A 57,671-nucleotide genomic window follows, 5' to 3' on the forward strand; every position below is an offset into this window, starting at 1 on the left:
GCTCGAGCCGGTCGGTGGCGGCGCCCCCCGCACGCTGGCGGTCTGGTACGATCTGAAGAAGCGCGGCAACGATCCCGGTACCAAATGGCTCGCAGACCTGCGCGCATGGTGGCGCAAGGGCGGCCGCAGCCTGACGATGCCCGCCGACGGCATCAGCGGCGCGACGCGGGCGCCGGGCCAGTACACCATCCCCCTGCCCGCCGATCTCAAGCCCGGCAACTATATCCTCACCGTCGAAGCGGCCCGCGAGACCGGTGGCCGCGAACTCGTCTCCGTACCGCTGACCGCCGGTGCCCGTACCTCGGGCAGGACCGAACTTGGCGCCATCGCCGTCTCCGCCCGCTGAGATGGGCTTGCTGAAGGATCCCATCATGAAGCCTATCGTTTTACGGTTGATGGCCGCCGCCGCTCTGTTGTCGGTCCCCGCCGCCCTCTCCGCGCACCGCATGTGGCTGCTGCCATCCGCCACCGTGTTTTCAGGCACCGACGGCTGGGTGACGGTCGACGCCGCCGTATCGAACGACCTCTTCTTCTTCGACCATCAGCCGCTCCGGCTCGACGGCATGAAGGTATGGCAGCCCGACGGCAGCGAAGGCGTGCTGCAGAACGGGTCGACCGGCCGCTATCGCTCGGTCTTCGACGTGAAGCTCGACAAGCCGGGGACCTGGAAGATCGGGACGCAGATGTCCGCCGTCATGGGCAGCTTCAAGGTCGACGGCGTCGAAAAGCGCCTCGGTCGTCGCGGACCGCCACAACCGAACGCACCCGCTCCGCTGACGGTCGCCGACATTCCCGCCAACGCGACCGACGTGAAGGTCACCGAGGTTACCGGCCGCAACGAGATTTTCGTGACCGCCGGTGCGCCGACCACCACCGTTTTCAAGACCACCGGCAAGGGCCTGGAGTTCGCACCGGTAACCCATCCCGACGAACTGGTCGCGGGCGAGACGGCGAGGTTTCGTTTCCTGGTCGACGGCAAGCCCGCCGCCGGGATCAAGGTCACCGTGATCCCCGGCGGCAAGCGCTATCGCAACGACGAGGGTGCACGCGAACTGACCACCGGTGCCGACGGCGTGCTCAGCGTCGATTGGCCGACCGCAGGCATGTATTGGCTCAGCGCGACGCTGACCGATGCCAAGGCGACGAGCCCGCGGGCGACCGAACGGCGGATGAGCTACGTCACGACGCTCGAAGTGCTGACGCCGTAAACGATCTCGGGTGAGCACGTCCCTCCCCGTCATGCGGATCGCGGTGCCGGCGACGATCGCGCCGGCCATGCCCGATCCGGCCGATGGCGTGATCGCCCTGCGCGGCGAGACGATGGGCACGAGCTGGCACGTGAAGTTCGCCGCCCCGCGAGGCTATGATCCGGCCGCAACCCACCGAGCGATCGTCTCGCGGCTGGCCGGGATCGTCGCGGAGATGAGCCACTGGGCGCCGACGTCGCTGCTGTCCCGCTTCAATCGTGCGGCGGCGGGCACATGGACGACGCTCCCGGCCGACTTCGCGCAGGTCATGGCGCACGCGCTGGCGATCGCCGAGACGACCGGCGGCGCGTTCGATCCGGCGATCGGCCGGCTCGTCGATGCCTGGGGCTTCGGTCCGATCCCGATCGCGGGCTTGCCGGGCGAGCCGCAGATCGCGGCGGCAAGGGCGCGGTCGGGCTGGCGCCACCTCGCCTTGTCCACGTCCGCGACGGGCGCGCACCTCCACCAGCCCGGTGCCATCGCGCTCGACCTCTCGGGCATCGCCAAGGGACATGCCGTCGATGCCGTCGCCGCGCTGTTGGGGGCTGCGGGGTTCGTCCATCACCTCGTCGAGATCGGCGGCGAACTCGTCGGCGCGGGAATGCGACCCGACGGCGATCCCTGGTGGGTCGATCTCGAAACCCCGACCGGTACGATTCTGCCCCCGTTACGCCTTGCGCTGCACGGCATGGCGGTCGCGACCTCGGGTGATTATCGGCGCGGCGCGCATACGCTCGATCCCCGCACGGGTCGCCCGATCCAGACCGGAATCGTGTCGGCCAGCGTGATCCACCGAACCGCGATGGAGGCGGACGCGTGGGCCACGGGGCTCACCGTGCTCGGTCCGGTGGCCGGTCTCGAACTGGCCCGCGACCACGGCCTCGCGGCGCGACTGGTCACGTTCGTCGAGGGCAGGACGCGGGAGTATCTGAGCCCCGCCCTCGCCGCGATGCTCTCCGACTGACCAGAGCCCAGGCCGTCGCCGCCGCCCAGGGTCGAGGAGCCGCTACCCGATCCGACTTTCGCGCGTTATCGCTTGGCCATGACTGCAACGCCTCCTCCCGTCTTGTCCCCGACCGCCCTCTCCGCCAGCGCCTTGCCCGCCGCCACGCTCGTGGTGTTTCGCGACTCCGCCGGCGGACCGCCGGAGCTGCTGATGGTCGAGCGGGCGAAGGCGATGGTGTTTGCCGGCGGCGCACTGGTGTTTCCAGGCGGGCGGGTCGATCCCGGCGACCATGCGCTTGCTGCGGTTACAGGTCGAGCCGATGACGATACCGCCGCCCGCATTGCCGCGATCCGCGAGACGATCGAGGAGGCGGGGCTGCCCATCGGGTTGTCGCCTATGCCGTCCCCGACCATGTTTGAGCGATTGCGTGCCTCGCTCCACGCCGGCACTGCGTTCGGTGCGGCATTGGCGGAAGCCGGCACCAGCCTAGACCTCGACGCGCTGGAATATTTCGCCCGCTGGCTGCCCGCGCACGCGCATGCCCGGATATTCGATACGCGCTTCTATCTTGCACGGTTGCCCGCAGGTGCGCCCGAGGCCCGGGTCGATGCGACGGAGAATGTGCGACTGTGCTGGGCGACCGCGGCCGACATACTCGCGGAGGCGGATGCGGGACGGGCGACGATCATCTTTCCGACCCGGCGCAACCTCGAACGGCTGGCCCGGTTCGCCGACTTCGACGCGGCCGTCGCGGACGCGCGTGCGCATCCCGTGCGGACCGTGACGCCGTGGACCGAGACACGCGACGGCGTCGAGCATCTCTGCATCCCCGACGATCTCGGCTATCCGGTGACGTCGGAGCCGATGTCCGACGCGGTGCGCGGCTGACATGCGGGCGGTGCGGCTGACCCTCGGCTGGCTGGTAGGGCTGGCGATCGTCGCGACGATCGCGCTGATGCTGTGGTCGATGGCGCGCGGACGCCCGCAGGACCTGCCCTGGGCACCGCTCGATCTGGGCCAGCCGGTCGGGATGTTCACCGGGCGCAAGCTGACCGCGCTTACCGCGGATTTCCCGCAGTGCCGCGCGCTGCTCGATCGTGCGGGGGTGCGCTACACGGTCCTGCCGCCGCGCAAGGGCGAGGGCCAGTGCGGCTATTCCGACGGCATCCGGATGACCGACGGCGCGCGTAAGATCGCCTTCGTGCCTGCGGGGCTCGGCATTGCCTGCCCGGTCGCCGCGGCGCTGTCGATGTGGGAATGGGACGTGGTCCAGCCCGCAGCCGAACGCCATTTCGGCGCGCGGGTGGCAAGCATCGATCATTTCGGCAGCTATAGTTGCCGGCGGATCTACGGACGCGATGCTGGCAACTGGAGCGAGCATTCCACCGCCGATGCGGTCGACATCGCCGGCTTCCGCCTGACCGACGGCACCCGCATTACCGTCGCGCGCGATTGGAAGGGCGACGATGCGAAGTCGGCCTTCCTGCGCGAGGTGCGCGACGGTGCCTGCACGGTTTTCGCAACGACGCTGTCCCCCGACTACAACGCCGCGCATGCCGATCACCTGCATCTGGATCAGGCCGATCGCGGCTCGATGGGCTGGCGAGCCTGCCGATGAGCTATTGGATCCTCCCCCGCCAGGGGAGGATCGTTGTTTATCCCAACCTCAACTCGCCAGCGTCGTCCCCGAATCCACTTTCTCCACCCAATACGGGAAGAATGCCGGCTGTCGGTTCGACCAGCCCGACGCGGTCGCCGCCGCCTCGCTGATCGACTGGAGCAATTTCCGCCGCAGTTCCGGATGCAGGTGCGGCAGCGCCGCCGCCGCGCAGAACGCCGCCGGCAACCACGGCCGAACCTCCGCCCCGATCAACCGCTCGTACAGAAACCGCAGCGCCGAGAAACTCGTCAGTCGCCCCTGCCCCAGATCGAACGCGACCAGCGTCATCAACGGCGCCAGGAACGGCTCGATCGCATCGAGGCCGCTATCGTCGGGTACCATCACGCGCAGATCGGGAAGCGAATTGTACAGCCGCGCCTGCGCCCGGATGCTGGCCGCCTCGACCACGTCGCGCGACCAGCGCAGCATCGCATCCTCGCGGTCGAGCCCCACGTCGAGCGAGCGGCGGATGTAGCGCTGCGTCGAACTCGGGAAGCTCGCAAATTCCTTCATCTCGGCCAGCGTCATCGAGCCCTGTGCCGGTTTCATTCTGGAAGCCATGTCGTCACCCCGCTCTCGTCAAGGAACCGGCGGACTATGCACCCGGATGGTTAACAACGACCCTATCGCGCGTCATCTTTCGGTAACACCAAGCGACCATGAAAGCTGTTGCGCTGCAACAAGGCTGCGACGAACCGAACGAAACTAAGCGATTTGATCGTCTTGCGAGGCGTTTGGGCAACAAAAAAGCGCCGGTCGTTGCCGACCGGCGCCCGTTCGCTAAGCAGGAAGGCGTGTTAAGCCTGCTTTTCGCGCAGCGCCCGCTCGGCATCCTCGTCATAGCCCGACGACTTGGCCGGTTCACGATTGGAGCCTGGCTGCGTGGCGGAAAGCGGATCGCTGCCGTCCATCGACTCGTCGAGCCCGTTGTCGAGACGTGCGTCCACGCTGTCCGGATTCTTCTGCAGACGCTTGCCGATCGACTTGTCCTGCCCGGCCTCCTGGCGCGGATCGCGACCTGAGCTCTTTTCCTCGGCATCCGTGTCGTCGGGCGCTACCGAAAGGCTGTCCAGCGCGCTTTTGTCTATGTCGGTCATTACGACGTCCCTCTTTAATCTTGGCGATGACCAACGGTCCAAGCGAGCTTTGTTTCCCCGCGAAAGCGGGGACCCGGACTGGGCTCCCGCCTTCGCGGGAGAACAAGGGTGCGGCCAAAGGCCTCAATCGATCGGCGTGACCTTCACCGTCTGCTCCCACAGATGCGCCTGCCCAAACACCGTCATGAACGCGATGTCCGTCGCGTCGCGCCCGACACACACCCGCGCTATGTCGCTGCACGTCGCCATCTTCGTCGCGTCGATCAGCCGCCAGTCGCCTGCCAGCCAGAGTTCGGCGACCGCATGGAAGTCGGGCGGATCGACGCCGGGCGCATAGGCCGACACGCACCGCGCCGGGATCCCGCCCGCGCGCGCCAGCGACACCAGCAGATGCGAATAGTCGCGGCATACCCCCGACCTGGAAGCAAACGTATCGAGCGCGGTCGTCTCGCCGCTGCTCGACCCACAGCGATAATCGAGCGACTGGTATACCCATTCGGTGAGCGCCGCCGCGAGCGGGCCACCTTCCAGTCCGTCGAATTCGCGCGCGACAAAGCCTTCGAAACGGTCGGAGGGGCAATAGCGGCTCGGCATCAGATAGGGCGTCAGCTCGCCGTCGAGCATCCGCGGCGGTGTCGCTGGGTACAGCTCGAGCTGGACGCGCTCGCGCGATACCGCGACGATCGTCTTATACTCGGCGGTGAAGCGGCCGTGACCGCGCGACCAGCAGCGCTGGCCGATCCCGTCCTCGCCGCGAACAGCCCGGATCGGGCTGTCGGACCAGATCGTCAGCGATTCGGACTCGATCGTCTGGTCGGCCATCGCCGCCGCCTCGATCTGGAGGAGCACATCGGCGTCCCCCGTGATCCCGTAATCCAGACGCACGTCTATCGAGAGCCGCATCGCGCGTCCCATTCCTGTCCTGAAACCAAAAGAAAAGGGCCCGGCGGTGTCCCGCCGAGCCCTGCGTTCGTCACACCCTTAGCGGGAGTTAGTTACGGCTGCTACCAAACAGACGCAGCACGAACATGAACATGTTGATAAAGTCGAGATACAGGCTGAGCGCCGACATGATCACGACCTTGCCGACCATGTCGGTGCCGGCAACCTGCGCGTACAGGCTCTTGGTACGCTGCGTGTCGTAGGCGGTGAGGCCCGCGAACAGCAGCACGCCGACGCCGCTGATGACCAGCTGCATCACGCCCGACTGCAGGAACATGTTGATCAGGCTCGCGACCAGCAGGCCGACGACACCGATGATCAGGAACGTCCCGAACGCCGAGAGGTCACGCTTGGTGGTGTAGCCATACAGGCTCAGCCCTGCGAAGCCGGCGGCGGTGGCGAAGAACGCACCCGCGATCGACGTGCCGCTATAGACCAGGAAGATGGTCGACATCGACAGGCCCATCAGGACCGCGAAGCCCCAGAAAAGCATCTGCATCGTGCCGGTCGACATCTTGTTCTGGCCGAAGCTCATGCCGAACACGATCGCGAGTGGCGAGAACATGATGACATACTTCAGAATGCCACCGCTCATGAACACCTGTGCGGCGGGCGAGGATGCGCCACCCCATGCGAACAGCATCGCGACGATGCCGGTCAGCAGGACTGCCGAACCCATGTAATTATAGACGGACAGCATGTACGACCGGAGACCAGCGTCATAGGCCTCGGTACGCTGGCCCGTGGCCGTCGTTCCGAACGACGCGGCGCGGGGCCGGGGGTCAGACCAATTAGCCATTGTGAAATCAGCTCCTTTGTCCGGCATAATGCCGGTTACGGTGAATATCGTCTTTTATAGGACGCTTTTCAAGCAGAGTGGTTGCATCGGCGCCTGCGTTCGCGGTTAACCTGCTACCATCCATGATCCGCCTTTTCGTCGCCCTTCGCCCACCGCCGGCTATCCGGCAGAGCTTGCGCGATATAATGGAGGGCGTCCCCGCCGCTCGCTGGCAGGACGACGAGCAGTTGCATATCACGCTGCGCTTCATCGGCGCCGTCGAGCGACCGGTCGCCGAGGATGTCGCGATCGCGCTGAGCCAGATCGTCGCACCGGCGCCAAGCGTATCGCTGTCGGGCGCAGGCAGGTTCGAGAAGCGCGGACGAACCGACACGCTCTGGGTCGGCGTGACTCCGCACGACGCACTCGCCGCGCTCCACCGCAAGGTCGACCAGGCGTGCGTCCGGGCTGGACTCGATCCCGAACGCCGCGCGTATCTGCCGCACATAACGGTCGCACGACTGGCGCGATCGGCCGGCGTCGGCTTTGCGGTCGACGAATGGCTGGCGACGCACGCGGGTCTCGCCAGCGCGTCCTTCCCGCTACCCCATCTCGTGCTGTACGAAAGCCATCTCGGGCGCGACGGCGCGACGTACGAACCGGTCGCACGCTGGGCGCTCGATATGCCGGGCGACCTACCGGGCGATATGCTGGGCGACCTAACGGACGGAACCTGAGCGGCGGCGGAGGGTTCGCAGAGAGATCAACAGGGAGAGACGACATGCGGATTGTGACACTGGCACTGCTCGGCGCGGCGACGATGGGCCTCAGCGCCTGCGACAAGACCGGGATGGACACGGGCACGCCGATGGCGGGCGGCCAGCGCGCCACCGCGATGCTCCAGACCGCGACCGGCACCGACGTCGGCCGCGCGACCGCCACCGAAGTCGCGGGCGGTATCCGCTTCACGCTCGACGCCAAGGCGATGCCCCCCGGCACGCACGGCGCGCACATCCACATGGTCGGCCGCTGCGACGCGCCGGACTTCACGACGGCGGGCGGTCACTGGAACCCGACCGGCATGAAGCACGGCACCATGAACCCACAGGGCCCGCATGAAGGCGACCTGCCGAACCTGATCATCGGCACCGATGGTCGTGGCACGGTCGGGATCACCATCCCCGGCGCGACGATGGCGGGCTTGATGGACGCGGACGGCTCTGCGTTCGTGGTGCACGCGGGTCCGGACGACATGATGACCGATCCGTCCGGCAACAGCGGCGGACGGATCGCCTGCGGCGTGTTCCAGGCGGGGTAAAGGCGCGGCCCCTCCCGCGTTGCGGGAGGGGCATCTTTTCGTCGCTTGATCGCGACATCGCTACACACCGTCCCCCACCCCCGTTCGTGCTGAGTAGAGACCGAGTAGCTTCGCAGAAGCGTAACGAGGGCTCGTATCGAAGCACAGGTTCCGAGCGCCAGCCCCACCCCCCTTTGCCGTGAGCGAAGTCGAAGGGTACGCCCCGCACACCGATGCTTCGACTTCGCTCGGCACGAACGGGGAGCGGGGAGTAACGCCACCCTTCGAGCTAAACCGCCTCCCCCGCCGCCCTTGCCCTGGCCTCCCGCGTAGCCTCGGCGCGCGGCGCCAGCCGGTACGCGGCGACCGCACACGCCAGCGTGATCGGCGTCACCACCAGCAGCGACAGCATGCCCGTCGACAGGCTCCCGGTCAGCGTCGACACCCGCCCGGCCATATAGGGCCCAAGCGCCAGTCCGATTAGGGTCGTCCCGATGAAGAACGTGGCGGTCGCGGTGCCTCGCATCCGCGGCAACACCATGTCCTGCGTCGTCGCCGCAGCCGCGCCCAGCGCGCAGGATGCGGTCAATTGCGCGAGGAAGATCCCCGTATAGAACGCGGTCGATGACGACGCGGTGAAGGCGAGGATCAGGAACGGCACCGGCACCACCGCGCCGAAGATCACCACCCACAGCCGCCCCGCCGGATTACCCCGCCGCAACCGATCCGACACCACCCCGCCGATCGTCAGCCCCAGGAATCCCGCGGTCGCGCCGAGGCTGCCGATCATGAACCCCGCCGACGCCGGCGTCGCGCCCAGTTCGCGCAACGCATAGGGCGCCGCCCAGAAACTCGCCGCATAGCTCAGGAACGCGTTCAGCCCATACGCCACCACCGTGCACAGGAACGCCGGCGTCCCGACGATCAGCGCAAAGGTCGGTGGATCGCGCCGCTTCAGCGCGGACGCCCACGAGAACACCGCATACACCCCGATCCCGATCGCGACCCATTGCGGCCAGGGCTCGCCGATCGCGATCAGCCCCGACACCGCCGCAACCACGACCGCCAACGCGAGGAGGTTATACGTCAGCGCCTTCGCGCCGCCCATCGCCGCGCCGATCAGCGTGAGCGGCGGCACGATCGTCACCAGTTCGGCACCGAATGCACGGAACGGTGCGGGATGCTTCTCGGGCTCCGGAAAGCCCTCGACCAGCCCGCGGATCGGCTCCTTCAGCGTCGCGATCCACAGCGCGAGCAGCAGCCCCGGCAGGCCGACCGCCATGAACGCCGCCTGCCAACCGACCAGCCCGAGCGGACCGCCGCCGGGATAGGCACGGTTCCAGCCCTGCACGATCAGCCCGCCGATGAACAACGAACAGCCGCCGCCGACATATAATCCGGCGGAATAGATCGACAACGCGGTCGCGCGCAGCCGCTTGGGGAAATAGTCGGAGATGATCGAATAAGCGGATGGGCTGGCGGTCGCCTCGCCGATGCCGACGCCGATCCGCGCCGCGGCAAGATGCCCGCCGGTCCGCGAGAAGCCAGAAAGCGCGGTCATCACCGACCACAAGGACAAGCCGATCGTCATCAACCGGACCCGGTGCCAATTGTCCGCCAGCCGCCCGAGCGGGATCCCGAACAACGAATAGAACACGCCGAACGCGGTGCCGTACAGGAAGCCGAGATCCTGGTCCTTCAGCCCCAGGTCGCGCTTGATGTCCTCCGCCAGGATCGAGATGATCTGCCGGTCGACGAAGTTCAGGACGTAGACGAGAAACAGGACCGACAGCACGTACCAGGCATAGCGCGACGCGCCCCGCTCCGGCTCGCCGACGATGGTTTGCGCACTCGCCATGATCCCTCCTCGATTTTTTCGAGCTATGGGTATCAGAGGGAAGAAGAGAGAAACAGCGCTTTCGGCAGTGTCGGGTACGCCAGCCCATGCTGCGATCCTCCCCCGCCAGGGGGAGGATCGGACCGTCACCTCTTAATGCGTACCGATGCGCCCCCGGCGCAGCGCGCCCTGTTCGAGCCGCCGCAACAGCGCCTCGATCGTCGGCGGCGTGCTCGGCTCGGTCGCTGCCAGTGCGGAGCGGGCGATCGGCGTCGGCGCGTTGATCTCGGGCGCCCCATCCTCCGCCACCCCGTCGTCCGCCACCTCAACCGGGCGCGCGACCGGTTCCACCAGCGGGGCCGTCACGAACGTGTCGGGCTCCGCCGTCGACGAGGCCTCGACCACCGGCGCCACCATCGCCTGCGTAACCATCGCCTGCACCAGGGGAGCAACCGGGCGCACCGGCTCCATCGGCACCGGCAGGATCGCGTTCGGATCGAACGAGGCCAGCGGCTGGTCGAGATCGGACGGGATCGTCCGCTCGTCGCGCCCGAGACCGATACCCGCCCCGACACCCACTTCCATCATCGGCGTACCCAGATCCGCGGCCGACATCGGCTTGCGCGGCGGTGCGTCGGGGTGCGCGTCGGCGCGGCGGATCACCGGCACGCCGTCCTCGCGCGGGATCGTCTTGGCAAACACCCCGCCCGGCCCGAACAGCAGGAACAGCGACGACCACAGCAATGCCGCGACCAGCGCGCCACTCCCCAGCGCCAACAGCGCGCGCGCGGTCGTCCCGAGCGGCGGGGCGGCGGCCGGCACCAGTGCCGCCACGCCGGTCGTCCACACCGCGGACTCCAGCGTATCGGTCGACATCACGAGGACGCCGATCGCCGCGATCAGGCCGCCGACCGCCGCGCCGTAAACCGGCAGCGCGCGGATCAAGTTGTGGCGGGTCAGCGCAATCATCGAGTTTCCCGTGCAGCAGCCGTGATCAGCCGCCGATACAGAGGATCGTAGCGGCGAATGTTTGACGACCAGTTACGCTCTTCGCGGACAAATGCACGCCCCCGCGCACGGCGTTCGTCCCAGCCCGAGCGATCCGCGAACATCGCCGCCAGCGCCGTCGCGATCGCCGGCGGATCGTCCGGCGGAAACAGCGTGCCCGTCTCGCCGTCGCGGATCAGTTCGCGGTGCCCGCCGACATCCGACGCCGCGACCAGCCGACCCTGCGCCATCGCCTCGAGCGGCTTCAGCGGCGTGACGAGATCGGTCAGCCGCATCCGCTTGCGCGGATAGGCGAGGATATCGACCAGCCCGTAATAGCGCTCGACCTCCTGGTGCGGCACGCGTCCGACGAAGCGGATCGCGTCCGCCACCGGCGACGCCTCCGCCTGCGCGCGCAACGCCGCCTCCCTCGGTCCGCCGCCGACCATCAACAGCCGTGCCTTCGGCCTGAGCGCCACCAGCGCCGGCATCGCCGCGATCAGGTCGTCGAGCCCTTCGTAATCGTAGAAGCTGCCGATGAACCCGACGACATCCGCGCCATCGAGCCCCAGTTCCGCCCCCAGTGCATCGTCGCGCGGCGGCGCCGTGCCGAACAGGTCGAGGTCCACGCCATTGGGCGACACCGTGATCTTGTCCGCCGCGATTCCCCGCGCGATCAGGTCGCCGCGCAAGCCTTCGCAGATCACCGCCACCCCGCCTGCCCGTCGCACCGCCCAGGTCTCCAGCGCCCGCGTCGCCCGATAACGCAGCGACGTCGCCGTCCCCGTCCCGTTGCCGACGGCCGCATCCTCCCAGAATGCGCGAATCTCGTACACCAGCGGCAGCTTGCGCTTGCGCGCGACGATCAGCGCGGCGAGCGCGTCGATCACCGGCGAATGCGCGTGGAGGATATCGGGCTTGAAGGCATCGACCGCCGCCTCGATCCGCTTGGCGAACGCGGAGATTCCCACGACCTCACCAACCGGACCGGACGTCACCCCCGCCGCGGTACGATGAAAGGTCAGCCCGTCGACCGACTCCACCGAAGCAGGCGCGACGCCATGACGCGGGCCGGTGACCGCGGCGACGGTCCAGCCCAGCCCCTCCTGCGCCTTGAGGATCGCACGGGTGCGGAACGTGTAGCCGCTTTGCAGTGGCAGGCCGTGATCGAGGATATGAAGAATACGCATCGTGGACGCGGTCTGCCACAGATCGCTTAACGGCGCGTCAACCGACTATGGCTACGCACGACACTCGCAAGCCCTCGGGGGAAGGAGGCCGGACCATGATCGACAATCTCGCGCTCGGCCTCAGCCACGGGCTGATGATGCTCGCCGCGTTCCTGCTGCTCAAGCGACCGGACCTCGACCGCGAGCCGAGCCCGCACGACGTAGCCGACAAGACGCCCGGCACGACTAGTGCCTTCACCGAGAAACCCCGCCGCGATGCGTGATCTCGCGTTCATCGCCTTCCTGCTCGCGTTCTTCGCGATGGGCTTCAAGCGGCCGTTCCTGCTGGTGCTCGTCTACGTGTACATCGACATCGTCTCGCCGCAGCGGCTGACCTACCTCCTGCTCAACAGCGTGCCGATCTCGCTGATCGCGGTCGCGCTGGCGGTCGGCGGGTGGATCCTCGCCGACGACAAGCGCGACACCCGCGTCGGCGGGCGACAGGTGCTGATCGTGGTGCTCATGCTCTATTGCTGGGTGACGACGATCGGCGCGGATTTCCCGGTCGAGGCCAAGGAGAAATGGGACTGGGTCTGGAAGACGCTGATCTTTGCCGCCTTCCTGCCGCTGACCCTGCGCACGCGGTTGCGGATCGAATCGCTGCTGCTGTTCATGATCCTCTCCGCCTCGTCGATCATCATCGTCGGCGGGATCAAGACGATCGCCAGCGGCGGAGGCGGCTACGGCCAGCTGAACCTGATGGTCGACAATAATTCGGGCCTTTACGAGGGCAGCACGATCAGCGCCGTCGCGATCGCGATCATCCCGCTGATCTTCTGGTTCATGTCCCATGGCACGATCTTCAAGCCCGACTGGCGCGTGAAGGGCTTCTGTCTTGCGCTCGTGTTCGCATGCCTGCTGATCCCGGTCGGCACGTCGACGCGCACCGGGCTCGTGTGCATCGGCCTGCTGGCGGTGCTGTCGGTGCGCGCGGTGAAGCGCAAGGCGCTGTACCTCGCGGCGGTGGCGGCGCTCGGGTTGGCGGCGATCCCGTTCCTGCCCTCGGCCTTCACCGACCGGATGAACACGATCAAGACCTATGACGCGGACGAATCCGCCTCGACGCGGCTGGCGGTGTGGAAATGGACCATCGAATACGCAAAGTCCCACCCGTTCGGCGGCGGCTTCGAGGCGTATCGCGGCAACCGCATCCGCTACGACCTGAAGAGCACCGGCGGCGCGTCGGCCCCCGGCCCGCGGGTCGAGACCGACAAGGCGCGGGCCTTCCACAGCGCCTATTTCGAGATGCTGGGCGAACAGGGCTATCTCGGGCTGGCGCTATGGCTGGCGATCAATTTCATCGGCGTGTTCAGGATGGAGATCCTGCGCCGCCGGTACGCAGACCCGGCCAGCGAGTTCGCCTGGGCGGGGCCACTCGCGGCCGCGCTGCAGAGCGGGCAGATCATCTACCTGTTCGGCGCGGCGTTCGTCGGCATCGCCTTCCAGCCGTTCGTCTACATGCTCATCGGCGCGCAGATCGGCCTGGACACCTATCTCACGCGCAAGCGCAGCGAACAGACGTTCCGCCCGATGCGCCGGGCACCCCCCTCCCGCTAGCGAGAGGGGAGCAGGACATCAGTCGACCGGTTCGTCGGCCAGTTCTTCTTCGAGCGCCGCGATGATCGCCTTGTTGAACGCGGGGATGTCGTCCGGCTTGCGGCTGGTGATCAGGTTGCCATCGACCACGACCTCCTCGTCCACCACGTCCGCCCCGGCATTCTCCAGGTCCGTCCGGATCGACGGGAAGCTCGTCAGACGACGCCCGTCGATCACGTCTGCCTCGGCGAGCAGCCACGGTGCATGGCAGATCGCGGCGACGATCTTGCCGTCCTCCATGAACTCGGTGATGATCTCGATCGCGCGTTCCTGGACGCGCATCGTATCCGGGTTGGCGACCCCGCCCGGCAGCACCAGCGCGTCGTAATCGTCGGTATCGACCTCGTCGAGCGTCAGGTCGGGCGTCGCGGTCTCGGCCTTGTTGATATCGCCTTTCATGCCCTGGATCGGGTCCATCTTGATCGAGGCGAGCTGCACTTTCGCGCCCGCCGCCTCCAGCGCCTTCCTCGGTTCGAACAGCTCGACGGTCTCGAAACCATCGGCGGCGAGGATCAATACGCGTGCCTGTGAAAGGTCGGCCATGTCGTGTCTCCAATGAAATCCCGTGCCTCCTCAACACCGCCGTCCGAAGGTCGTTCCGGAACGATGCGCCTTGCCGAACATTTCCAAGGACAGTTCGCAGGACGCCCCGAGGGACCACCGCATTGCCCATCAAGATCGTGTATTCCGATGATTCCAAGCCCGGCATCACCCGCAAGAAGATGCGGAACGGCTGGGGCTATTGGGACGCCAAGGGCGAACGCATCACCGACCGCGACGAGATCGACCGGCTGAACGCGATCGGCCTGCCGCCCGCATACGGCGACGCGTGGTTCTGTCCCAAGCCGAACGGCCATATCCAGGCGGTCGGCTGGGACGACAAGGGTCGTAAGCAATATCGCTATCACGTCGGTTTCCGCGAGGCTCAGGACGCCGCGAAATACGAGCGCTGCGCCGATTTCGGCCACGCCCTCCCCAAGATCCGCAAGGCGGTCGAAGCCGATCTCCGCAAACGCTCGCTCTCCCGCGAACGCGCGGTCGCCGCCGTCATCCGCCTGCTCGACGGCGGCCATATCCGCATCGGCAACGAAGCCTATGCCGAGGCGAACGAGAGCTTCGGTGCGACCACGCTGCGCAAGCGCCACGGCGAGGTGAAGGGCGCGACGCTGAAGCTCCAGTACAAGGGCAAGTCCGGCAAGATGCGGACGCTCAAGATCACCGATCGCTCGCTCAGCAGCTTCGTCAAGAAATGCCAGGATCTCGACGAACAGCATCTGTTCGCGTGGGTCGACGATGCGGGCGTCGCGCATCCGGTCACCTCGACCGACGTGAACTGCTACATCCGCGACGTTACCGGCACCGATTTCACCGCCAAGAACTTCCGCACCTGGGCGGCCAGCGTCGCCGCGTTCGAGGCGCTCGCCTCGGCCGAACGCGACCTCAGCCTGAAGGCGATGCTCGAGCCCGTCGTCCTGCGGCTCGGCAACACGCACGCGATCGCGCGGAAGAGCTATGTTCACCCCTCGCTCATCGCGCTTGTGAAACAGGGGCAGTCGACCTTCCGCAAGGCGCTCCGCCTTCCGCGCGCCAAGCGCTTTCTCAGCCGGGAGGAATGCGGCCTGATCGCGTTCCTCGAAGCCGGCACGCCCGCGACAGCAACCCTGGCAAAAGCGGCCTGACGAGTATTTCCATGTCCAATTCCACTGCCGCAAAACAACCGATCTTCGACGCCGGCGATGTCGGCGCGCAGGCGCAAGGCTTCGTCAACGCCAGCGTCGTCTGGGTCCAGGCCTATTGGCTCCAGATCCTGATCGCGGCCGCAGCCGGCGCGGCGATCGTCGTCGTACTGCACACCGCACGCCGGTTCGGTCGCAAACTGTGCAACCGGCCTCAGGCGCTCGGCGGCTGGGGGATCGTCGTCGGCAAGGCGATCGGGCGGACTAGCAATTTCTTCATCGTCATGCTCGCCGCCAAGCTGGTCGCGGGCTATGCGGCGACGCCGGGCGAGGTCGCGACCACGATCAGCTTCCTGTTCACGGTCGCCGCTGTGTTCCAGGCGGCGGTGTGGGTGCGCGAGATCATCCTCGGCGCCATCGAGCACCGCACCCAGTCCGAGCATTACTCGGGCGAGGCCCTGCTCTCCGCAATGGGCCTGATCCGCCTGCTCGTCACGTTCCTGGTCTTCGCGGTCGCGCTGGTCGTCGTGCTCGACAATCTCGGGGTGAACGTCACCGGCCTCGTCGCGGGCCTCGGCGTCGGCGGCATCGCGATCGGCCTCGCCGCACAAGGCATCTTCGCCGACCTGTTCGCGGCGCTCGCGATCATCTTCGACCGCCCGTTCCGGCGCGGGGACTCGATCAGTTACGATACCGCCTCGGGCAGCGTCGAGGCGATCGGGCTGAAATCGACGCGCATCCGCGGCATCGACGGCGAAGAGCGCGTGATCTCGAACAAGAACCTGCTCGACAAGGAAATCCTCAACAACACGCAGCGCAACCACCGCCGCGCGAAGTTCGTCATCGGCGTGACCTATTTCACCCCGGCGGACGTCTGCGCGCGGCTCCCGGCGCTGCTGAAGGAGGTGGTCGAGGCGAACGACAAGATCTTCATCCGCGCGGGGTTCACGGGGTTCGGCGCGTCGAGCCTCGATTTCGAGGTGCAGTTCGACAGCGATGGCCCCGATTACGCCAGCTTCTACAATGGCCGCTCCGCGGTCGGCATCGCCATCCTGAAGCGCCTGAACGACGAGAAGATCGAGATCGCCTTCCCGACCCAGGTCAACATGATGGCAGCGCCCGATGGGTCGGTTGTAATGCCGTATCCCGACATCAAGGCGTCTTCCGATCCAGCAGCGACACCCGCCTGACCGTTCCCCTGCGAAAGCAGGGGCTCAGGATCAGAAACACGGTCCCTTGGAACCCTGTTCTCCCGCTTGTGCGGGGGAACAGCGCGTGATCCTCTCGTCCCCCTACCCCCGACCACCCCGGCGAAGGCCGGGGACCAATTGGCATGGTCGCAGTAACGAAGCGCAACGGTCGTCAGCACCGTTTCCCAATTGGACCCCGGCCTCCGCCGGGGTGGTGCTCTATGATGCCGGGGATGTGCATTATGAAACGAACGGAGACCGAGTTCGGTTGAGCGGCAACTAAATCCCGCCCTCGTCCAACGACAGCAACGTCGCATTCCCCCCGGCGCTCGTCGTATCCACCGACACCGCCCGCTCGGCGCAGAACCGGTACAGATAGCGCGGACCACCGGCCTTTGGTCCGGTCCCCGACAGCCCCTCGCCCCCGAATGGCTGCGATCCCACGACCGCACCGATCATCGACCGGTTGATGTACAGGTTGCCCACCGCAGCCTCGGCTTCCATCACCTCGGCCGCCCGCGCGATACGGCTGTGCAACCCCATCGTCAGGCCATAGCCCTTGGCGTTGACCCGAGCGATCGTCTCGCTCAGCTTGCCCGCCTCCCACGTCGCGACATGCAGGATCGGCCCGAACCATTCCTGGTTCAGGTCCTCGATCGCCCCGATCCGCACCAGCGTCGGCGGCACGAACAGCCCGTCCTCCGGCACGTCGAGCGCCTTCACCCACTGCCCGCGCACGCTCTCGCGGTACGCCATCAGCTTGTCGTATGCGGCCTGGTCGATCACCGGCCCCACGTCGGTCGCGGGATCCCCCGACCGCCCGATCCGCAACGTGTCCATCGCACCCGACAGCATCTCGATCACGCCGTCGGCGATGTCGTCCTGCACCAGCAGCAGCCGGAGCGCCGAACAGCGTTGCCCCGCCGAGCGGAACGACGAGGCGATCACATCCGCCACCACCTGCTCGGGCAAGGCGGTGGAATCGACGATCATCGCGTTGATCCCTCCGGTCTCCGCGATCAGCGGCACGATCGGGCGGCTGTCGTCGTCGAGCAGCGCCCGCGCGATCTTGCGCGCGGTCGCGGTCGACCCGGTGAACGCGACCCCCTGGATCCGCACGTCCGCGGTCAGCGCGGCGCCGACTTCGGTCCCGCCCGTGACGAGGATCAGCACGTCGGCCGGCACGCCCGCCTCATGCGCCAAAGCGACCGCCAGCGCGGCGATCCGCGGCGTCTGGGGCGCGGGCTTGGCGACCACGCTGTTGCCCGTCACGAGCGCCGCCACCGTCTGCCCAAGGAAGATCGCCAGCGGGAAGTTCCACGGCGCGATCGTCGCCCAGACACCGCGACCCTCGATGTGCAGCATGTTGCGCTCGCCGGTCGGCCCCGGCAGCTCGATCGCCTGGAGGTTCGTCCGGGCCTGCTGCGCGTAATAGCGACAGAAATCAGCCGCCTCGCGCACTTCGCCGATCGCGTCCGCAATCGTCTTGAACGCCTCCTGCACGCAGATCGCCATCAATTCGTCGCGGTGCTTCTCGAGCAGGTCGGCAAGCCGTTCGAGACACGCGGCCCGATCGTCGACCGGCGTCCGCGACCATGCCGGAAACGCCGCATGCGCGCGCGTGATGGCAGCCGTAACGTGATCCCCGCCCGAGCTCTCTACCCCCCCCCGGCGAAGGCCGGGGTCCAATTGGGAAGGCTGTTGTGACGACGCGCCGTCCTCCGCCAATCCACCGCCCCCAATTGGGCCCCGGCCTTCGCCGGGGTGGAGGTCGGGCGACAACGGCGCATTCACTGCCGCAACCGTCGCCTCCAACGTCCCCACATCGCTCAAATCCAACCCGGCAGAATTCCGGTGCCCCCCAGCCCCGAACAGATCCACCGGCAACGGGATGCTCGGATGCCGCTTGCCCCCGACGGCGGCGATCTTCGCGACCGGGTCGGCCAAAATCTCCGCCTCGGTCAGCCGCTCGTCGGCCAACTGGTGCACGAAGCTCGAATTCGCCCCGTTCTCCAACAGCCGTCGCACCAGATATGCGAGCAGGTCGCGGTGCCCGCCAACCGGCGCGTACACGCGGCAATGATAGCCATTCTCCTGCACCAGCCGTTCGTACAGCCCGTCGCCCATGCCGTATAGCCGCTGGAACTCGAAGTCGCGGCTGTTGCCGGCCCATTCCATGATCGTCGCGACCGTCAGCGCGTTGTGGCTGGCAAACGCCGGCCGGATATTCTCCGCCGCCAGCATGTCCTTCGCCACCGCCAGATACGACACATCGGTCGCCGCCTTGCGCGTGAACAGCGGATAGTCCGCCAGGCCCTCGACCTGGGTCCGCTTGATCTCGCTATCCCAATACGCGCCCTTCACCAGCCGGACGTTCATGACCCGGTCCAGCCCGTTCGCCCATGCGATCACCGGCCGCGCGCGCTTGCCATAGGCCTGCACCGCCATGCCGAACCCGTCCCAGCCCTTCAGCGACGGCAGCGCGGCGACGGTGCCGATGATGTCCAGGCTCATTTCCAGCCGCTCGGATTCCTCCGCATCGACGGTCAGCGCGATCCCCTTCGACGCCGCCTGCACCGCCAGCGCCTCCAGCATCTCGGTCAGCGCCGGCACGCACTCGCTCCACCGCGCCACTTCATAGCGCGGGTGGAGCGCCGACAGCTTGACCGAGATCGAATGCCCCGCCGCCGGATCGCGCCCGACCGCATCGACCGCACCGACATAGGACTGGAAATAGCGCTGCGCGTCGGCATGCGTCCGCGCCGCTTCGCCGAGCATGTCGAAGCTCGCGGTGAAGCCCTTGTTCTCGGGCCGGCGCATCCGCTTCATCGCCTCGTCGATGGTCCGACCCATCACGAAGATCTCGCCCATCATCTTCATCGCCGCGCCGACCGCCTGTCGCACGAACGGCTCGCCCGCGCGGCTGATCAGGCGGCGCAGCGGTCCGGTCGATCCCTCGCCGACCAGCACGCGGCCGACCACCAGCCCCCAGGTCGCCGAGTTCACCAGCTTCGAGTTCGACTTGCCCGCATGCGCGCGCCAGTTCGCATCGCCGAGCTTGTCTGCGATCAGCAGATCCGCCGTCTCGGGATCGGGCACGCGCAGGAACGCCTCGGCCAACGACAGCAGCGCGATGCCTTCCGAGGAATTCAGTCGATATTCCTGGAGGAACTGGTTCACCCACCCCTTGCTCTGTGCCGCACGGAGGTCCGCCAGCAGACCCAGCGCATGCCCCATCACCCGCTCGCGCGAATCCGAATCGAGCGCGGCGCGGTCCAGCAACGGTTTTAGAACATCGGGTTCGCTCGCGCGGTACAGCTTGGCCATGATATCACGGGCATTGGACGTTACGGCAGTCGACATTTTCCAGCTTCCGGTTGGGTGAGGCTTGCGATCTGCTCGCCTGTACGCCTAGAGACATCCGAGCGCTTAGCGCCAAACAGGCTTTGAGGGGAATGCCGTGGCGACGATCACCACCGCCGAGATGCAAAAGCGGGTCGGCATCGAGACGGTGTCGGACTGGGTCGAGGTCACGCAAGCCATGATCGACACGTTCGCCGACGCGACCGGCGATCACCAGTTCATTCACATCGATCCGGTCCGCGCGGCACAGACCCCGTTCGGCGGCACGATCGCGCACGGCTTCCTGACCCTGTCGCTGATGCCGCTGCTGTCGTCGAAAATTCCCGACGCGCCGACGATCGAGGGCGCCAAGATGGGCGTCAATTATGGCGGCAACTCGGTGCGGTTCCTGACCCCCGTCCGCTCCGGTTCGAAGGTACGCGGGCGGTTCAAGCTGCTCTCGTTCGACGAAAAACGCCCGGGCCAGTGGCAGCAGACCAACGCCTTCTCGGTCGAGATCGAAGGCCAGGAAAAGCCCGCCCTGATCGCCGAATGGATCAGCCAGGTCTTCGTTTGAAACCGCAACCCTAACCCCGCAACCATGATCGTCATGCCAGCGAACGCTGGTATCTCCCGGTTCGGGCCACGACGCCCGCCAATCGAAAGACCCCAGCTTTCGCTGGGGTGACGGCTCAACACTTCAGAAGGACCCCATCATGCGTTCAGCCGTCATCGTCTCCACCGCCCGCACCCCGATCGGCCGCGCCTATCGCGGCGGCTTCAACAACACCCCCGCCCCCACGCTCGCGTCGCACTCGATCAAGGCCGCGGTCGAGCGCGCCGGGATCGACGGGGCGGAAGTCGACGACGTCGTCTTCGGCTGTGCGCTTCAGCAGGGCCATCAGGCCGGCAACATCGCCCGCACCTCGTTGCTGCGCGCCGGTCTTCCGGTCACGGTTTCGGGCATGTCGGTCGACCGCCAGTGCGCGTCCGGCCTGATGGCGATCGCCACCGCCGCCAAGCAGATCATCACCGACAACATGGACATCACGATCGGCGGCGGCGTCGAGAGCATCAGTCTCGTCCAGACCCCGCAGATGCGCGTCGCGCCCGATCCCCAGCTGATCGCGATGCACAAGGACGTCTACATGCCGATGCTGCAGACGGCCGAGGTCGTCGCCAAGCGCTACGGCATCAGCCGCGACGCGATGGACGCCTACGCGCTCCAGTCGCAGCAGCGCACCGCCGCCGCGCAGGCTGCGGGCTATTTCGACAAGGAAATCATTTCCGTCGATGCGAACATGGCGATCGTCGACAAGGCGACCAAGGAGGTCACCTACAAGGACGTGACGGTCACCAAGGACGAGGGCAACCGCGCCGACACCACGCTGGAAGGGTTGCAGTCGCTGAAGCCGGTGATGGGCCCCGACTTCACGATCACCGCGGGCAACGCGTCGCAGTTGTCGGACGGATCGTCGTCGTCGGTCCTGATGGAAGAGAAGATCGCCTCGCAGCGCGGTCTCCAGCCGCTCGGTCGCTATGTCGGCATCGCGGTCGGCGGCACCGAGCCCGACGAGATGGGCATCGGCCCGGTCGTGGCGATCCCCAAGCTGCTAAAGCGCTTCGGCCTCAAGATGGACGATATCGGCCTGTGGGAGCTGAACGAGGCGTTTGCGGTGCAGGTGCTCTATTGCCGAGACACGCTCGGCATCCCCGACGAGCGGCTCAACGTCAGCGGCGGCGCGATCTCGATCGGCCACCCCTACGGCATGACCGGCGCCCGCGCGACCGGCCACGCGCTGATCGAAGGCAAGCGTCGCGGGGCGAAGTATGTCGTGGTCACGATGTGCGTCGGCGGCGGCATGGGCGCGGCGGGGTTGTTCGAAGTGCTGTGAACTTGAAAGATATCCGACAACGGGATATCTAATCTTTCGGCGAAGGACATTCTCGCCTTTCTGGGAGCCCCGGCTGTGTCAGCAACCGGGGCTCTAATATGTTTGGGGCTCGAATGTCAGCCCGAACCCTGCCTGTGTGCTTATCCTCGACGTGCAACTTCGATGATCTTCACGACCAAGGTCGCGAAGGCAAAGAGTACGCCTAGTATCAGACACAGATCGGTGAGAGAAATTCTCGATGCTTTCTGGCTGGCCGCAGAGTTGCGGCCGCCGTCATCATGACGCGTCGAATGGTGTTTCACCAAGCGGCATCGCTTCTGACGGAATGCACGAGCGCCGCAACCAACCTCCGCCCCACCCGTTCTCACAGGCAATCCAAGCCCATAGGAGAATGATGATGGCCGACAAGGATACCCCGCAGGAAGTCGCAGCGAAGTTCATCGACAAGCTGAAGGCGAGCCCGTTCGTGATGATCGGCCTCAATGACGGCCAGCATTCCGAGCCGATGACCGCGCAGCTCGACGACGATCAGCCCAACACGCTGTTCTTCTTCGCCGGCCGCGACAATCGCATTGCCAAGGGCGGCGCGGCGATGGCGCAGTTCGTCGGCAAGGGCCATGATTTCTTCGCGTGCATGGCCGGCGACGTCTCGACGTCGAACGATCGCACGCAGATCGACAAGCTCTGGAACAACCAGGTCGAAGCATGGTTTCCCGGCGGCAAGGAAGACCCCAACCTCACGCTGCTCCGCTTCGACATCGACAGCGCCGAGCTCTGGGAAACCGATATCTCGGTCGGCGGTCGCCTGAAGATGCTGTTCGGCGGCACGATCCGCCCGGACGAGTCGAGCAGCCACGCCGTGGTCGGCTCGATCGCGTAACGCGGCTCGCTCGCATAATAGCGTAAGTGGGTGAGTAGTTCCGGCTCCGCCTACCACCCTACTCCGTCATACCAGCGAAAGCTGGTATCTCCCGGTTCAGGCCTCGACGCCAATCAACGGGGAGACCCCAGCTTGCGCTGGGGTGACGTATGGGGGGAGGTAGTGGCGCGCTAAGCGAGAGTTTCCACCCTCACCCGTTCGCGGTGATGAACTCTTCCACCACCGGTGCGATCTTGTCCCGCCAGCGCGAGCCGTTGAAGATCCCGTAATGGCCGGCACCCTCGGCCATGAAATACCGCTTCTTGTCTTCCGGCAACGCCGTCGCCAGAGTCAGCGCGGCCTTGGTCTGCCCCAACCCCGAGATATCGTCGCGCTCGCCCTCGATCGCCAGCAGGCCGATATCGGTGATCGCCGCCGGGTCCACCAGCCGCCCGCGGTGCGTCATGATCCCTCGTGGCAGCGCATGGCTCTGGAAAACCACGTCGATCGTCTGGAGGTAGAACTCCGCGGTCATGTCGCAGACCGAGCGGTATTCCTCGTAGAAATCCTGGCTCTGCGACGCGCTCTCGCCGTCGCCCTGGACGAGATGCTTATACATCTCCCAGTGCGAGACCATGTGGTTGCCCAGATTCATCGACATGAACCCGGCAAGTTGCAGGAACCCGGGATACACTTTCCGCCCGGCCCCCGGATAATTGCCGGGCACCGTCGCGATCACGTTCTGCTCGAACCACGCATGCGGCCGCTCGGTCGCCAGCGTGTTGACCGCGGTCGGCGCCTCACGCGTATCGACCGGCCCGCCCATCAACGTCAACGTCTTGGGCCGGCACGGATTCTTGTCCGCGCTCATCAAGGCAGCGGCGGCATAGCACGGCACCGAAGGCTGGCAGACGGCGAGCATGTGCGTACCCCCCTGCCCCTCGTTCGCGCCGATCGTCTCGAGGAATTCGATCAGGTAATCGACATAATCGTCGAGATCGAACTGCCCGGCCGACAGCGGCACGCTGCGCGCGTCGCGCCAGTCGGTGATGTAGACGTCGGCGAACGGCAGCATCCGCTCGACCGTTCCGCGCAGCAACGTCGCGTAATGCCCCGACATCGGTGCGACGATCAGCAGCTTGGGGCCGCCCGCGACGCCGTCACGGACGAAACGCTTGAGCTGTCCGAAATCCTTGCGCAGCACGATCTCCTCGCGGACCGCGACCTCGCGCCCGTCGATCATCGTCTGGTCTAGCCCGAAGGCCGGCTTCCCTCGCGTCGCGTGTGCGTGTGCGAACACCTCGAGCGCCGATCCGATCACCGCGCCACCGCCCAAATAGGAGAACGGGTTTGCCGGGTTGTTCAGCATATCGGCGCCGAAACTGGCCATCTGGCTCGCCCCGGCCATCATGGAGCGTTGGAATTCATAAGCGTCGTAGAGCATGCGGTATCCTCTCGCCTCATCGGGCTTTCTCATAACCTAGTGTAATTTCGTTGCAGTGCAACGCGCGATCGTTGGATCATCGACGTGCGGCCCGATCCGGGACGGCCGGGATGAAGCGCAGCGTCACGCGGTTCCCGTTGAGCGCCACCCCTGCCACTGCTAGGTCCCGCGCATGGCCAAGCCGATACCCGAAGAAAAGACGTCCCGCCGGATCGGCGATCTCGCGATGGTGTGGCGCCACGCCGCCAACTATCCCCGCCAGATCGCCTTCGCTGGCCTCGCGCTGCTGATGACGTCGGCGGCGACGATCGGCATCCCGTACGGTTTCAAGCGCGTGATCGATCGCGGCTTCGGCCCCGGCGAGAGCGGATCGGTCGCAGCGTCGTTCCACTATCTGCTGATGATCGTCGTCGTCCTCGCACTCGCGACCGCGGTCCGATTCTATTACGTCTCGTGGCTCGGCGAGCGCGTCGTCGCGGACATCCGCACCAACGTGCAACGCCACCTGCTCCGCCTGACCCCGCGCTTCTTCGAGGAGAACCGCCCGTCCGAGATCGCCTCGCGCCTCACCTCGGACACCGCGCTGATCGAACAGGTCGTCGGCAGCACGGTGTCGATCGCGCTGCGCAACACCTTCACCGGGATCGGCGGGCTGATCTACCTCTTCGCGATCTCGCCGAAGCTTGCCGGCATGCTGATGATCGGCATCCCCCTCATCATCCTGCCGATCGCGCTGCTCGGCAAACGCGTCCGCAACTACTCGCGCACCTCGCAGGACCGCGTCGCCGACGTCGGCTCGATCGCCACCGAGACACTTGGCGCAATGAAGGTCGTGCAGGCGTTCGGCCAGGAAGACCGCGAGGCCGCGCGCTTCGCGGACGCGGTCGGCGCGACCTTTGCCGCGGCCCGCGCACGGATCATGTTGCGTGCAGTGATGACCGCGATCGTCATCGGCCTCGTGTTCGGCTCGATCACGCTGGTCCTGTGGGAAGGCGCGATCGACGTCGCCGCCGGGCGGATCAGCGGCGGCGCGATCGCCGCCTTCGTGCTGACCGGCGGCATCGTCGCAGGCGCGTTCGGCGCGCTGACCGAAGTGTATGGCGACCTGTTGCGCGGGGCCGGCGCGGCTGGACGCCTGTCCGAACTGCTCCGTGAGAAGCCCGAGATCGCTCCGCCCGCCAACCCGGTCGCATTGCCGCAACCGCCGCGTGGCGCGCTCGCCTTCGAGGGCGTGCAGTTCCATTACCCGACGCGCCGCGATGTCGCCGCGCTCAACGACTTCTCGCTCGACGTGAAGCCGGGCGAGACGGTCGCCGTCGTCGGCCCCTCGGGCGCAGGCAAGACCACGTTGTTCCAACTGGTCCAGCGTTTCTACGATCCCGATGCGGGCCGCGTGACGCTCGACGGCATCGACCTGCGCGACGCCGATCCGGCGGAAGTCCGCGCCCGCATCGCGATGGTCCCGCAGGAGACGATCATCTTCGGCGCCTCGGCCCGCGACAACCTCCGCTACGGCGACTGGTCCGCGACCGACGACCAGCTCTGGGCCGCCGCCGAAGCCGCCAACGCCGCCGAGTTCCTGCGCAAGCTGCCCGAGGGCCTGGACACGTTCCTCGGCGAAGGCGGCGCGCGGCTGTCGGGCGGCCAGCGCCAGCGCGTGACGATCGCCCGCGCGTTGCTCCGCGACGCACCGATCCTGCTGCTCGACGAGGCCACCAGTGCGCTCGATGCCGAGAGCGAGCGCCTCGTCCAGGAAGCGCTCGAGCGGCTGATGGCGAACCGCACCACGCTGGTCATCGCGCACCGCCTCGCCACCGTGCGCGCAGCAGAGCGGATCATCGTGATGAGCGACGGACAGATCGTCGAGGAGGGCTCGCACGGCTCGTTGATGACCAACAGCGGCCTCTACGCGCGGCTGGCGAGCCTCCAGTTCAACGAGGCGGCGTAATCTAGAGCGGATCGACGATTGGGACTTTCGAAGGGGGTAAGGCCAAAACCGTTCGTCACCCCGGACATGTTCCGGGGTCCACCGGTCCGCAAACCAAAATCTCTCGATTCTGCGGTACCGTGGATGCCGGAACGAGCCCGGCATGACGGCGAAGGTAGCATTGCTGGCTTAGACTAAACGGCAATGCGCCCTAAACCCGGGCCTTGGCCTTTTTAGGCTTCGGCAGCGGCAGTTCCGCGGCCGAGATGCGGACGAGTTCGACCAGCCAGTCGGAATCGTCCCAACGATCGGCGTCGACCAGCAGGCAGGGTTTTGCCCCCGGATACGGTGAGCCTTCCTCGATCGTGCCGGCAAACGCCCGCCCGCCCGGAGTCGGTTTGACGAACAACTGGTCGTCGCAGACCATCGCGACCATCCTGCCGTCGCAATAGACGCCGTATTCGCCGAACATCGGCTTGGCGGACACGTCGCCCGCGGCGGCGAGCTGGTCGACGATGAACGCGACGGTTTTCGGATCGGATGCCATGTGCCGACAGTCGCAGATCGACGCCTGCTTGGCGAGGCACAGATCCGCGCGGGCGTTTCGCTTGCGATAGCGCGGCGCCGCGCGCAAACTCGGCGGCAAAACAGGAGACGGACATGCGCGACTTCGACATCGTCATCTACGGCGCAACCGGGTTCACCGGCCGGCTGGTCGCCGAATACCTCGCCCAGACCTATCCGACCGGCGTTCGCTGGGCGATGGCCGGGCGCTCGCTGGCGAAGTTGCAGGAGGTCCGCGACCTGATCGGTGCGCCCGCCGACACGCCGCTGATCACCGCCGACTCCGACGCCCCCGCCAGCCTGCGCGCGATGGCAGAGCGCGCCACCGTCGTCATTTCCACGGTCGGGCCGTATCAGCTTTACGGCTCCGATCTCGTCGCTGCCTGCGCCGCCACCGGGACCGGCTATGTCGATCTGTGCGGCGAGCCCGCCTGGATGCGCCACATGATCGACGCGCATGAGGGCGAAGCGACACGCACCGGCGCGCGGATCGTGTTCTCGTGCGGGTTCGACTCGATCCCGTTCGATCTCGGCGTGCTCACCTTGCAGGACGCGGCGCGCGCGAAATACGGCGCCCCCGCCCCCCGCGTGAAAGGCCGCGTGCGGAAAATGCAGGGGACGTTCTCGGGCGGCACCGCGGCCAGCCTCAAGGCGACGCTCGCCGCCGCCGCGCGCGATCCCGGTATCGTCAAGCTGCTGACCAGCCCGTTCGCGCTGACCCCCGGCTTCAGCGGCCCGCACCAGCCGACCGGGCTGATCCCCGAATACGACACGACGATCTCCGCCTGGGTCGCGCCGTTCGTGATGGCGCCGATCAACACCAAGAACGTCCACCGCACCAACTTCCTGCTCGGCGAGGCGTATGGCGCAGACTTCGTCTATGACGAGATGATGGTCGCCGGATTGGGCGATCTCGGCAAGGTGGCGGCAGAGGCGATCGCGAAGTTCAACCCGTTCTCGGGCGACAAGGGACCGAAGCCCGGCGAGGGACCCTCGAAGGAGGAACGCGATGCCGGACATTACGACCTGCTGTTCGTCGGCCTGATGCCTGACGGCGAACGGATCGATGCGGTCGTCACGGGCGATCGCGATCCCGGCTATGGCTCGACCAGCAAGATGATCGCCGAGGCCGCGATGTGTCTCGTCCAGGACGTCGCGGGCGATGGCGGGATCTGGACGCCCGGTGCGCTGATGGGCACGAAACTGCGCGATCGGCTGGTGGCGAAGGCGGGGCTGAGCTTCACGGTCGGGTGAGGTGCAGCGTGTTGCGTCTATCGCTCACCGGCATCGGCCAACACGCCGTCACCCCGGACCTGTTCCGGGGTCCATCGGCCCGCAAGCTCGCCGGCCCTGGCGTATGCGGAACGGTCGATGCCGGAGGAGTCCGGCATGACGGATACCGGCCAATTCTCGTCCCCGGCCCCGCGTCACTCCGCCAGCGCGAACACCGTCGCCGCGGCGGCTGCACTGGCGACCACTCCCGACGTCGCTGCGATCGCTGCGGCCCGCCTGCGCACCGCACCGCGAAACGCGCCGAGCCTGCCTGCGTCGAGATGATAGCGCCCCGCGCCGTCGTCGACGATCGCGCCATAGCCGCAAAGGCGTCGAAACGTGCGGGGGTCGGCCGCCTCATAGCGAATCGCGCGCGCTGCCGTCGTCGCCTTCGCCGCGACGAAATCATTGACGATACGCCGCCGCGACCGGCCTAACCTAAGTCCCCACATACCTGTCTCCCCCCGGGCCAAGACGTCGCATACCGCGGGGGGATTGCGCAAATCCTAACGCCGTTTGCCCTGATGACGGATGTTCGCCGGACGCCCGCGCCGCTTGATCTCACGCACCGGCTTGCGCCCGCCGCGCATGGGCGGCGCCGCGCCCTTGCCCTCGGGCATCTCGAACCGCAGCGCCCCCGATACCGGGTTCGCCTCCGCCAGCCGCAGCTCCAGCGTCTGGCCTTGCGCGAAGACGTCCCCGCTATGCTCGCCGGTCAGCGTCCGCGCGCCCTCGTCAAACCGGAAATACTCGCCGCCCAGGTCGCGCACCGGCATCAGGCCATCGCCGCCGATCCCTTCGACCGTCGCGAAGAACCCGAAATTGGTGACGCCCGTGATGCGCACGTCCATGACTTGCCCGACCCGCTCCGACAGGAACGCTGCGACATAGCGATCGGTGGTGTCGCGCTCGGCCTCCATCGCGCGACGTTCGAGCCGGCTGATGATCTCGCCGACCGACTCCATGTTGGCCGCATCGTCCGCCGGCAGCCCGCCGTCGCCGAGCCCGTACGCGGACACCAGCGAGCGGTGGACGAGCAGATCGGCATAGCGCCGGATCGGCGAGGTGAAATGCGCGTAACTGCCGAGACTCAGGCCGAAATGCCCATGATTGCCGGGCGCATAATAGGCCTGGGTCTGCGTGCGGAGGATCTGCTCCATCACCTGCGGGCGGAAATCGGCATCGCCGATCCGCTCGATGATGTGGTTGAAGGTCGCCGGGCGGACCACCTGCCCGAGCGCGAAGGGCACGTCGAACGTCTCGAGATATTCCTTCAGCGCCATCAGCTTTTCACGGCTCGGTGGCTCGTGGATGCGGTACATCACCGGCGCCTTCTTCGCCTCCAGCGCCTTCGCGGCAGCGACGTTCGCGGCGATCATGTAATCCTCGATCAGCCGATGCGCGTCGAGCCGTTCGCGGGGAGAGACGGACATGATCCGCCCCTTCTCGTCGAGCACCACGCGGCGTTCCGGCAGGTCGAGATCGAGCGGTGCGCGGGCATCGCGCGCCTTCGCCAGCGCATGCCAGCAGGCCCAGAGGGGCTGGAGCACCGCCAACATATCTCCCCGCCCGTCTACGGGAGGGGCGGAAGCGTCGATGATCGCCTGCGCCTCTTCATACGCAAGGTTCGCCGCGATCCGCACCACCGCGCGCGTAAACCGCCAAGACTTCAGCGACCCATCCTTGCCGATCCGCAAATGGCACGCGAGCGCCGCACGGTCCGCGCCTTCCTTCAGCGAACACACCTCCGCCGACAGGATCTCAGGGAGCATCGGCACCACGCGGTCGGGGAAATATACCGAGTTCCCACGCCGCCGCGCCTCGCGGTCGACTTCGGACTTCGGCCGCACGTAAAAGCTCACGTCCGCAATCGCGACGATCGCCTTCCACCCGCCCGCGTTCGCAGGATCGTCATCCGCCTCCGCCCACACCGCGTCGTCGTGATCGCGCGCATCCTCGGGGTCGATCGCGACGATCGGCAGGTCGCGCAGATCCTCGCGCCCCTCCCCCAGCGGCAGTTGCGACACGCGCTCCGCCTCGTCGAGCGTCTCCTGCGAGAACACGTCCGGAATACCCAGCTTGTGGATCGCGATCAGCGAGAAGCTGCGCGCGGCGAACGGATCGCCCAGCTTCGACACGACGCGCGCGGCGATCTTGGGCGGCTTGCCTGCGAGTTCCGCCAGCACCAGATCGCCAGGCGCGGCGCCCCCTGCATCCGCCACCGCGAACTCCCGCCGCTCGCGCTTATCGACGCCGGTGAGCCACAGCCGACCCGCCTCCTCGCGCAGCACGCCGAGCACCTGTTCGGACGCGGGCGCCAGCACCTTCATCGGATGCGCGATCCAGCCGTTCCCAGCCTCCTCGGTCCGCGCAAGGATCCGCTCGCCGACCCCCAGCGCACCGCGCTTCCGCTCGCGAACACGGAGCCGTGGCGGCGGCACGCCTTCCGCTTCCCAGCGCTCGGGCACCGCCCAGACATTGCCGCCATCGTCGACATCGGCGATCCGCAGCACGGTCACCTTCGGGATACCGCCCATCTTGTGGAAGGCGCGACCGGGGGCGCTGTCGATCAGCCCCTCGTCGGCCATGTCCTTCAACAGCGCCTTGAGCCCGATCTTGTCCTGCGCGCTGAGCCCGAAGCCCTTGGCGATCTCGCGCTTGCCCGCAGGCACGTCTGAGGTGGCGATGAAGTCGAGGATCTGCTCGCGCGTCGGAAGACCGGCTTTTGGTTTGTACATGGCACAGAGATAAGGACGCCGACCCGTTCCGTCACCCCGGAACCGGTCCGCGGTTCCGCCCAAGCGCCCCGGCCGCCGAACCGAACGGCGATTTTACGCAATCGGCCGCTTCTAATCGACCCGGTACGCACGCCCTGTCAGGAACATGATGCCGCAATACCGTCTATTTCGAGCATTCGGTATGCATCTGCCGCTTTACCACTTGCAACGGGTCCAGATCGGCATAGTCTGCTGAAAACAATCTAGGAGAGAGATCATGGCATCGTCCCTGAAGCTCGAGGCGGATCCCGAAGACAAGAACCTCGTCATTCTGCAGAGCCTCATCTGCCTGTTGCGCGAAAAGAATGTCCTGACGCGCGCCGACATCGAGGAGCTGTGCGACAAGGTACAGGCGCGGGTCACCGATCACGACAGCGATCCGCTGCCCTGCCAGATGGAGGGCGCACGTGCCGCAGCAACCGAAGTCGCCCAGATCGGCGATTATATCGGTCGTAAATATGGCGGGAAACATCGGCGCTCGCTGTAACGCCATCTACCGATCGCCGGGGTAAGGGGAAAACTCCAGCCTAACCGGGGCCCCGCCAGCCGAACTCGGCTGTCGTCGGATCAAGTAGAGGGCCGCCCCGCCGTCGATCGCGCGGACGGCTGAGCGCGGCATCGTCGCGCGGTCGGGCCGTGTTCACGCTCGCCCGCCGTCCCTCGAAAGCGCCTCGTAGTTCGACCCCAACGCCAGCCCTAGCATTTGCCGAACCGGGCGCCGGACTTCACCCGCGACGCCACCTGCATCCAAAGCTACCGCCTCAGCGGGACGACCGGGTGGTCAGCCACCCGACGATTTCAGCTGGCGACGAAGCAGGTTTCGCCCGCCACCCGCAGCCGACCACAGATATCCGCCGCCTGGTTCGCACTGCCGGCATTCACCCGCAGCCGATACAGCGTGCGTCCGCCCGTCGCGACCGGCTGGACCGACTTGCCGAGTGCCGCGATATACGAAAAGCGCTTCGAGAAATTCGTCCAGGCCGCGTTCGCGACGGCCTCGCTGGGATAGGCACCCAGCTGGACCAGCGAGCCGCCGGTTGCCGCGCCCGCGGTGCCCGAGCGTGATGGCGCCATCGGTGCCGCCGCGACCAGACGGCCACTCGACGCCGGCACCTGCGCGACGGCATTGCGACCCGCCGCGTCGGACGTCTTGGGCGCCACCGCGCGCTTGCCGTCGACCGGGGCTTCCGGAACGCCGCGCAGGTCGATCGCACCATTGCCCGACTTGCCGGCGCTGGTCGCGATCGCCGACTCGCCCTCGCCCTTGACCTTCAGGCCGCCGGCGTCGTCGGGCTTGACCTTATAGTCGCCTTCCTGCGCGGCGATCAGCTGGCCGTCGCCCGTGGGCGTGCGCTGTTGCAGCTTGTAGATACCGAAGATGATCGCCGCGAGCACCGCCAGGCCGAGTACGACCAGTGCGATCACGCGGCCGATGCCGACCGTGTCCTGCTCGTCCGGTTCGACGGTTTCGAGCCAGGGGAGCCGGTCTTCCTCGCGCAGATCCATGTCTTCGGCCATCACTTCATCTCCGAAACCGCTTCGACACCCATGATGGCGAGGCCATTATGAATAATCTGCCCTATAGCGGACGCCAAGAAAAGCCGGGCTGCGGTCGCCTGCGGATCCTCGATCACCAGGAAGCGGCGATCGGGGCGGTCGTTGCCGACATTCCACAGCGCATGAAACGCCGCGGCCAAGTCATAGAGATAGAACGCGATTCTATGCGGCTCGCGCGCCGTCGAGGCGATCTCGACGAGCCGCGGAAACTGCGCCGCGAGTTGCACGAGCGCCAGTTCGTCCGTATCAAGCCGGGACAGATCGGCGGAAATCGGCGTAATTCCTGCCTCCGCCGCGCGCCGGTGCAGCGATGCGATTCGGGCATGCGCGTACTGGACGTAGAAAACCGGATTGTCCTTCGACGCCTCGACCACCTTGGCGAAGTCGAAATCCATCTGCGCATCGGAGCGCCGGGTCAGCATCGTAAAGCGCACGACATCCTTGCCGACCTCGCGCACGACGTCCGCCAGCGTGACGAAGTTGCCCGACCGCTTCGACATCTTGACCGGCTCGCCGTTGCGCAACAGCCGGACCATCTGGACCAGCTTCACGTCGAACCGCGTCTTGCCGCCGGTCAGCGCCGCCACCGCCGCCACGATCCGCTTGACCGTCCCGCCATGATCCGCGCCCCAGATGTCGATCAGCTGGTCGGCGCTCTGGCTCTTCTGGAAATGATAGGCGAGATCGGCGCCGAAATAGGTCCACGACCCGTTCGACTTCTTGATCGGCCGGTCCTGGTCGTCGCCGAACTGCGTCGAGCGGAACAGCGGCAGCTCGACCGGCTCCCAATCGTCCGGCGTCTCGCCCTTCGGCGCCTCGAGCACGCCGTCATACACCAGATCGCGCGACCGCAATTCGGCCTCGGCCGCCTCGGGCTTCTTCGCGGCCTGGAGCTCTGCCTCCGACGAGAATACCTCGTGCTCGATCCCGAGCAGCGCGAGATCGGCGCGGATCATCACCATCATCGCCGCGACCGCCTGCGTGCGGAAGGTGGCCAGCCATTCGCTCTCGGGTGCGCCGACATACCGGTCGCCGAATTCCTTCGCGAGCGACTGGCCGACGGGGACGAGATAGTCGCCAGGATACAGCCCCTCGGGGATCTCGACGGTCTCGCCGAGCGCCTCGCGGTACCGCAGGTGTACGGAACGGGCGAGCACGTCGACCTGGCCGCCTGCATCGTTGACGTAATATTCGCGGATCACGCGGTGCCCGGCGAATTCGAGCAGGCTGGCGAGCGCATCGCCGACCACCGCGCCGCGACAATGCCCCATGTGCATCGGCCCGGTCGGATTGGCCGAGACATATTCGATATTGACGGTGATCCCCTCGCCCTGCTTCGAGCGGCCGTAATCGGCACCCGCCGCCGGGATCGCCGCCAGTTCGGCACGCCAGGCGTCGTCGGTCAGCTTCATGTTGATGAAGCCCGGCCCGGCGACGCTCGCCGACGCGACGTCCTCCAGCTTCGACAGCTCGACCACCAGCGCATCCGCGACCACACGCGGATTGGTCTTGGCGGGCTTGGCGAGCACCATCGCGGCATTGGTCGCGAGATCGCCGTGGCTCGTGTCGCGCGGCGGCTCGACGGTCACGTTCTTGCGGTCGAGCCCAGCCGGCAGCGTCCCCGCCGCAGTCAGCGTATCGAGCGCCGCATCGATATGCGCGGCAAAACGGGTGTAGAGCGTCATGGCAATTCCGGTATCACAAGGAAGCGCGCGCTCTAGACCAAAGCCGGGTGACGCTCAATTTTAATCCCGCCGCGGAAGAGGCGGGCCGTAACCGTTCCCCAGCGGACGCGGGGGCGCAGCTAAATCACGCTCATCGCGCGAGATCCTGGCCCCCCCCGCGTTCGCGAGGGACCAGAAACTCCGGTTCAAAACCTACCTCAAACCCGCACCAACCCCTCGACCGCCACCGTCTTCGCGCTCGCCGGGAACAGCGCCGCCATCGCCCGCGCCGGCTCGATGCCGAAATGCGACGACACCGCCCCGCCGATGAACGCATCCAGCTGCATCGTCGGCTTCAGATCGCGCGCCTCGTACAGCGCGGCGGGGGCGAGGCCCGGCCAGTCCGACACGACCCGCCCGCCCTTCACCGCGCCCCCGAACAGCATCGCCGCCGTACCCGTCCCGTGATCGGTGCCGCCGGTGCCGTTCACCGCGACCGTCCGCCCGAACTCGGTCGCGACCAGCACCATCGTATCCGCCCATAACGGCCCCAACCCGGCCTGGAGCGACGCGATCATCGCATCGAGGCCCTTCAACTGCGCGGCGAGCCGACCGCGCTGGCCGGTATGCGTATCCCACCCGCCCGTCTCGATCATCGCGATCCGCGCGCCATTGGCGGGCTTCAGCAACCGTGCGGCGAGCGCGCCGGTCGCGGCGGCATTGCGGCCGCCGTCCTGGCCGAGATCGCTGGTCAGCTGGCGCGTCGCCATCGCCTCGCTCCACAGCGCATGCAATTGCCGGTCGCCGTCGTACAGCATCGCCACCCGCTGCAGCAGATCGTCCGACGCATCGGGCAGGTTCGACGGCGCATAAGATGCCACCTCGCGCCCGCCGCGCAGCGCCATCGGCACGGTCGCCGCCACCGCGATCGCGCGCGCTTGATCCGCGGGCAGTACGCCGAGCAGCCGGTTCAGCCACCCGTCGCGCACTTGGTACGCGCTCGCGCCGCCCGTCTCGAGCACGTTCTGCCCGTCGAAATGCGACCGATCGCGATAGGGCGAGGCGATCGCGTGCGCGAACAGCGCCTGGCCCTGTTTGTAGAGGCCAGCGCTCGCCGTCATCGCCGGATGCAACGCGAACATGCCGTCCAGCTTCGCCCCCGTGGCGAAGTCGGCCGCAAGACCACCGCGGACACCCGCGAACGCCGGATCGCCGACCGCACCGATCGTGCCGAGCCCGTCCGCCGCCCCGCGCTGGATGACGAACACGAACCGCTTGTTCGTCGCGGCCCTTGCGAAGGCGATGCGCGGCGCGAAGGCGGACGCCAGCACGCCGAGCGTACCGGTCGAGAGGAAGGAACGACGATCGAGCATGACTATCTCCGCATCGATTCAGGGGCGACGAGCAGCAGTGCGAGCGCCTGCGCCGGGCTTTCCGCACGCGCGAGCGCCTGCGTGGTGGCGGGACTGAGCGAGGCCGGGAACAGCGTCGGCGCCAGCGCGCGGGCATCGACCGGCCCGGCACGCGCGGCAAACCGCTCCGCCGCCTCCACCCGCCGCAGGATCGCGTCGGGTCCGGCCCAGGCCGCCGCAATATCGTCGTAGCCGACCGGTTGCCCCGGCTTCCACACCGGCTGGCCGAGCTGGTTCATCATCCCCACCGTCACCCCCGGCTGGACGATCGTCGTGCCGAGCGCACGCTGCGTCGAGACATACCATTCCCACGGCGATTTGAATTTCACCGGCTGCGTCACCCACGCTTCGGGGGACGCGACCAGCGCGCGGTAAACCGTCGGCAGGTCGCCGCCCGATGCGAGGAACGCGGCCTGGAGGCGCTTCACCATCGCCGGCGGCGGCGTGTCGCCCGCGAAATGCCGCGCGAGCTTTGTCGCGATATGAGTCGCGGTCGCCGGATGCACGGCAAGATCGGCCAGCACCGCCTGTGCCTGCGCCTCGCCTGCCGCGGGATAGCGCTTGCCCATCACGGTCCGGTCGCCCGGCTGATGCATCTCGGCGAGGAAGACGAACGCGCCAGGACGCGCGTCATCCTGCATGCGCGCACCCGGCCCGCGACCGATCCCCGCGACCGTCCAGCCGGTCATCGCCCGCGCGAATTCGGTGACATCGGCCTGGGTGTACCCGCTGCGGACGCCTAGCGTGTGCAACTCCATGATTTCACGCGCGAGATTTTCGTTGAGGCCGGAGCGTCGCCGGGGTCGGCGCGCGGCGAACGGGCTGTCGGGGCCGACCGATACCGCCTGGTCGAGATACAGCAGCATCGCCGGATGGCGCTCGACCGCGTTCAGCATGTCGGCGAACGTGCCGAGCACATGCGGGCGGATCGCCTCGAACTCCATCGGCCCGGCGAGCCCGGTGACTTCGAGCTTGTCGGTCGAGACCGCGAAATGGTTCGCCCAGAAATGCACGAGCCGCTCGACGAACGGCGTATCGCTCGTCACCGCGGCGATCGTCCGTGCCGCGACCGCGCCGCCGTAATCGTCGCGACTCTGCTTGCCCGCGCGTTGCCGCGCGGCTCGCCGGGCCGCCGCGCCGGGATCTTCGGCGGGATCTTCAGCGGCGGGACCGGGTGTAACGGGCGGGGCCATAGCGGCGGTCATGGCTGGCATGGCCGGCGCCGTCATCGGCGTAGAAGCACCCGGCGCCGGTTTGGGCCTGCGCGGCCCGAACTCCGCCCTGATCATCCTCTGTTGCGCAAAATACGTCGCCAGGGTCGCCGAAACGCTCGCCGTCGATGGCGCCCCGGCGATCGCCGCAGGCCGCACATTGAAGCGCTCGCACTGCGCCAGCACCCATTTCGCTGGATCGCCGGAAACGCCGTCACCGGGCCTTGCACCAAGGCCGAACCGATTGAGCGCGATACTGGAAGCAGACACGATCCCTCTCCTTCATGTCGGCTATGCGCCTGAGATGTCGCGCAACTATGTCATCGTCACGGTTCACCGCATCGACAGCTCGATACGTCGTTGCAGCGCGCGCAATCATGATCGCCGGCTTTGCAATTGCAGCCCATGCTGCACTGCAATATTTATCCGACTCGAGAGTTGGGAGAAGACCTGATCCGGCTCGACGCACAACGCGGGAGACACGATCATGCGCAATAGTTTCAAGATCATCGCAGCAGCAGCCGCCGCCCTCACCTCGACCATCGGCATGGCCGCAGACGCCAAGCAGCGCTTCGTCCACGAGGGCAGCACCTATGTCTACACCTCGACGCAGGACGGTGGCCGCCAGGTCATCGACGGTCGTCGCTATCCCTCGGGCCAGAAGTTCCACCTGATCGTGCGCGGCGATCGCGTATCGGGTGTGTCGGCCGGCGTACCGGTCGCGTTCAAGACCGCCGAAGCCACCGGCGCAGCCGGCGGCGTCGCCTCGGCCACGCGCTAAACGTCGCCAACCTCGTCGACGACACGATCGGCGGTCTGACCAAGGTCCGGCCGCCGATTTGCGTTAGAGCCACGTCTATTACGTTCCTCTCCCGCCAGGGGGAGGTGGCTGGCTCTTGCCAGACGGAGGGGGAGGACAGGCAAACCGAGGTTCCGTGTCCGCCCCCTCCGTCGCTTCGCGCCACCTCCCCCTCGCGGGGCAGGATAAGCGCCGCCCTAAAACCCCTCGGGCAGATCGATCGGCCCGACCAGTTCGCGGTAGCGCGACACGGCGTAGCGATCCGTCATCCCCGCAATGAAATCCGCGATATGCCGGCTGCGATCGGGATCCTCCGACGGCAGCCGCTCGCGCCATTCCTCGGGAATCGTCGCGGGATCGTCGCGATAGACCGCGAACAGGCCGGCAACGATCCCGTTCGCCGCATCCGCCGCCGCCAATTGGCGCGGGTGGTGATAGAGATTGGCGTACATGAAGCGCTTCAGGTCGCGCTCCGCCTCGCGCATTGCGGGCGAGAAACCGACCAGGCATTGCCCGGCAGCACGCACATCATCGACGTCCGTCACGCCACTCGCCGCGATCCGCTGGCGGGTTTCGGCGATCAGGTCGTTGACCATCGTCCCGATCTGCGTGCGGACGAGTTCGCCGACCAGCCGCTTCGGTGCGATGTCGGGAAAGCGGCGCCGCACGTCGTCCCAGCCGCGTGCGACCAACGGCACGGCGAGCATCTGGTCGAGCGTCAAAAGGCCGGCGCGCAAGCCATCGTCGATGTCGTGATTGTCGTACGCGATATCGTCCGCGATCGCCGCGACCTGTGCCTCCAGTGACGAGAAACTGGTCAACGCCAGCGGAAACTCCGCATCCGCCGCCGCCAGCGCCCAACCCGGATTCCGCACCGGCCCATTATGCTTGGCGAGCCCCTCCAGCGTTTCCCACGTCAGGTTGAGCCCGTTCCACATCGGATAGGGCCGCTCGATCGTCATCAGCGTGCGGAGCGTGTGACCATTATGATCGAACCCGCCCTGCCCCCCGTCTTCGACCGAAGGCATCAGTGCCGCCTTCAGCGCATCCTCGCCGGCATGGCCGAACGGCGGATGGCCGATGTCGTGCGCGAGACACAGCGCCTCGGTCAGGTCCTCGTTCAGCGCCAGCGTCCGCGCGATCGTCCGGCCGATCTGCGCGACCTCCAGGCTGTGCGTCAGGCGGACCCGGAAATGGTCGCCGTCGGGCGCCATGAACACCTGCGTCTTGTGACGCAGCCGTCGGAAGCTGATCGAGTGGATGATCCGGTCGCGGTCGCGCTGGAACGCATCGCGCGGCCCGCGGACGGACCCGTTCTGTTCCTCGTGGAGACGTCCTTTGCTGCGCGCCGGGTCCGAAGCCCAGGGCGCGCGGTAACTCACTTCGCAGGCAACTTCGTGATGACCTGACCCGGATCGCTGGTGAAGCTGAACGTCGAAACGCCTTCCTTGGCGAGCTGATTGACGAAGGTGCGCGCCTCCGCATCGGTCTTGAACGGCCCGGCGAGCACGCGATTGGTCGCCTTCCACGGCGTCGTCCAGCCGCCGCGACTGCCGAACACGGCCGGCGCCTTGGCCTTCACGCCCCTCCACGCCTTGGGCAGATCGCCCTCGGTCGCACCGGTCGACACCTGCACCCAGATGCGTTCGGGATTGGCGCGCGCGATCCGCTTCTCCTCGGCCGCAGCCTTGTCCGCCGCGAGCTTCTCTGCGGCGGCCGCCTTCTTCTCGGCGAGCGCCTTCTTGTCGGCGATGGCCTTTCGCGCCGCCGCCTTCTTGTCGAGCGCGGCCTTCTTGTCGGCGGCGAGCTGCTCGGCCGCGATCTTCTTTGCCGTCGCATCGCGCTGGAGCTTGGCCTTCGCCTCGGCGAGCACGCGCTCGGCATCGTCGGAGACCGGCACCGCGGCCTGCGTCACGACGGGCGCCGGGCGCATCGGCGCGACATCGAGCTCGGACGCCGGGATCGACAGCCCCGCGACGATGCGCGCGAGGATCGAATCCTCACTCGCCGCCACCGCGCGCGGCGGCATCGCCGCGGCAACCTCGACCGGCCTCGAAGTCGGCGTCGCAGTCGACGACGCTCCATTGGCGGAGAAGCCCGGAGTCGGCAGGGGTGCAGCACTCGCCTGCTGGACGGGCTGCTGGACCGAAGCCACCGGCGCCGGCGTCATGGGCTGCGACTGGACCGCTGCCTGTTGCACCGGCGCCGACTGGACGGGGCCGGGCGTTACCGGCTGAGCCGTCGTCCCCGTCGATGCGACCGCCGCGGCAGCGACCGAATTGGCTACGCGCGTGTTGCTTTCCGACTGGATACGCCCCGCGGGCAAGGCCGCCATCTGGGCGGCGGTGGTCGCCGGCGACGTCCCAGTCGAAGTCGGCGTCGGCGCGACGCGTCTCACTGCGACCGGTGCCTGGACCTGCGGCGCGGCGGTCGTGGTCTGCGCGACTTGCGGTGCGCGATAGGTCGGCTGCGGGGTCGCGACGCGCGCCCCTGTCGATTGCGCAGGCACGGCCTGCACCATCGGGAGCGCCGACGACGCGAGCTGGACCGGCGGCGCGACCGCAGCGGGAGTGGTCGGAGCGGGAGTGGTCGGAGCGGGGGCAGTCGGCGTACGCGTCGCGACAACCGGCACCGGCGCAGTGGCGCGCGTGGTCGTCGCCGCCATCTCGGTCCGGCCCGGCTTGCCGCGACGGCCATGCTTGGTCTTGCCCGATGCCGCGACGGCGACCGGTTGCGGCACCGCCGCCATCATCACCGGCGCGGTCGGATCGGGCGCGAGCACGCCCAGCGGCGGCGTCATCCGCGCATCCGCGAGGCGTGCCGGGGTCGCGTGGACCTCGCCGAAATGCACCGCGAACGCCCGGTCGCTCGCCGGCAGGTTGGGCAGCCGCTGGAAGAAGGGTTGCAGGCCCTGCGCAGTCCCGCGCGGCATCATCGCCGTCGCGATCTTCTCCGCGCCCGCCACGTCGCCGTTCATCGCGAGGATGAACGCGCGTGCCCGCCACGCGCCGCGATCGCTTTTCAGGAGCAGCGGGCCGAGTTGCTGGACGGCAAGGTCCTGCTTGCCCGAAATCCCGAGCGACAACGCATAGCGTCGCAGCGTCTCGTCATCGGGAGCATTCCGCAATGCCACCCGGTAGTCGCGTTGCGCCCGGTCCTGCTGCCCGATCAAGTCATAGGCGAGCGCGCGGTCGGCGGCGAAGTTGCGCGGATCGAGGCCCAGGCTCTCGGCCTGCCCATAATAGCGCAGTGCCTCGCCCGGCCGCTCGGATCGCACCAGGATCGACCCCATCCCCGCCTTGATCCGACCGTCGCGCGGGTTCACTTTCTCGGCGCGTGCGAACAACGCCGCAGCGCCGCTGAGATCGCCCAGCCCCATCGACAGATCGCCCGCGCGGATCAGCGCATCGACATCGCGCGGATTGCTCGCGACGCGGCGCATGAGGTCGCCCAGCTTGTCCGCGTCGGTCGTCCCCGGGATCGCCTGCACGACTTCCTGCGCGACGGCCGCGCACGGCACGGCAGCCAGCACGAGCGCCAGCGCGGCAGTCAAAAGATGGTGGGACGATCGAGTCATGAGAAGCATCTGTCTAGACGCCAGACCGACCGAACCGGCAACGCCCGTCGGTACGGTGCGCGGCGAACGGGGCGAAGGCGGCGACGAACGAAGGAATTGTCGGCCGGGACGGTTTCGCGCGTGGCGGCAATTCGACCGCGGACCGCCAATTCGCAAGCAACCTCGCTGCGTCCGTCCTCACCCATCGTCGCCTCTCCCTCTCCCAACCGGGAAAGGGAGAAGGCTCACGGCCATCTGGCCACGCAAAGGATGAGGACGGCAATTCAGGCAAACACAGGATAAGCCGGCGATTTTCCGCTTACTGGTTGTTCTGCCGATGCAGGAAGCGCGGGATGTCGAGCGGATCCTGTGGAGCAGCCTCGCCGTCTTCCTTCGCCGCGCCGCGCGCCGCATTCGACATGCGCTCGAACAACGTGCCACCCAGCTTCACGCGTGGTGCGGCCGGAACCGCCTCGGGCGCCGCTTCGGCACCCGGCGCGAGCCAGCGGCGACGCGCGCCACCCTCGTCCGCAGCGGGCGTCGGCACCGGAATGGCCGGCGCGATCGGTGCACGAGCCGGCGGCACGGACGATGCCGAGGCCGGACGCGCGATCGGACCGCGACCGTAAGGCTCGTCGCCATAGGTGCGCGGCGCCGGAGCCGGCTGCGGCACCGCTGCGGCCGGAGCGGGCGCGGCCAAAGGCGCAGCCTGCGGAACGATCGTCTCGGCGCCGAGCACCAGCTCGTCATCCGACTTCGACGCTGGCGTCTCCACTTCCGACGACGCGGTCAGGTCGAGCGGCTCTTCATCCTCCGACGAAGCGGGGGCAGACGATCCCGCAGCCGGCTCGCTCGGACGGAACGAGGTCGTCTCGTCGGTCTTGCGCGATCCGAAGCTGAACGAGCGCGTCGGCTCGGGCGCAACTTCCGGAGGACGCGCATCCGCGTCGATCCCGGTCGCGACGACCGAGACGCGGATCTTGCCTTCGAGCTCCTGGTTGAACGCCGAGCCCCAGATGATGTTGGCATCGGGATCGACCAGGTCGCGGATGTGGTTCGCGGCTTCGTCGACCTCGAGCAGGCGCATGTCGTCGCCGCCGGTGATCGAGATGATGACGCCCTTGGCGCCGCGCATGCTGACGCCTTCGAGCAGCGGGTTCGAGATCGCCTTCTGCGCGGCCTCGAGCGCACGGTTGTCGCCGCTTGCCTCGCCGGTGCCCATCATGGCCTTGCCCATCTCCTGCATCACCGAGCGGACGTCGGCGAAATCGAGGTTGATGAGGCCCGGCATCACCATCAGGTCGGTGATGCTGCGGACGCCCTGCTGGAGCACCTCGTCCGCCATCGTGAACGCTTCCTTGAAGGTCGTGTTCGCGTTGGCGATGAGGAACAAATTCTGGTTCGGGATGACGATCAGCGTGTCGACATACTTCTGGAGCTCGTCGATGCCGCCCTCGGCCGACTTGGCGCGACGGTTGCCCTCGAACGCGAACGGCTTGGTCACGACGCCGACGGTCAGGATGCCCATGTCGCGCGCCGCCTTGGCGATGACCGGGGCCGCGCCCGTGCCCGTGCCGCCGCCCATGCCGGCGGTGATGAAGCACATATGCGCGCCTTCGAGCATCTTGGCGAGCTGGTCGATCGTCTCCTCGGCAGCCGCGCGGCCGATTTCCGGACGCGAACCGGCACCCAACCCTTGCGTGATCTTGGTACCCAGCTGGATCCGCTGCGGCGCGGTCGACTGCTTCAACGCCTGCGCGTCGGTGTTCGCCACGAGGAAGTCGACGCCCTGGACGTCGGCCCGCATCATGTTGGCGATCGCGTTGCCGCCCGCGCCGCCGACGCCGATCACCGCGATGCGGGGGGCCAGATCGTCCACTTCGGGACTAAGGAATTCGATGCTCATCGCCGTTCTCCGCACAACCCGGTAGATACGCTACAGCCGGGCCCCTGATTAATCTGTGTGCACCAACGTCACGGCCTGTTCCAGCCGAAATAACGCCAGACGCTTCGAAACTCTTAATAATTCGCCCGCGCCGCCTGGATCAACTTGCGCATCATGCCGATTCCCTTTGGCCGATGCACCGTCGTCCGCTGCGGCGCCAGCCCGCGGAGGTCGACCGGGTTGGTCGCCGCATAGAAGGCCAACCCCGCTAGCGTCGCAAACGCCGGTCCGCCATGCGCCTCTGGCAGGGCGGTCAGCCCGCGCGGTCGACCGATCCGCACCGACCGCCCGAGCGCCTGTTGCGCATAGTCGGCGATGCCCTTCAACTCGGCGCCGCCACCGGTCAGCACGACCTGCCGCCCGACCGGCCCCTCGAACTTCAGCGTGGTGAGCGCGTTGCGCACCTCCCCCATCTGATGCTCCAGCCGCTGGCGGATCACGCCGATCAGCTGCGCCTTGGTGATCTGCGCGCCCTCGCCCGCGCCGTCCTCCGCCGAGATCGGCATGACCGGGATCATGTCGTGATTGTCGCGGGGGCTGGCATTGGCCGACCCGTGGAAGCACTTCATCCGCTCGGCATTCTGCCGCCGCGTGCCGAACGCGCTGGCGATATCGTCGGTGATGTCCGCCGCGCCCATCGGGATCGACGTCAGCCCGACCAGCATTCCGCCCGCGAACAGCGACACGTTGGTGATCCCCGCCCCCATCTCGACCAGCGCGACGCCAAGCTCGCGCTCCTCCTCGCTGAGACAGGCAAGCCCAGTCGCGACCGGCGAGGCGATGATCGACTTCACCTCCAGATGCGCCGACCGCACGCACAGATCGAGATTGCGCACCGGCGAACCGTCCGCGGCAACGACATGGATATGCACGCCGAGCCGATCCGCGTGTAGCCCAAGCGGCGTCTTGACCCCCGTCAGACCGTCGAGCGTGTACAGCGCGGGCTGCGCGTGCAGCACCATGCGGCCCTGCGGATCGATCGAGTTGCGCCCCGCGGTCAGCAGCGCGTCGATATCCTGCTGTTCGACGCGGTGGCCGCCAAGCTCGAACTCGACCTCGGCGACGTCGGACACGAGCCCACCGGCCGAGAACCCGACCCAGACATTCTCGATGTTGATCCCGGCGATCCGCTCGGCCTGTTCGACAGCCTCGCGCACCGCCGCCTCGGTCGTCGCCATGTCGGCGATATAGCCGCGCTTGACGCCGCGGCTCTCGCGCTGGCCGGTGCCCAGCACGATCAGCTCGCCGCCGTCCCCCTTCTGCGCGATCATCGCCGAAACCTTCGACGACCCGATATCGAGCGCCGTGATCAGCCCTTCCGGTGCCACCTTCGCCATGTCATCCCTCCCCCCCTGTTGCAGTAGCGCCCGTTGCGTTCGTGCCCGTCGTTGAGGACGGGGTAGTCGTGGTATCGCTCGAAACCGGCGCCGGCACGTCGACGCTGTGCGCCAGGCTCGCACCCGGCTTGCGCGCGACCAGCTTGGTCGGATCGCGCATGTCGAACCGGATCCAGCCGCGGCCCAGCAACGGCTTCGACCCATCCAGCTCGGCAAACTTCACCAGCGCGCGCGGCGCTCCGTCCTCGGGCAGCGCCAGCGTCTCGCCGCTTTCGAACGTCAGGTCCCAGCGGCGATTGCCGACCCAGGTCGCCGCCTTCACGCGCGGACGCAACGCCGGCGCCGAATTCAACAGCGTCTGGTACGACGCCTCCTGCCGATCCGCCCCCGGCCCGATCACCAGCGGCAAATTCGGGATCGCGTCGGGCTGGACCGGCTCGAGCAGTACGCCCGACGCGTCGATCAGCGTCAGTTGCCCATTGTCCTGCCACACCGCCGCCGGCGTCCGCTCGACGATATCGACGAGCAACGTATTGGGCAGTCGCCGCGAGACATGCGCGTCCGCGATCCAGCCATAACGCAGCAGTTTCTGCCGCACCGCCTCCAGATCGACCGACAGCATCGACGTCTGGTTCTGCTTGTCCTCGAGCGCGACCGCATAGACCGACATCCGGTCCATCCGCTTGAGGCCGGTGACCTCGATCTGCTCGACCTTGAATCCCGCGCGCCCAGCACCCTCGGCTACCGCGGCGCCGATCATCCCGGGGATACCGACATACGTCGCCGCCGCAATCGCCACCGCACCGCCCGCGCCGAGGATCGACCAGGTCGCGATCTTCTTCAGCGTCTCCTCGCTGACCGGCAGCATCCCGATCAGCCGGTCCATCACCGACACCTTCTTGACCGCGACCTTCCGACGCGGGGCGGGCCGCTTGGGCGGCGGTCCACGCTTGATGGTGCGGCTCATGGCGCCCCGGCTTGCGCAAGCGGATGATCCGCAATCGCCTCGTCGACGATCGCCTGGACCAGTTCGGCATAGCTCATGCCGATATGACGCGCCTGTTCGGGGACGAGGCTCAGCGGCGTCATCCCCGGCTGCGTGTTCACTTCGAGCAGGAACAGCCCGTCGACACCACGCTCGTCGTCCCACCGGAAATCGGACCGCGACGCGCCCTTGCAGCCGAGCAACCGGTGCGCTTCGAGCGCGAGGCTCTTGCAGGCATCGGTGATCTCGTCGGGGATTTCAGCCGGGCAGATATGGACGGTCATCCCATCGGTGTATTTCGCGTCGTAATCGTACCAGCCGCTCTTGGGCTTGAGCTCGGTGACCCCGAGCGCCTTCCCACCGAGCACGGCGGTGGTCAGTTCGCGCCCGCGGATATACGGCTCGGCGAGCAGTTCCTCGAACTCAGCCCAAGGGCCGACGCTGTCACGCGCGATCGGGTTGCCGTAATTGCCGGAGTCCGTGACGATCGCCACGCCGACCGAAGAGCCCTCGTTGACCGGCTTCAGCACATAAGGCCGCGCCATCGGGTCGCTCTCGAACAAGTCCGCCGACTTGACGATCCGCCCGCCCGGCATCGGGATCCCTGCGGGCACCAGCAGCAGCTTGGTCAGCACCTTGTCGATCGCGATGACCGAGGTCGCGAGTCCGGAGTGCGTGTAGCGCAGGCCCATCAGGTCGAGCAGCCCCTGCACCGACCCGTCCTCCCCCGGCGTCCCATGCAACGCGTTGAACACCAGATCCGGCTTCGCCTCGGCCAGCTTGGCGGCAACATCGCGCCCCATGTCGATCCGCGTAACCCGGTGCCCAAGCGACTCCAGCGCGTCCGCACAGCCATTGCCCGACATCAGCGAAACCTCACGCTCCGCCGACCAGCCGCCCATCAGCACCGCGATGTGAAGAGGCGCGCTCACTGCTCCCCTCCCGCCTGCGGGATGGGTCGGGGGAGGGGCTGATGCGAGATGCCGGTATCCAGACCGCCCTCGCGCAAGCGGGAGGGGAGGTATTCACCAACCCGCTGGATTTCCCATTCCAACGTCACCCCAGAATGCGCCTTCACCTTGGTCCGTACCTCTTCACCCAGCGCCTCGATCTCCGCGCTTGACGCGGACCCGAGGTTCAGCAGGAAATTGCAATGCTTCTCGCTGACCTGCGCATCGCCGCGAGTCAGTCCCCGACACCCGGCCGCATCGATCAGCGCCCAGGCCTTGTGCCCCTCGGGATTCTTGAACGTCGAGCCCCCAGTGCGCGATCGCAAAGGCTGCGACGCCTCGCGCTCGGCTGCGATCCGGTCCATCTCCGCCCCGATCACCGCAGGCTCGCCCGGCGTGCCGGAGAACACCGCCTCGACCACCACCGCGCCCGCGGGCAGATCCGAATGGCGATAGACATACCCGAACCGCTCGGCAGGCCAGACTTCGACCGCACCCTCGCGCGTCACGACGGTCGCCTCGACCAGAATATCGCCGACGTCCCGCCCATAGGCCCCGGCGTTCATCCGCACCGCGCCGCCGACGGTCCCGGGAATGCCGCGCAGGAATTCGAGCCCGGCGATCCCCGCGTCTCGCGCGGCGCTGGCAACGGTAATCCCCATCGCGCCGGCGCCCGCACGAACGCGACCGTCCTCGACCGAAACCTTCGCCATCGCCTTGGGAAGCCGCACGACCACTCCCGGCACGCCGCCATCGCGCACGATCAGGTTGGAGCCAACGCCGACCGGCAGGACGGGCGTTGCCGGGTCGAGGGTCTTCAGCAGGTCAGCCAAATCGTCGACATCGGCAGGCCGCACGAGCAGTTCCGCCGGCCCCCCGGTCCGGAACCAGATGAAGTCGGCCAGCGAACCACCAGCCTCGACCTTACCCCTGATGGTCTCCCGCGAAGGCGGGAGCCCAGTCTGGGTCCCCGCCTTCGCGGGGAAACAAGCTTGGGGAGCGCTCACGCCATCACCTTCGCGCGCTCGGCAGCGATCGCCTCGGCCAGGCCGGCAGCCCATTTGGTGATGTCGCCAGCGCCAAGGCACACGACCATGTCGTCCGCCTCGATCGTCGCCGCCAACTCGACCGCCAACGCCTCCGCATCCGCGACCACGCCCGCAAACCGGTGCCCACGCCGCTTCAACCCCTCGACCAGGGCGCTCGCGTCGACACCCTCCACCGGCGCCTCGCCCGCCGCATAGACAGGCGTTACCAACACCCGGTCGGCGTCGTTGAACGCGGTCTGGAAATCCTCCATCAAATTGCCGAGCCGCGAGAAGCGATGCGGTTGCACCACCGCGATCACCCGCCCCGCGACACCCTCGCGCGCCGCCGCCAGCACGGCCCGGATCTCGACCGGATGATGCCCGTAATCGTCGATGATCGTCGCGACGCCGTGACCGGCCGCGACTTCGCCGACCTTGGTGAAGCGCCGCTTTACCCCGCCGAACTTGGCGAACCCCTGCTGGATCGTCGCATCCGCGATCCCGAGCTCGAGCGCCACGCCGATCGCCGCCAGCGCATTCTGGACGTTATGCCGCCCCGGCATCGGCATCTCGATCCCGTGAATCGTCCGCGTCGCGCCATCACGCTCGCGCACCACGCAATCGAAGCGGTTGCCGCCCGGGATCGGCGTCACCTCGACGCCGCGCACGTCGGCCTGTGCCGAGAAGCCGTACGTCACCACGCGCCGGTCGCGCACCCGCGGCAGGATCCCCTGCACCTCCGGATGATCGAGGCACAGCAACGCGGCGCCATAGAAGGGCACATTCTCGACGAACTCGACGAACGCATCCTTCACCGCGTCGAACGAACCGTAATGATCGAGATGCTCGGGATCGATGTTGGTGACGACCGCGATCGTCCCGTCGAGCCGCAGGAAGCTGCCGTCGCTCTCGTCCGCCTCGACCACCATCCAGTCGCTCGCGCCCAGTCGCGCGTTCGACCCGTAGGAGTTGATGATCCCGCCATTGATGACCGTCGGATCGACCCCGCCGGCATCCAGCAAGGCTGCCACCATCGAGGTCGTCGTCGTCTTGCCGTGCGTGCCGGCGATCGCGACGGTCGACTTCAGCCGCATCAGTTCGGCCAGCATCTCCGCCCGCCGCACCACCGGCACGCGGGCGTTCAATGCCGCCTCGACCTCGGGGTTCGAGCGCACGATCGCGGTCGACACGACCACCACCGCGGCATCGCCGATATTCGACGCGGCATGGCCGATCGCGACCGGAATGCCCTTGTCGCGCAATCCCTGAACGACATAGCCCTCGGCCACGTCCGAGCCCTGCACGCGGTAGCCGAGATTCTTCATCACCTCGGCGATGCCCGACATGCCGATCCCGCCGATGCCGACGAAATGGATCGTACCGATGTCGGTTGCGACACCCTTCATGCGAACTGCGCCTTTGGCTTGGAGGGGGCGCCGACCGGAATGCGCGACACCGGCGCGTCGAGGCTCTCGACCAGATCGGCCAGATCGCTCGCCGCATTGGGCCGCCCGCAACTGCGTGCCCGCCCCGCCGCGTTCAGCAACGCCGCCGGATCGAGCCCCAATTTCTGCATCTGCTTGGCCAGTTCCACCGCGGTAAAATCTCCTTGCGCGATCGTCCGTGCGCCGCCCGCCTTCGTGATCTCGCGCGCGTTCACCGTCTGGTGATCGTCCGTCGCGCTCGGCAACGGCACCAGGATCGCCGGTCGACCCGCCGCGGTCAGTTCCGAGATCGTCGACGCCCCCGCGCGTGCGATCACCAGATGCGCCCAGGCGAGCTGTTCGGGCATGTCGGGAAGATACGTCGCCAGCTCGGCCGGGATATGATGCTCGGCATATTTCGCGCGCACCGCATCGATATCCTCGATCCGCGCCTGATGCGTGACCTGCAACCGCCGCCGGAACGTCACCGGCAGCATAGCCAGGCCATCGGGCACGACCTGCGACAGGATGCTCGCCCCTTGGCTGCCGCCGGTGACGAGCACGCGGAAAATCCCGTCCTCCTCCAGCAGCGGATACGGCCGCGCCCGCAACGCCAGCACCGCCTCGCGCACCGGGTTGCCGACCAGATGCGTCTTCCCCAGCAGCTTGGGCGCCAACCGTTCGGTCGGCTCGGACGAAGTCGCGATCGCATCCACCCGCCCCGCGACGAAGCGGTTCACCCGCCCCAGCACCGCGTTCTGCTCATGCACCGCGGTCGGGATCTTGTCCGCAAACGCCGCCAGCAGCGCCGGCAACGCGGGGTACCCGCCAAATCCAATCACCGCCGCCGGCTTGAACGTCCGGTACAACTCGCGCGCCATCGCCCGCCCACGCCACATCTCGCGCGTCGCCTTCGCCCAGCCGACCGGCCCGCCGCTGAACCGCCCGGCGGGCAGGACATGCGTCTGGATCTCTTCGAACAGCCCCGGAAACCGCACGCCGCGCGCGTCGCTGACCAGCGCGACGCGGTGGCCGCGCTTGGTCAGTTCGGTCGCCAGCGCGGCGGCCGGGACCATGTGTCCGCCGGTGCCACCGGCTGCCAGGACGAAATGCCGAGGCTGATTAACGTTCATTTACCACTCCAGCGGACGACGTAGGGGCTCCGCGTGAGAAACGGATTGCGCCGGGTGAACGCCAGCAGCAACCCCATCCCGATCGACAGCGCGATCATCGACGATCCACCATAGCTGATGAACGGCAAGGTCATGCCCTTCGACGGCGCGAGACCGGTGTTCACCGCCATGCTCACCAAAGCCTGCGCACCGAACTGCGTCGCAAGCCCCGCCGCAGCGAGCAATTTGAATTCGTCCTGCTCGTCCAGCAGCTTGACGAACACCCGGACGACGATCGCCAGGAAGATCACCGCGATCACCCCGCAGGCGATCAGCCCGAATTCCTCGCCGATCACCGAAAAGATGTAATCGGTATGCGCCTCGGGCAGCCCGAACTTCGCCGCGCCCGCGCCCGGCCCGGTCCCGGTCCAGCCGCCCGCGGTCAGCGTGTTGTGCGCCGCGTTCGTCTGGAAATGGTCCGACGCGCCCTCGCCCTCGACGCCCGGAAACAGGAACGCATCGATCCGCGACCGTGCGACGCCGTAGAAGACATAGGCCGCGACCAGCCCGGCGGGCGCCATCGCGACGAGCCCGATCATCACCTTGGCGGGCGTCCCCGCGATCATCAGCAACGCCAGCCATACCGAGCAGAAGATGATCGTCTGGCCGAAATCGGGTTGCAGCATCAGCAGCACCGCGACGCCCGCGGTCATCGCGCCGGTGATCAGCACGGTCGGCAATTCCCCATCCTTCGCGCGCAGCGACAACAGCCACGCGACCGTCACGATGAACAGCGGCTTCAGGAACTCGGAAGGCTGGAACTGCGCGAACCCATAGCCAAGCCAGCGCCGCGCACCGTTCACCTCGACGCCGATGAACGGGGTGAGCATCAGCATCACCACCAGCACGGCGCAACCGCCGATCGCCATCCGGCGCGCCATCGTCACCGGCATCATCGACACGCCGAACAGCACCGGCAGCGACACGCCGACCCACATCAGCTGCCGCCAGAAATAATAGAGCGGGGCGATCTTGCGATGCTCCCCCGAATAGCGAACCGCGCTGGCCGGCGACGCCGCCGCCACCGCGATCAGCCCGATCGCGATCAGGAACAGAGTCAGCAACAGCAGCATCCGGTCGATATCCCAGAACCACGTGCCCAGCGGCGACTGGTCGCCGCGTCCGCCGCGCCGCTTCATCTTGGCGACCATACCGGTCTTGGGTTCGGACATATCCAGGGCCCCGGCGCGCATATCGGTCATGCCAGCAACTCGACCGCGGCCCGAAACGCAGCGCCGCGGGCCTCATAGTCGCTGAACTGGTCGAAGCTAGCACAGGCCGGCGACAAGAGCACCGTCTCTCCGGGCTTGGCGTCAAGCGCCGCGCGCGCGACGGCCTCTGCAAGCGTGCCGACGTTCTCGACCGGCATCGCGTCTTTCAGGATCTCGGCGAATTTCGGCCCCGCCTCGCCGATCGTGTAGGCGCGGACGACATGCCCGAACGCGGGCTTGCACGCGTCGAGATCGTCACCCTTCGCGCGCCCGCCGACGATCCAGTGGACCCGGTCGAACGCGGCGAGCGCAGGCGCGGTGCTCTCGGGATTGGTTGCCTTGCTGTCGTCGACATAGGCGACGCCGCCATAGGACGCGATCTGCTGCATCCGGTGCGGCAGGCCGGTAAAGCTCGCGAGCCCCCGATCGATATCCGTCTCGCTGACGCCGAGCGCCTTGGCGACGGCGATCGCGGCAAGCGCGTTCTGCGCGTTGTGCGGCCCCTGGAGCGCAGGCCAGTCGCCCTGGAACATGCACACGCCCGGCGCGATCTTGGTGAGGTGTTCGCCCTTCGCGGACAATCCGCGCTCGATCGATGCGGACGGCGCATCGCCGATGCCGATGATCGCATCATGCTCGGCCGACTGCATCGCGAACAGCCGCGCCTTGGACGCCGCATAGCCCTCGAAGCCGTCATACCGGTCGAGATGATCGGGCGTGATGTTGAGCAGCACCGCGACGTCGCAATCGAGCGTCTGGGTCAGGTCGATCTGGTAGCTCGACAGTTCGAGCACATAGACGCCGCCCTCGGGCAGCGCTTCCTGCTCGAGGATAGGCAGACCGATATTGCCGCCCATCAGCGTGGGAACGCCGGCGGTCCTCAGGATATGGTGGACGAGTGCGGTAGTCGTCGACTTGCCGTTGGTGCCGGTGATCCCGACAACCTTGTGCGGCGGCAGGTCGGCGCGGGCCTGGGCGAAAAGCTCGATGTCACCGATGACAGGTACGCCAGCCTCGCGCGCCGCAGCGGCGAGCGGATGCGTATTCAACGGCACCCCCGGCGACACGACCAGTGCGTCGGCACCGACTAAGCTTTCTAAAGGATCAAACCGAAGGTTGACGTCATCCAGATCAATCGACTGCTCTTGAACGCGATCAGCCAAGGCCTCGCGCTTCGCCTCGTCGGAATCCCACGCAACAACGCTCGCCCCACCAGCCACCAACGCCCGCACCGTCGCGCTCCCCGACCGCGCGAGCCCCAGCACCGCAAAGCGTTTCCCGCGCCAGGCGTTCGCAACGATCACCGCAGCTTCAACGTCGACAGGCCGATCAGCGCCAGCACCAGCGCGATGATCCAGAACCGGATCACGACGGTCGCCTCGGCCCAGCCGAGCTGCTCGAAATGATGATGGATCGGCGCCATCCGGAACACGCGCTTGCCGGTGCGCTTGTAGAAGAACACCTGGATGATCACCGACAGCGCCTCGATCACGAACAGCCCGCCGATGATCCCCAGCACGATCTCGTGATGCGCGACGACCGCGATCGTCCCCAATGCGCCACCAAGCGCCAGCGACCCGGTATCGCCCATGAACACCGCCGCCGGCGGCGCATTGAACCACAGGAAGGCGAGCCCCGCCCCGACGATCGCGCCGCAGAAGATCGCCAACTCACCCGCGCGGGGAACGTGCGGGATGCCCAGATAATCCGCGAACTTCACGTTGCCGACCAGGTATACGATCAGCATGAACGCGACGCTGGCGATGATCACCGGCATCGTCGCCAGCCCATCGAGCCCGTCCGTCAGGTTCACCGCATTGCCGAACGACACGATCGTGAACGCCGCGAACACCGGGAAGAACCAGCCGAGATCGAGGTACATGCGCGACGTGAACGGCAGATACAGATGCGGCCCGTTCTGCGACATGATGATCGTCGCGGCGACGCCGGCGATCGCGAACTCCAGCAACAACCGTGTCCGTCCGCTGATCCCCGCGGTGCTCGCCTTTCGCACCTTGTCGTAATCGTCGAGAAACCCGATCGTGCCGAAGCCGAGCGTCACGAACAGGCACGCCCAGACATACGGATTGCTGAGGTCCATCCACAGGAAGATCGCGACGCACATCGAGGTCAGGATCATCAGCCCGCCCATCGTCGGCGTGCCGCGCTTGGCGAGATGCGTCTGCGGTCCGTCGGCGCGGATCGGTTGCCCCTTGCCCTGCCGCACGCGCAACCAGCCGATGAACTTCGGCCCGATGATCAGGCCGATGATCAGCGCGGTCGCAACGGCGCCGCCGGTCCGCACCGTCTGGTAGCGGATGAGGTTCAGCAGGCCGGGAAACCCCAGATGCTCGGCGAGCCAGTACAGCATTCAGTTTTTCCCGCTCTTGAGCCCAGCCACCACGCGCGCCAGGCCCACCCCGTTCGATCCCTTGACGAGCACGACATCGCCGGGCGCCAGGATCGTCCGTAACGACGCGAGCGCGGCCGCAGCGTCGCCCACATGAACGGTTTCGACTTGTCCCTCAAGCACCTGCGCAAGTGGTGCCATCGCTTCACCGACCAGCAGCGCCATTTCGACGCGGGCGGCGAGGATCGGCTCGGCGAGTCCGGCATGATAGTCGGCCGAACCCTCACCCAGTTCGCGCATCTCCCCAAGTACCGCGATGTGCCGGCCGGGCTCGTGTTCGAGCACGCTGAGCGTCGCGCGCATCGACGACGGGTTGGCGTTATAGCTCTCGTCGATCACCAGCGCTTCGCCGTCGCCAACGCTCACCATCGACCGCGCCCCGCGTCCTTGCAGCCCGCCGAGTTCGGCCAGCGCCAGTCCGGCCAGCCCGAGATCACCGCCCGCCGCCTGCACGCACGCCAGTACGCCGAGCGCGTTCGATACCCAGTGGGCACCGGGCTGCGCGATCGTGAAGCTCAGTTCGTGATCGGCCTCCGCCCCCATCCGCGCGGTGACGAACGTCCCGCCGGTCGGCAGCCGCATCGCCTCGATCGCGCGGACGTCGGCGCCCTTCTCGCTGCCGAACGTGACGATGTGCGCGGCATGCGGCGCCGCGTGTGCCAGCAACCGATCACGGTGCGGGCTGTCATAGGGCACGATCGCCGTCCCGCCCGGCTCAAGTCCGGCAAATATCTCGCCCTTGGCATCGGCAATCGCGCTCTCGTCGCGGAAGAACGCGGTATGCGCCGGCGCGATCGCGGTGATCATCGCGATATGCGGCCGCACGAGTTGGGTCAGCGCGGCGAGTTCGCCGGCGTGGTTCATCCCCATCTCGAACACGCCGAACTTCGCATCCCGCGGCATCCGCGCGAGGCTGAGCGGAACGCCGGTATGATTGTTGTAGCTCTTGACCGACCGATGCGCCTCGCCCGGCGCCGCACGATCGAGACACGCGAACAGAGCCTCCTTCGCGCTGGTCTTCCCGACCGACCCGGTGACGCCGATGATTTTGGCGGACGAGCGCGCGCGGCTGGCGGCACCGAGCGCGTTGAGTGCGGCAAAACTGTCCGCGACGAGGACATGCGGGTGGTCGCAAGGCTCGGAGACGATCGCGCCGGCTGCGCCCTGCGCAAAGGCCTGGTCGAGGAACAAATGCCCGTCGCTGGCCTCGCCCTTCATCGCGACGAAAAGGTCGCCAGGACCAACCTCCCGCGAATCGAACGCCACGCCGCTGACGGAAAAATCACCAGACGCGGTGCCGCTAGTGGCGACCGCGATCTCGGCGGAGGTCCACAAGCTCACTACTCCCCTCCCGCTTGCGGGAGGGGTCGGGGGAGGGGCGTGCCAAAGGAACCGGACGCCAGTACGTACGTCGCGCCCTCCCCTAGCCCCTCCCGCAAGCGGGAGGGGAACGAGCAAGAGTGCAGTCCGGTTTTCACGCCGCGCACTCCCGCGCGACAGTCACGTCATCGAACGGCAGCACCATGTCGCCGACGACCTGCCCCTGCTCGTGCCCCTTACCCGCGATCAGCACGATATCCTCGGGCCCAGCCTCACGCACGGCCGCGCCGATCGCCGCGCGCCGATCGCCAATCTCCTCGGCGCCCCGCGCACCCTTCAGCACGTCCTGACGGATCGACCGCGCATCCTCGGTCCGCGGATTGTCGTCGGTCACGATGACCCGGTCGGCGTGCTGGACCGCGACCTGCCCCATCGTCTCGCGCTTGCCGGTATCGCGGTCGCCGCCCGCGCCGAACACCACGATCAGCTTGCCGCCCGCATGCGGCTTCAACGCCGCGATCGCCGCTTCCAGCGCGTCGGGCGTATGCGCGTAATCCACGTACACCGGCGCCCCCGACTTCGCGATCACCGCACGCTCCAACCGCCCGCGCACCGGCTGCAACCGCGACAGATTGGCGAGCGTCGCACCCACGTCGCCGCCGGTCGCGATCACCAAGCCTGCCGATACGAGCGCGTTCGCCGCCTGATACGCGCCGATCAGCGGCAGGTTCACCGTGTACGTCCGCCCCTCGGCCTCGATCGTCAGCCCCTGCCCGAGCAAGGTCGGATCGCGCCCGACCAGCCGCAACGTCTCGCCCTGCGTGCCGACCGTCACCAGCCGGTTGCCACGCTCGCGCGCCAGATCGATCACCCGCGCCGACTGCGGATCGTCCGCCCACACCACCGCGGTGCCGTCGGTCGAGAGGACCTCGGAAAACAGCCGGATCTTGGCAGTGAAATACGCCGCCATGTCACCGTGATAATCGAGATGATCGCGGCTGAGATTCGTGAACGCCGCGGCAGCCACCTTGAGCCCCTCGGTGCGATATTGCGTCAGCCCATGGCTCGACGCCTCGAACGCCAGATGCGTCACGCCCTCGCGCGCCAGCCCCGCCACGTTCGACAGGAACGTCACCACGTCCGGCGTCGTCAGCCCGGTCGTCACGCGCTCGTCGGCCGTCGTGACGCCCAAAGTCCCGATCGAGGCCGCATGGAACCCCGCCATCCGCCAGAGCTGCCGGGTCATCTCGACGCACGACGTCTTCCCGTTGGTCCCGGTGATCGCCACCGACGTCTCGGGAAACGGCGCGAAGAACTTCGCCGCCAGCTGCGCGAACCGCTCACGGGGATTCCAGTCGGCGATATACGCAGCGCCCTCGACCTTCAGACCCGGCCGCGCGACGACGGCGATCGCGCCCGAACGGATCGCGTCCTCGATGAAATCCTCGCCGTTCACCCGCGCGCCTTCGAACGCGCCGAACACCGTGCCCGGCGCGACCTTGCGGTGATCGATCGCAAATCCCGTCACCTGCGCCTCTTCCGTCCCGTCGGTCAGCGCTGCGAGTTTCATCTGGTAGTCCTCATTGCCCGGTTGGCTGCGTACGGGTCGGGTCCTGCCACAATGTCGGCGTGATGTCAGACACGTCGATGTCGCGGTGCGCATCGGGCACCACGCCCAGGATCGCCCCGACGCGCGAGATCGTCCGGCCCACCACCGGCGCCGTATTCCACGCCGCGGTCTTCCACCCGAAGGTTTCCTTCGTGCCGAGCGGCGAATCGAGCATCGCCAGCACGACATAGCGCGGCGCATCCATCGGGAACGCGGCGGCAAACGTCGCCACGTTGCGCGAATGGTCGTACCCGCCCGACACCGCCGCCTCGGCCGTCCCGGTCTTGCCGCCGACGCGGTAGCCCGGCGCATCGCCCTTGCGACCCGTGCCGCGCTGCACGATCAGCCGCAGCATCTGCCGCATCCGCGCGCTGGTCTGCTCGCTGATCACGCGGCGCCCGACCGGTGCATGACCCGGCGCCACCTTCAGCAACGTCGCCGGCCGCCAGATCCCGCCATTGACCAGCGCGGCATAGGCGCTCGCGAGATGCAGCGGCGTCACCGCGATGCCGTGCCCGTAGGCGGTCGTCATCGTCGTCGTCCGCGCCCAGTATTTCGGCCACAACGGGCGGCCCTTCTCGCGCAGTTCGATATCCGGCTTGGTATCGAAGCCAAGCTTCTTGAACATCGTCTGCATCTTGGCCGGCCCGACCTCGTCGGCAATGCGCGCGGTGGCGATGTTCGACGAATAGATCAGCGTCTCCGCCATGTTGAGCCAGCGCTTCGGATCGCCGCGCTCGTCATGGATCGTGAAGCGTCCGACCTGCAACGGATGGGTCGCATCGAACCGCCGCGCGAACGAGGTGACCACGCCGGTATCCATCGCCGTCGCCATCGTGATCGGCTTGAACGTCGACCCCAGCTCGAACACGCTCTGCGTCGTGATGTTGCGCAGTTCCTCGGTGCCGGCCATGCCGACGCGGTTGGGATTGAAGGTCGGTAGCGACACCATCGCGATCACCTCGCCAGTCGCCACGTCCAGCACGATCCCGCCACCGCCGCGCGCGGAAAACGTCGTCATCGCACGACCGAGTTCGCTCTCCATCGCCGCCTGGACGCGGTTGTCGAGCGACAAGGCGACCGGCGTGCCGTTGAGCGCGGGGTTGGTCAGCCGCTCGTCGAGCACGCGTTCCATCCCGCTCATGCCGTGGCCCGCGGTCGACAGGAAGCCCAGCGCATGCGCCGCCATCGTCGATTGCGGGTACAGCCGCTGCGTATCGCGGTCGAACACGATCGCCGGCTCGCCGATCGCGTTGACCTGCTCGACCAGCGCCGGCGACGCGCGTCGCTGGAGATAGATGAAGTTCTTGCGCGACGTCAGCAGCGCATAATAATGCGCCTGGTCGCCCGCTTCCGGCATCAGCGCGGCAAGCTTGCTGGCGATCTCGCTCGGATCGCCGATCAGCTTCTTCGGGTGCACCGCGATCGTCCACGCATCGATCGTCCGCGCGAGCGGCGACCCGTTGCGATCGACGATATCGCCGCGCGCCGCGATCGCCACCGAGCGCGCCTGCGGATC

General features: G+C 67.3%; 50 protein-coding genes (2 of these 50 running past the window's edge). 18 read left to right on the forward strand and 32 right to left on the reverse strand.

Features of this window, described 5'->3' with window-relative positions:
- The 5 genes from EQZ23_RS05665 to EQZ23_RS05685 form a co-directional block, all read left to right on the forward strand.
- Nucleotides 1-346, forward strand: the 3' portion of a protein-coding gene (locus EQZ23_RS05665; protein ID WP_128453387.1) for a DUF2271 domain-containing protein. 149 nt of this gene lie to the left of the window's left edge; the window shows 346 of its 495 coding nt (coding positions 150-495); the start codon falls outside the window, past its left edge; it ends in the stop codon at nt 344-346.
- Nucleotides 347-371: 25 nt separating this feature from the next.
- Nucleotides 372-1,208: a DUF4198 domain-containing protein gene (locus tag EQZ23_RS05670; RefSeq protein WP_128453388.1), complete on the forward strand. Its 837-nt coding sequence runs from the start codon at nt 372-374 to the stop codon at nt 1,206-1,208.
- A 10-nt stretch (nt 1,209-1,218) separates the two neighbouring features.
- On the forward strand, nt 1,219-2,211 hold the full coding sequence (locus EQZ23_RS05675; RefSeq protein ID WP_346427808.1) for an FAD:protein FMN transferase: 993 nt from the start codon (nt 1,219-1,221) through the stop codon (nt 2,209-2,211).
- Between the two features lie 78 nt (nt 2,212-2,289).
- Nucleotides 2,290-3,081: an NUDIX domain-containing protein gene (locus EQZ23_RS05680; RefSeq protein ID WP_128453389.1), complete on the forward strand. Its 792-nt coding sequence runs from the start codon at nt 2,290-2,292 to the stop codon at nt 3,079-3,081.
- Nucleotide 3,082: 1 nt separating this feature from the next.
- Nucleotides 3,083-3,811, forward strand: coding sequence for an extensin family protein (locus tag EQZ23_RS05685; RefSeq protein WP_128453390.1), 729 nt, complete (start codon nt 3,083-3,085; stop codon nt 3,809-3,811).
- Nucleotides 3,812-3,859: 48 nt separating this feature from the next.
- Here the strand turns inward: EQZ23_RS05685 and EQZ23_RS05690 are convergent, their stop codons facing one another.
- The 4 genes from EQZ23_RS05690 to EQZ23_RS05705 form a co-directional block, all read right to left on the reverse strand.
- Nucleotides 3,860-4,414 carry a hypothetical protein gene (locus EQZ23_RS05690; protein WP_128453391.1) on the reverse strand — a complete coding sequence of 185 codons (555 nt, stop codon included), beginning with the start codon at nt 4,412-4,414 and terminating at the stop codon, nt 3,860-3,862.
- Between the two features lie 236 nt (nt 4,415-4,650).
- Nucleotides 4,651-4,950: a hypothetical protein gene (locus tag EQZ23_RS05695; protein ID WP_128453392.1), complete on the reverse strand. Its 300-nt coding sequence runs from the start codon at nt 4,948-4,950 to the stop codon at nt 4,651-4,653.
- A gap of 123 nt (nt 4,951-5,073) precedes the next feature.
- A complete protein-coding gene (locus tag EQZ23_RS05700) occupies nt 5,074-5,853 on the reverse strand; it encodes a transglutaminase family protein (RefSeq protein WP_128453393.1) in 780 nt (259 codons plus the stop codon).
- An 88-nt stretch (nt 5,854-5,941) separates the two neighbouring features.
- On the reverse strand, nt 5,942-6,691 hold the full coding sequence (locus EQZ23_RS05705; protein ID WP_128453394.1) for a Bax inhibitor-1/YccA family protein: 750 nt from the start codon (nt 6,689-6,691) through the stop codon (nt 5,942-5,944).
- 122 nt (nt 6,692-6,813) lie between these two features.
- Between EQZ23_RS05705 and thpR the strand changes: the two genes are divergently transcribed.
- Nucleotides 6,814-7,407 carry an RNA 2',3'-cyclic phosphodiesterase gene (thpR, locus tag EQZ23_RS05710; RefSeq protein WP_128453395.1) on the forward strand — a complete coding sequence of 198 codons (594 nt, stop codon included), beginning with the start codon at nt 6,814-6,816 and terminating at the stop codon, nt 7,405-7,407.
- A gap of 44 nt (nt 7,408-7,451) precedes the next feature.
- Nucleotides 7,452-7,988 carry a superoxide dismutase family protein gene (locus EQZ23_RS05715; protein WP_128453396.1) on the forward strand — a complete coding sequence of 179 codons (537 nt, stop codon included), beginning with the start codon at nt 7,452-7,454 and terminating at the stop codon, nt 7,986-7,988.
- 268 nt (nt 7,989-8,256) lie between these two features.
- Here the strand turns inward: EQZ23_RS05715 and EQZ23_RS05720 are convergent, their stop codons facing one another.
- The 3 genes from EQZ23_RS05720 to EQZ23_RS05730 form a co-directional block, all read right to left on the reverse strand.
- Nucleotides 8,257-9,825: an MFS transporter gene (locus EQZ23_RS05720; protein ID WP_128453397.1), complete on the reverse strand. Its 1,569-nt coding sequence runs from the start codon at nt 9,823-9,825 to the stop codon at nt 8,257-8,259.
- Nucleotides 9,826-9,957: 132 nt separating this feature from the next.
- On the reverse strand, nt 9,958-10,773 hold the full coding sequence (locus tag EQZ23_RS05725) for a hypothetical protein (RefSeq protein WP_128453398.1): 816 nt from the start codon (nt 10,771-10,773) through the stop codon (nt 9,958-9,960).
- Nucleotides 10,770-11,981, reverse strand: coding sequence for a TIGR04063 family PEP-CTERM/XrtA system glycosyltransferase (locus tag EQZ23_RS05730; protein ID WP_128453399.1), 1,212 nt, complete (start codon nt 11,979-11,981; stop codon nt 10,770-10,772). The genes EQZ23_RS05725 and EQZ23_RS05730 overlap by 4 nt, the downstream gene beginning before the upstream one ends.
- A 95-nt stretch (nt 11,982-12,076) precedes the next feature.
- Between EQZ23_RS05730 and EQZ23_RS19745 the strand changes: the two genes are divergently transcribed.
- The gene (locus EQZ23_RS19745) at nt 12,077-12,244 is read left to right on the forward strand and encodes a hypothetical protein (RefSeq protein ID WP_164913386.1); all 168 of its coding nucleotides are present in this window, start codon (nt 12,077-12,079) and stop codon (nt 12,242-12,244) included.
- Complete coding sequence (locus EQZ23_RS05735; protein ID WP_128453400.1) at nt 12,237-13,577, forward strand: putative O-glycosylation ligase, exosortase A system-associated; 1,341 nt, start codon at nt 12,237-12,239, stop codon at nt 13,575-13,577. The genes EQZ23_RS19745 and EQZ23_RS05735 overlap by 8 nt, the downstream gene beginning before the upstream one ends.
- 18 nt (nt 13,578-13,595) lie before the next feature.
- On the opposite strand, the gene EQZ23_RS05740 is transcribed toward EQZ23_RS05735, so the two are convergent.
- On the reverse strand, nt 13,596-14,159 hold the full coding sequence (locus EQZ23_RS05740; RefSeq protein WP_128453401.1) for a type 1 glutamine amidotransferase domain-containing protein: 564 nt from the start codon (nt 14,157-14,159) through the stop codon (nt 13,596-13,598).
- A 179-nt stretch (nt 14,160-14,338) separates the two neighbouring features.
- On the opposite strand from EQZ23_RS05740, the gene EQZ23_RS05745 reads away from it, so the two are divergent.
- Nucleotides 14,339-15,295, forward strand: coding sequence for a DNA topoisomerase IB (locus tag EQZ23_RS05745; protein ID WP_128453630.1), 957 nt, complete (start codon nt 14,339-14,341; stop codon nt 15,293-15,295).
- An 11-nt stretch (nt 15,296-15,306) separates the two neighbouring features.
- The gene (locus EQZ23_RS05750) at nt 15,307-16,482 is read left to right on the forward strand and encodes a mechanosensitive ion channel domain-containing protein (RefSeq protein ID WP_128453402.1); all 1,176 of its coding nucleotides are present in this window, start codon (nt 15,307-15,309) and stop codon (nt 16,480-16,482) included.
- 279 nt (nt 16,483-16,761) lie between these two features.
- Here the strand turns inward: EQZ23_RS05750 and putA are convergent, their stop codons facing one another.
- Complete coding sequence (gene putA / locus EQZ23_RS05755; RefSeq protein WP_128453403.1) at nt 16,762-19,845, reverse strand: bifunctional proline dehydrogenase/L-glutamate gamma-semialdehyde dehydrogenase PutA; 3,084 nt, start codon at nt 19,843-19,845, stop codon at nt 16,762-16,764.
- A gap of 97 nt (nt 19,846-19,942) precedes the next feature.
- On the opposite strand from putA, the gene EQZ23_RS05760 reads away from it, so the two are divergent.
- From EQZ23_RS05760 to EQZ23_RS05770, 3 genes are all read left to right on the forward strand, one after another.
- A complete protein-coding gene (locus tag EQZ23_RS05760; protein ID WP_128453404.1) occupies nt 19,943-20,401 on the forward strand; it encodes a MaoC family dehydratase in 459 nt (152 codons plus the stop codon).
- A gap of 139 nt (nt 20,402-20,540) precedes the next feature.
- Entirely contained in the window at nt 20,541-21,719 is a 1,179-nt protein-coding gene (locus EQZ23_RS05765; RefSeq protein ID WP_128453405.1) for an acetyl-CoA C-acyltransferase, read from the forward strand.
- 397 nt (nt 21,720-22,116) lie between these two features.
- On the forward strand, nt 22,117-22,599 hold the full coding sequence (locus EQZ23_RS05770; RefSeq protein ID WP_128453406.1) for a pyridoxamine 5'-phosphate oxidase family protein: 483 nt from the start codon (nt 22,117-22,119) through the stop codon (nt 22,597-22,599).
- A gap of 190 nt (nt 22,600-22,789) precedes the next feature.
- Here the strand turns inward: EQZ23_RS05770 and phaZ are convergent, their stop codons facing one another.
- Nucleotides 22,790-24,022 carry a polyhydroxyalkanoate depolymerase gene (gene phaZ / locus EQZ23_RS05775; RefSeq protein WP_128453407.1) on the reverse strand — a complete coding sequence of 411 codons (1,233 nt, stop codon included), beginning with the start codon at nt 24,020-24,022 and terminating at the stop codon, nt 22,790-22,792.
- 172 nt (nt 24,023-24,194) lie between these two features.
- Between phaZ and EQZ23_RS05780 the strand changes: the two genes are divergently transcribed.
- Nucleotides 24,195-25,970: an ABC transporter transmembrane domain-containing protein gene (locus tag EQZ23_RS05780; protein WP_128453408.1), complete on the forward strand. Its 1,776-nt coding sequence runs from the start codon at nt 24,195-24,197 to the stop codon at nt 25,968-25,970.
- 190 nt (nt 25,971-26,160) lie between these two features.
- Here the strand turns inward: EQZ23_RS05780 and EQZ23_RS05785 are convergent, their stop codons facing one another.
- Complete coding sequence (locus EQZ23_RS05785) at nt 26,161-26,496, reverse strand: TfoX/Sxy family protein (RefSeq protein ID WP_128453409.1); 336 nt, start codon at nt 26,494-26,496, stop codon at nt 26,161-26,163.
- 113 nt (nt 26,497-26,609) lie between these two features.
- Between EQZ23_RS05785 and EQZ23_RS05790 the strand changes: the two genes are divergently transcribed.
- On the forward strand, nt 26,610-27,767 hold the full coding sequence (locus EQZ23_RS05790) for a saccharopine dehydrogenase NADP-binding domain-containing protein (protein ID WP_128453410.1): 1,158 nt from the start codon (nt 26,610-26,612) through the stop codon (nt 27,765-27,767).
- Nucleotides 27,768-27,940: 173 nt separating this feature from the next.
- On the opposite strand, the gene EQZ23_RS05795 is transcribed toward EQZ23_RS05790, so the two are convergent.
- Nucleotides 27,941-28,237: a hypothetical protein gene (locus EQZ23_RS05795; RefSeq protein ID WP_128453411.1), complete on the reverse strand. Its 297-nt coding sequence runs from the start codon at nt 28,235-28,237 to the stop codon at nt 27,941-27,943.
- Nucleotides 28,238-28,291: 54 nt separating this feature from the next.
- On the reverse strand, nt 28,292-30,523 hold the full coding sequence (locus EQZ23_RS05800; protein ID WP_128453412.1) for a VacB/RNase II family 3'-5' exoribonuclease: 2,232 nt from the start codon (nt 30,521-30,523) through the stop codon (nt 28,292-28,294).
- A gap of 256 nt (nt 30,524-30,779) precedes the next feature.
- Here EQZ23_RS05800 and EQZ23_RS05805 point away from each other — a divergent pair, with 256 nt between their 5' ends.
- Nucleotides 30,780-31,049 carry a hypothetical protein gene (locus tag EQZ23_RS05805; RefSeq protein ID WP_128453413.1) on the forward strand — a complete coding sequence of 90 codons (270 nt, stop codon included), beginning with the start codon at nt 30,780-30,782 and terminating at the stop codon, nt 31,047-31,049.
- 311 nt (nt 31,050-31,360) lie between these two features.
- Here the strand turns inward: EQZ23_RS05805 and EQZ23_RS05810 are convergent, their stop codons facing one another.
- The 4 genes from EQZ23_RS05810 to EQZ23_RS05825 all read right to left on the reverse strand — a co-directional run bounded on the left by EQZ23_RS05810 (nt 31,361) and on the right by EQZ23_RS05825 (nt 36,676).
- Nucleotides 31,361-32,080 (reverse strand): SPOR domain-containing protein, encoded by a 720-nt coding sequence (locus EQZ23_RS05810; protein ID WP_128453414.1) that lies wholly within the window; start codon nt 32,078-32,080, stop codon nt 31,361-31,363.
- Nucleotides 32,080-33,804 carry an arginine--tRNA ligase gene (gene argS, locus EQZ23_RS05815; protein WP_128453415.1) on the reverse strand — a complete coding sequence of 575 codons (1,725 nt, stop codon included), beginning with the start codon at nt 33,802-33,804 and terminating at the stop codon, nt 32,080-32,082. The genes EQZ23_RS05810 and argS overlap by 1 nt, the downstream gene beginning before the upstream one ends.
- 197 nt (nt 33,805-34,001) lie before the next feature.
- The gene (locus EQZ23_RS05820) at nt 34,002-35,156 is read right to left on the reverse strand and encodes a DUF1501 domain-containing protein (protein ID WP_128453416.1); all 1,155 of its coding nucleotides are present in this window, start codon (nt 35,154-35,156) and stop codon (nt 34,002-34,004) included.
- Between the two features lie 2 nt (nt 35,157-35,158).
- A complete protein-coding gene (locus EQZ23_RS05825; protein WP_128453417.1) occupies nt 35,159-36,676 on the reverse strand; it encodes a DUF1800 domain-containing protein in 1,518 nt (505 codons plus the stop codon).
- 217 nt (nt 36,677-36,893) lie between these two features.
- Here EQZ23_RS05825 and EQZ23_RS05830 point away from each other — a divergent pair, with 217 nt between their 5' ends.
- A complete protein-coding gene (locus EQZ23_RS05830) occupies nt 36,894-37,187 on the forward strand; it encodes a hypothetical protein (RefSeq protein WP_240663295.1) in 294 nt (97 codons plus the stop codon).
- Between the two features lie 215 nt (nt 37,188-37,402).
- On the opposite strand, the gene EQZ23_RS05835 is transcribed toward EQZ23_RS05830, so the two are convergent.
- The 15 genes from EQZ23_RS05835 to EQZ23_RS05905 form a co-directional block, all read right to left on the reverse strand.
- Nucleotides 37,403-38,587 (reverse strand): deoxyguanosinetriphosphate triphosphohydrolase, encoded by a 1,185-nt coding sequence (locus tag EQZ23_RS05835; RefSeq protein ID WP_128453418.1) that lies wholly within the window; start codon nt 38,585-38,587, stop codon nt 37,403-37,405.
- The gene (locus EQZ23_RS05840; protein WP_128453419.1) at nt 38,584-40,782 is read right to left on the reverse strand and encodes an SPOR domain-containing protein; all 2,199 of its coding nucleotides are present in this window, start codon (nt 40,780-40,782) and stop codon (nt 38,584-38,586) included. Before EQZ23_RS05840 ends, EQZ23_RS05835 begins: the two co-directional genes overlap by 4 nt.
- A 298-nt stretch (nt 40,783-41,080) precedes the next feature.
- Nucleotides 41,081-42,667 carry a cell division protein FtsZ gene (ftsZ, locus tag EQZ23_RS05845; protein WP_128453420.1) on the reverse strand — a complete coding sequence of 529 codons (1,587 nt, stop codon included), beginning with the start codon at nt 42,665-42,667 and terminating at the stop codon, nt 41,081-41,083.
- A 113-nt stretch (nt 42,668-42,780) separates the two neighbouring features.
- Nucleotides 42,781-44,043: a cell division protein FtsA gene (gene ftsA / locus EQZ23_RS05850; RefSeq protein WP_128453421.1), complete on the reverse strand. Its 1,263-nt coding sequence runs from the start codon at nt 44,041-44,043 to the stop codon at nt 42,781-42,783.
- Between the two features lies 1 nt (nt 44,044).
- Nucleotides 44,045-45,010, reverse strand: a complete 966-nt coding sequence (locus EQZ23_RS05855; RefSeq protein WP_128453422.1) for a cell division protein FtsQ/DivIB — start codon at nt 45,008-45,010, stop codon at nt 44,045-44,047.
- Complete coding sequence (locus tag EQZ23_RS05860) at nt 45,007-45,960, reverse strand: D-alanine--D-alanine ligase (protein WP_128453423.1); 954 nt, start codon at nt 45,958-45,960, stop codon at nt 45,007-45,009. The genes EQZ23_RS05855 and EQZ23_RS05860 overlap by 4 nt, the downstream gene beginning before the upstream one ends.
- Nucleotides 45,957-46,913, reverse strand: coding sequence for a UDP-N-acetylmuramate dehydrogenase (gene murB, locus EQZ23_RS05865; protein ID WP_240663356.1), 957 nt, complete (start codon nt 46,911-46,913; stop codon nt 45,957-45,959). Before murB ends, EQZ23_RS05860 begins: the two co-directional genes overlap by 4 nt.
- A gap of 68 nt (nt 46,914-46,981) precedes the next feature.
- Nucleotides 46,982-48,412 (reverse strand): UDP-N-acetylmuramate--L-alanine ligase, encoded by a 1,431-nt coding sequence (murC, locus tag EQZ23_RS05870; protein ID WP_128453425.1) that lies wholly within the window; start codon nt 48,410-48,412, stop codon nt 46,982-46,984.
- Complete coding sequence (gene murG / locus EQZ23_RS05875; protein WP_128453426.1) at nt 48,409-49,563, reverse strand: undecaprenyldiphospho-muramoylpentapeptide beta-N-acetylglucosaminyltransferase; 1,155 nt, start codon at nt 49,561-49,563, stop codon at nt 48,409-48,411. Before murG ends, murC begins: the two co-directional genes overlap by 4 nt.
- The gene (locus EQZ23_RS05880) at nt 49,560-50,795 is read right to left on the reverse strand and encodes a putative peptidoglycan glycosyltransferase FtsW (RefSeq protein WP_240663358.1); all 1,236 of its coding nucleotides are present in this window, start codon (nt 50,793-50,795) and stop codon (nt 49,560-49,562) included. Before EQZ23_RS05880 ends, murG begins: the two co-directional genes overlap by 4 nt.
- 5 nt (nt 50,796-50,800) lie before the next feature.
- Nucleotides 50,801-52,117: a UDP-N-acetylmuramoyl-L-alanine--D-glutamate ligase gene (gene murD / locus EQZ23_RS05885; RefSeq protein ID WP_128453427.1), complete on the reverse strand. Its 1,317-nt coding sequence runs from the start codon at nt 52,115-52,117 to the stop codon at nt 50,801-50,803.
- Complete coding sequence (gene mraY / locus EQZ23_RS05890; RefSeq protein ID WP_128453428.1) at nt 52,114-53,184, reverse strand: phospho-N-acetylmuramoyl-pentapeptide-transferase; 1,071 nt, start codon at nt 53,182-53,184, stop codon at nt 52,114-52,116. The genes murD and mraY overlap by 4 nt, the downstream gene beginning before the upstream one ends.
- Nucleotides 53,185-54,564 (reverse strand): UDP-N-acetylmuramoyl-tripeptide--D-alanyl-D-alanine ligase, encoded by a 1,380-nt coding sequence (murF, locus tag EQZ23_RS05895; protein WP_128453429.1) that lies wholly within the window; start codon nt 54,562-54,564, stop codon nt 53,185-53,187.
- Between the two features lie 133 nt (nt 54,565-54,697).
- A complete protein-coding gene (locus tag EQZ23_RS05900) occupies nt 54,698-56,113 on the reverse strand; it encodes a UDP-N-acetylmuramoyl-L-alanyl-D-glutamate--2,6-diaminopimelate ligase (RefSeq protein WP_128453430.1) in 1,416 nt (471 codons plus the stop codon).
- 10 nt (nt 56,114-56,123) lie between these two features.
- Nucleotides 56,124-57,671, reverse strand: partial view of a penicillin-binding protein 2 gene (locus tag EQZ23_RS05905; RefSeq protein WP_128453431.1) — the 3' portion only. It continues 171 nt past the right edge of the window; the window shows 1,548 of its 1,719 coding nt (coding positions 172-1,719); the start codon falls outside the window, past its right edge — the gene reads right to left on this strand; its stop codon occupies nt 56,124-56,126.

It is taken from the genome of Sphingomonas sp. UV9, assembly GCF_004101245.1.
Classification (GTDB): Bacteria; Pseudomonadota; Alphaproteobacteria; order Sphingomonadales; family Sphingomonadaceae; genus Sphingomonas.

Bases quoted from the DNA above. Each gene is read 5' to 3' on its own strand.
- EQZ23_RS05725 (WP_128453398.1), bottom strand. From the start codon at position 10,773: ATGATTGCGCTGACCCGCCACAACTTGATCCGCGCGCTGCCGGTTTAC.
- phaZ (WP_128453407.1), bottom strand. From the start codon at position 24,022: ATGCTCTACGACGCTTATGAATTCCAACGCTCCATGATGGCCGGGGCG.
- EQZ23_RS05810 (WP_128453414.1), bottom strand. From the start codon at position 32,080: ATGGCCGAAGACATGGATCTGCGCGAGGAAGACCGGCTCCCCTGGCTC.
- EQZ23_RS05880 (WP_240663358.1), bottom strand. From the start codon at position 50,795: ATGCGCGCCGGGGCCCTGGATATGTCCGAACCCAAGACCGGTATGGTC.
- EQZ23_RS05765 (WP_128453405.1), top strand. From the start codon at position 20,541: ATGCGTTCAGCCGTCATCGTCTCCACCGCCCGCACCCCGATCGGCCGC.
- murG (WP_128453426.1), bottom strand. From the start codon at position 49,563: ATGAACGTTAATCAGCCTCGGCATTTCGTCCTGGCAGCCGGTGGCACC.
- EQZ23_RS05735 (WP_128453400.1), top strand. From the start codon at position 12,237: ATGCGTGATCTCGCGTTCATCGCCTTCCTGCTCGCGTTCTTCGCGATG.
- EQZ23_RS05750 (WP_128453402.1), top strand. From the start codon at position 15,307: ATGTCCAATTCCACTGCCGCAAAACAACCGATCTTCGACGCCGGCGAT.
- EQZ23_RS05900 (WP_128453430.1), bottom strand. From the start codon at position 56,113: ATGAAACTCGCAGCGCTGACCGACGGGACGGAAGAGGCGCAGGTGACG.
- argS (WP_128453415.1), bottom strand. From the start codon at position 33,804: ATGACGCTCTACACCCGTTTTGCCGCGCATATCGATGCGGCGCTCGAT.
- EQZ23_RS05685 (WP_128453390.1), top strand. From the start codon at position 3,083: ATGCGGGCGGTGCGGCTGACCCTCGGCTGGCTGGTAGGGCTGGCGATC.
- murC (WP_128453425.1), bottom strand. From the start codon at position 48,412: ATGAAGGGTGTCGCAACCGACATCGGTACGATCCATTTCGTCGGCATC.
- EQZ23_RS05770 (WP_128453406.1), top strand. From the start codon at position 22,117: ATGGCCGACAAGGATACCCCGCAGGAAGTCGCAGCGAAGTTCATCGAC.
- EQZ23_RS05800 (WP_128453412.1), bottom strand. From the start codon at position 30,523: ATGTACAAACCAAAAGCCGGTCTTCCGACGCGCGAGCAGATCCTCGAC.
- putA (WP_128453403.1), bottom strand. From the start codon at position 19,845: ATGTCGACTGCCGTAACGTCCAATGCCCGTGATATCATGGCCAAGCTG.
- EQZ23_RS05785 (WP_128453409.1), bottom strand. From the start codon at position 26,496: ATGGCATCCGATCCGAAAACCGTCGCGTTCATCGTCGACCAGCTCGCC.
- EQZ23_RS05715 (WP_128453396.1), top strand. From the start codon at position 7,452: ATGCGGATTGTGACACTGGCACTGCTCGGCGCGGCGACGATGGGCCTC.
- EQZ23_RS05690 (WP_128453391.1), bottom strand. From the start codon at position 4,414: ATGGCTTCCAGAATGAAACCGGCACAGGGCTCGATGACGCTGGCCGAG.
- EQZ23_RS05805 (WP_128453413.1), top strand. From the start codon at position 30,780: ATGGCATCGTCCCTGAAGCTCGAGGCGGATCCCGAAGACAAGAACCTC.
- EQZ23_RS05790 (WP_128453410.1), top strand. From the start codon at position 26,610: ATGCGCGACTTCGACATCGTCATCTACGGCGCAACCGGGTTCACCGGC.
- EQZ23_RS05830 (WP_240663295.1), top strand. From the start codon at position 36,894: ATGCGCAATAGTTTCAAGATCATCGCAGCAGCAGCCGCCGCCCTCACC.
- EQZ23_RS05670 (WP_128453388.1), top strand. From the start codon at position 372: ATGAAGCCTATCGTTTTACGGTTGATGGCCGCCGCCGCTCTGTTGTCG.
- EQZ23_RS05705 (WP_128453394.1), bottom strand. From the start codon at position 6,691: ATGGCTAATTGGTCTGACCCCCGGCCCCGCGCCGCGTCGTTCGGAACG.
- thpR (WP_128453395.1), top strand. From the start codon at position 6,814: ATGATCCGCCTTTTCGTCGCCCTTCGCCCACCGCCGGCTATCCGGCAG.
- EQZ23_RS05730 (WP_128453399.1), bottom strand. From the start codon at position 11,981: ATGCGTATTCTTCATATCCTCGATCACGGCCTGCCACTGCAAAGCGGC.
- EQZ23_RS05745 (WP_128453630.1), top strand. From the start codon at position 14,339: ATGCGGAACGGCTGGGGCTATTGGGACGCCAAGGGCGAACGCATCACC.
- EQZ23_RS05820 (WP_128453416.1), bottom strand. From the start codon at position 35,156: ATGCTCGATCGTCGTTCCTTCCTCTCGACCGGTACGCTCGGCGTGCTG.
- EQZ23_RS05855 (WP_128453422.1), bottom strand. From the start codon at position 45,010: ATGAGCCGCACCATCAAGCGTGGACCGCCGCCCAAGCGGCCCGCCCCG.
- EQZ23_RS05695 (WP_128453392.1), bottom strand. From the start codon at position 4,950: ATGACCGACATAGACAAAAGCGCGCTGGACAGCCTTTCGGTAGCGCCC.
- EQZ23_RS19745 (WP_164913386.1), top strand. From the start codon at position 12,077: ATGATCGACAATCTCGCGCTCGGCCTCAGCCACGGGCTGATGATGCTC.
- EQZ23_RS05700 (WP_128453393.1), bottom strand. From the start codon at position 5,853: ATGCGGCTCTCGATAGACGTGCGTCTGGATTACGGGATCACGGGGGAC.
- EQZ23_RS05840 (WP_128453419.1), bottom strand. From the start codon at position 40,782: ATGACTCGATCGTCCCACCATCTTTTGACTGCCGCGCTGGCGCTCGTG.
- EQZ23_RS05680 (WP_128453389.1), top strand. From the start codon at position 2,290: ATGACTGCAACGCCTCCTCCCGTCTTGTCCCCGACCGCCCTCTCCGCC.
- EQZ23_RS05740 (WP_128453401.1), bottom strand. From the start codon at position 14,159: ATGGCCGACCTTTCACAGGCACGCGTATTGATCCTCGCCGCCGATGGT.
- EQZ23_RS05780 (WP_128453408.1), top strand. From the start codon at position 24,195: ATGGCCAAGCCGATACCCGAAGAAAAGACGTCCCGCCGGATCGGCGAT.
- mraY (WP_128453428.1), bottom strand. From the start codon at position 53,184: ATGCTGTACTGGCTCGCCGAGCATCTGGGGTTTCCCGGCCTGCTGAAC.
- EQZ23_RS05720 (WP_128453397.1), bottom strand. From the start codon at position 9,825: ATGGCGAGTGCGCAAACCATCGTCGGCGAGCCGGAGCGGGGCGCGTCG.
- EQZ23_RS05795 (WP_128453411.1), bottom strand. From the start codon at position 28,237: ATGTGGGGACTTAGGTTAGGCCGGTCGCGGCGGCGTATCGTCAATGAT.
- ftsA (WP_128453421.1), bottom strand. From the start codon at position 44,043: ATGGCGAAGGTGGCACCGGAAGGGCTGATCACGGCGCTCGATATCGGG.
- ftsZ (WP_128453420.1), bottom strand. From the start codon at position 42,667: ATGAGCATCGAATTCCTTAGTCCCGAAGTGGACGATCTGGCCCCCCGC.